43 protein-coding genes and 3 pseudogenes are annotated in these 48,428 nt (G+C 70.0%); 33 read left to right on the top strand and 13 right to left on the bottom strand.

Going from position 1 to position 48,428, the window contains the following annotated elements; genetic code table 11:
• Positions 1-2,153, top strand: a pseudogene (locus ABT367_RS20730) (chromosome segregation protein SMC); the annotation flags it as partial.
• A gap of 32 nt (positions 2,154-2,185) precedes the next feature.
• Positions 2,186-3,610, top strand: a complete 1,425-nt coding sequence (locus ABT367_RS20725; RefSeq protein WP_352254539.1) for a sugar porter family MFS transporter — start codon at positions 2,186-2,188, stop codon at positions 3,608-3,610.
• Positions 3,611-3,626: 16 nt separating this feature from the next.
• Here the strand turns inward: ABT367_RS20725 and ABT367_RS20720 are convergent, their stop codons facing one another.
• Together ABT367_RS20720 and ABT367_RS20715 are read right to left on the bottom strand one after the other, a co-directional pair.
• A complete protein-coding gene (locus ABT367_RS20720; protein ID WP_352254538.1) occupies positions 3,627-4,607 on the bottom strand; it encodes an LLM class flavin-dependent oxidoreductase in 981 nt (326 codons plus the stop codon).
• 131 nt (positions 4,608-4,738) lie between these two features.
• The gene (locus tag ABT367_RS20715; RefSeq protein WP_352254537.1) at positions 4,739-6,229 is read right to left on the bottom strand and encodes a cytosine permease; all 1,491 of its coding nucleotides are present in this window, start codon (positions 6,227-6,229) and stop codon (positions 4,739-4,741) included.
• Between the two features lie 170 nt (positions 6,230-6,399).
• On the opposite strand from ABT367_RS20715, the gene ftsY reads away from it, so the two are divergent.
• Positions 6,400-7,614, top strand: a complete 1,215-nt coding sequence (gene ftsY, locus ABT367_RS20710) for a signal recognition particle-docking protein FtsY (protein WP_352254536.1) — start codon at positions 6,400-6,402, stop codon at positions 7,612-7,614.
• Positions 7,615-7,832: 218 nt separating this feature from the next.
• Here ftsY and ABT367_RS20705 read toward each other — a convergent pair whose 3' ends face one another.
• On the bottom strand, positions 7,833-8,507 hold the full coding sequence (locus tag ABT367_RS20705) for a bifunctional DNA primase/polymerase (protein WP_352254535.1): 675 nt from the start codon (positions 8,505-8,507) through the stop codon (positions 7,833-7,835).
• A gap of 479 nt (positions 8,508-8,986) precedes the next feature.
• Between ABT367_RS20705 and nsdA the strand changes: the two genes are divergently transcribed.
• The 5 genes from nsdA to ffh all read left to right on the top strand — a co-directional run bounded on the left by nsdA (position 8,987) and on the right by ffh (position 16,698).
• On the top strand, positions 8,987-10,459 hold the full coding sequence (gene nsdA, locus ABT367_RS20700) for a transcriptional repressor NsdA (protein WP_352254542.1): 1,473 nt from the start codon (positions 8,987-8,989) through the stop codon (positions 10,457-10,459).
• Positions 10,460-10,833: 374 nt separating this feature from the next.
• Entirely contained in the window at positions 10,834-12,195 is a 1,362-nt protein-coding gene (locus ABT367_RS20695; protein WP_199547462.1) for an ammonium transporter, read from the top strand.
• Positions 12,192-12,530, top strand: coding sequence for a P-II family nitrogen regulator (locus tag ABT367_RS20690; protein ID WP_030231663.1), 339 nt, complete (start codon positions 12,192-12,194; stop codon positions 12,528-12,530). The genes ABT367_RS20695 and ABT367_RS20690 overlap by 4 nt, the downstream gene beginning before the upstream one ends.
• Before the next feature lie 31 nt (positions 12,531-12,561).
• Positions 12,562-14,997 (top strand): [protein-PII] uridylyltransferase, encoded by a 2,436-nt coding sequence (locus ABT367_RS20685; protein ID WP_352254534.1) that lies wholly within the window; start codon positions 12,562-12,564, stop codon positions 14,995-14,997.
• A gap of 141 nt (positions 14,998-15,138) precedes the next feature.
• On the top strand, positions 15,139-16,698 hold the full coding sequence (ffh, locus tag ABT367_RS20680) for a signal recognition particle protein (protein ID WP_352254533.1): 1,560 nt from the start codon (positions 15,139-15,141) through the stop codon (positions 16,696-16,698).
• A gap of 12 nt (positions 16,699-16,710) precedes the next feature.
• On the opposite strand, the gene ABT367_RS20675 is transcribed toward ffh, so the two are convergent.
• The 8 genes from ABT367_RS20675 to yhfZ all read right to left on the bottom strand — a co-directional run bounded on the left by ABT367_RS20675 (position 16,711) and on the right by yhfZ (position 24,659).
• Complete coding sequence (locus tag ABT367_RS20675; RefSeq protein WP_352254532.1) at positions 16,711-17,967, bottom strand: phosphopentomutase; 1,257 nt, start codon at positions 17,965-17,967, stop codon at positions 16,711-16,713.
• A complete protein-coding gene (locus ABT367_RS20670) occupies positions 17,964-19,160 on the bottom strand; it encodes an alanine racemase (protein ID WP_352254531.1) in 1,197 nt (398 codons plus the stop codon). The genes ABT367_RS20675 and ABT367_RS20670 overlap by 4 nt, the downstream gene beginning before the upstream one ends.
• A gap of 7 nt (positions 19,161-19,167) precedes the next feature.
• The gene (locus ABT367_RS20665; protein ID WP_352254530.1) at positions 19,168-20,328 is read right to left on the bottom strand and encodes an aminotransferase class V-fold PLP-dependent enzyme; all 1,161 of its coding nucleotides are present in this window, start codon (positions 20,326-20,328) and stop codon (positions 19,168-19,170) included.
• A 1-nt stretch (position 20,329) separates the two neighbouring features.
• On the bottom strand, positions 20,330-21,274 hold the full coding sequence (locus tag ABT367_RS20660) for a phosphotriesterase family protein (protein ID WP_352254529.1): 945 nt from the start codon (positions 21,272-21,274) through the stop codon (positions 20,330-20,332).
• Between the two features lie 48 nt (positions 21,275-21,322).
• Positions 21,323-22,606: a YhfT family protein gene (locus ABT367_RS20655; protein ID WP_352254541.1), complete on the bottom strand. Its 1,284-nt coding sequence runs from the start codon at positions 22,604-22,606 to the stop codon at positions 21,323-21,325.
• 147 nt (positions 22,607-22,753) lie between these two features.
• Entirely contained in the window at positions 22,754-23,110 is a 357-nt protein-coding gene (locus ABT367_RS20650) for a DUF2620 domain-containing protein (protein WP_352254528.1), read from the bottom strand.
• A gap of 55 nt (positions 23,111-23,165) precedes the next feature.
• Positions 23,166-23,543 carry a PRD domain-containing protein gene (locus tag ABT367_RS20645; protein WP_352254527.1) on the bottom strand — a complete coding sequence of 126 codons (378 nt, stop codon included), beginning with the start codon at positions 23,541-23,543 and terminating at the stop codon, positions 23,166-23,168.
• Between the two features lie 174 nt (positions 23,544-23,717).
• A complete protein-coding gene (gene yhfZ / locus ABT367_RS20640) occupies positions 23,718-24,659 on the bottom strand; it encodes a GntR family transcriptional regulator YhfZ (RefSeq protein WP_352254526.1) in 942 nt (313 codons plus the stop codon).
• Between the two features lie 118 nt (positions 24,660-24,777).
• On the opposite strand from yhfZ, the gene ftsH reads away from it, so the two are divergent.
• Entirely contained in the window at positions 24,778-26,703 is a 1,926-nt protein-coding gene (gene ftsH, locus ABT367_RS20635) for an ATP-dependent zinc metalloprotease FtsH (RefSeq protein WP_352254525.1), read from the top strand.
• 37 nt (positions 26,704-26,740) lie between these two features.
• Positions 26,741-27,271: a GNAT family N-acetyltransferase gene (locus ABT367_RS20630; protein WP_352254524.1), complete on the top strand. Its 531-nt coding sequence runs from the start codon at positions 26,741-26,743 to the stop codon at positions 27,269-27,271.
• A 48-nt stretch (positions 27,272-27,319) separates the two neighbouring features.
• Here ABT367_RS20630 and ABT367_RS20625 read toward each other — a convergent pair whose 3' ends face one another.
• Positions 27,320-28,183, bottom strand: a complete 864-nt coding sequence (locus ABT367_RS20625) for an SAM-dependent methyltransferase (RefSeq protein ID WP_352254523.1) — start codon at positions 28,181-28,183, stop codon at positions 27,320-27,322.
• Positions 28,184-28,435: 252 nt separating this feature from the next.
• Here ABT367_RS20625 and proS point away from each other — a divergent pair, with 252 nt between their 5' ends.
• The 18 genes from proS (at position 28,436) to ABT367_RS20535 (ending at position 43,520) form a co-directional block, all read left to right on the top strand.
• Positions 28,436-29,851 carry a proline--tRNA ligase gene (gene proS / locus ABT367_RS20620; protein ID WP_352254522.1) on the top strand — a complete coding sequence of 472 codons (1,416 nt, stop codon included), beginning with the start codon at positions 28,436-28,438 and terminating at the stop codon, positions 29,849-29,851.
• Between the two features lie 259 nt (positions 29,852-30,110).
• Complete coding sequence (locus ABT367_RS20615) at positions 30,111-30,704, top strand: hypothetical protein (RefSeq protein WP_352254521.1); 594 nt, start codon at positions 30,111-30,113, stop codon at positions 30,702-30,704.
• A gap of 197 nt (positions 30,705-30,901) precedes the next feature.
• Positions 30,902-31,342, top strand: a complete 441-nt coding sequence (rpsP, locus tag ABT367_RS20610) for a 30S ribosomal protein S16 (RefSeq protein ID WP_199547450.1) — start codon at positions 30,902-30,904, stop codon at positions 31,340-31,342.
• 2 nt (positions 31,343-31,344) lie between these two features.
• Positions 31,345-31,584 carry an RNA-binding protein gene (locus ABT367_RS20605; RefSeq protein ID WP_165332918.1) on the top strand — a complete coding sequence of 80 codons (240 nt, stop codon included), beginning with the start codon at positions 31,345-31,347 and terminating at the stop codon, positions 31,582-31,584.
• Positions 31,585-31,721: 137 nt separating this feature from the next.
• Entirely contained in the window at positions 31,722-32,309 is a 588-nt protein-coding gene (gene rimM, locus ABT367_RS20600) for a ribosome maturation factor RimM (RefSeq protein WP_352254520.1), read from the top strand.
• Positions 32,309-33,130, top strand: a complete 822-nt coding sequence (trmD, locus tag ABT367_RS20595) for a tRNA (guanosine(37)-N1)-methyltransferase TrmD (RefSeq protein ID WP_352254519.1) — start codon at positions 32,309-32,311, stop codon at positions 33,128-33,130. The genes rimM and trmD overlap by 1 nt, the downstream gene beginning before the upstream one ends.
• Before the next feature lie 130 nt (positions 33,131-33,260).
• Complete coding sequence (rplS, locus tag ABT367_RS20590; RefSeq protein ID WP_165332921.1) at positions 33,261-33,611, top strand: 50S ribosomal protein L19; 351 nt, start codon at positions 33,261-33,263, stop codon at positions 33,609-33,611.
• A gap of 99 nt (positions 33,612-33,710) precedes the next feature.
• Positions 33,711-34,466, top strand: coding sequence for a signal peptidase I (gene lepB / locus ABT367_RS20585; protein ID WP_352254518.1), 756 nt, complete (start codon positions 33,711-33,713; stop codon positions 34,464-34,466).
• On the top strand, positions 34,459-35,487 hold the full coding sequence (gene lepB / locus ABT367_RS20580; RefSeq protein ID WP_352254517.1) for a signal peptidase I: 1,029 nt from the start codon (positions 34,459-34,461) through the stop codon (positions 35,485-35,487). The genes lepB (ABT367_RS20585) and lepB (ABT367_RS20580) overlap by 8 nt, the downstream gene beginning before the upstream one ends.
• Positions 35,435-36,370, top strand: a complete 936-nt coding sequence (gene lepB, locus ABT367_RS20575; protein ID WP_352254516.1) for a signal peptidase I — start codon at positions 35,435-35,437, stop codon at positions 36,368-36,370. The genes lepB (ABT367_RS20580) and lepB (ABT367_RS20575) overlap by 53 nt, the downstream gene beginning before the upstream one ends.
• 194 nt (positions 36,371-36,564) lie before the next feature.
• Positions 36,565-37,320 carry a signal peptidase I gene (gene lepB, locus ABT367_RS20570; RefSeq protein ID WP_352254515.1) on the top strand — a complete coding sequence of 252 codons (756 nt, stop codon included), beginning with the start codon at positions 36,565-36,567 and terminating at the stop codon, positions 37,318-37,320.
• Complete coding sequence (locus ABT367_RS20565; RefSeq protein WP_352254514.1) at positions 37,310-37,852, top strand: NUDIX hydrolase; 543 nt, start codon at positions 37,310-37,312, stop codon at positions 37,850-37,852. The genes lepB (ABT367_RS20570) and ABT367_RS20565 overlap by 11 nt, the downstream gene beginning before the upstream one ends.
• A gap of 55 nt (positions 37,853-37,907) precedes the next feature.
• Positions 37,908-38,216, top strand: coding sequence for a DUF2469 domain-containing protein (locus tag ABT367_RS20560; RefSeq protein ID WP_003965949.1), 309 nt, complete (start codon positions 37,908-37,910; stop codon positions 38,214-38,216).
• Between the two features lie 140 nt (positions 38,217-38,356).
• Positions 38,357-38,737: a YraN family protein gene (locus tag ABT367_RS20555; RefSeq protein WP_352254513.1), complete on the top strand. Its 381-nt coding sequence runs from the start codon at positions 38,357-38,359 to the stop codon at positions 38,735-38,737.
• Positions 38,737-40,356, top strand: coding sequence for a YifB family Mg chelatase-like AAA ATPase (locus tag ABT367_RS20550; protein ID WP_352254512.1), 1,620 nt, complete (start codon positions 38,737-38,739; stop codon positions 40,354-40,356). The genes ABT367_RS20555 and ABT367_RS20550 overlap by 1 nt, the downstream gene beginning before the upstream one ends.
• Positions 40,353-41,573 carry a DNA-processing protein DprA gene (gene dprA / locus ABT367_RS20545; RefSeq protein ID WP_352254511.1) on the top strand — a complete coding sequence of 407 codons (1,221 nt, stop codon included), beginning with the start codon at positions 40,353-40,355 and terminating at the stop codon, positions 41,571-41,573. Before ABT367_RS20550 ends, dprA begins: the two co-directional genes overlap by 4 nt.
• A gap of 253 nt (positions 41,574-41,826) precedes the next feature.
• Positions 41,827-42,660, top strand: a complete 834-nt coding sequence (gene whiG, locus ABT367_RS20540; protein ID WP_352254510.1) for an RNA polymerase sigma factor WhiG — start codon at positions 41,827-41,829, stop codon at positions 42,658-42,660.
• Positions 42,661-42,962: 302 nt separating this feature from the next.
• Complete coding sequence (locus tag ABT367_RS20535; protein WP_352254540.1) at positions 42,963-43,520, top strand: TetR/AcrR family transcriptional regulator; 558 nt, start codon at positions 42,963-42,965, stop codon at positions 43,518-43,520.
• A 288-nt stretch (positions 43,521-43,808) separates the two neighbouring features.
• On the opposite strand, the pseudogene ABT367_RS20530 reads toward ABT367_RS20535, so the two are convergent.
• A pseudogene (locus tag ABT367_RS20530) lies at positions 43,809-44,279 on the bottom strand (peptidoglycan DD-metalloendopeptidase family protein); the annotation flags it as partial.
• A gap of 276 nt (positions 44,280-44,555) precedes the next feature.
• Between ABT367_RS20530 and rpsB the strand changes: the two are divergent.
• From rpsB to ABT367_RS20505, 5 genes and pseudogenes are all read left to right on the top strand, one after another.
• Complete coding sequence (gene rpsB / locus ABT367_RS20525; RefSeq protein ID WP_352254509.1) at positions 44,556-45,455, top strand: 30S ribosomal protein S2; 900 nt, start codon at positions 44,556-44,558, stop codon at positions 45,453-45,455.
• Positions 45,456-45,559: 104 nt separating this feature from the next.
• On the top strand, positions 45,560-46,396 hold the full coding sequence (tsf, locus tag ABT367_RS20520) for a translation elongation factor Ts (RefSeq protein ID WP_352254508.1): 837 nt from the start codon (positions 45,560-45,562) through the stop codon (positions 46,394-46,396).
• 194 nt (positions 46,397-46,590) lie between these two features.
• Entirely contained in the window at positions 46,591-47,337 is a 747-nt protein-coding gene (pyrH, locus tag ABT367_RS20515; RefSeq protein WP_052579761.1) for a UMP kinase, read from the top strand.
• A gap of 140 nt (positions 47,338-47,477) precedes the next feature.
• On the top strand, positions 47,478-48,035 hold the full coding sequence (gene frr / locus ABT367_RS20510; RefSeq protein WP_352254507.1) for a ribosome recycling factor: 558 nt from the start codon (positions 47,478-47,480) through the stop codon (positions 48,033-48,035).
• A gap of 128 nt (positions 48,036-48,163) precedes the next feature.
• Positions 48,164-48,428, top strand: a pseudogene (locus tag ABT367_RS20505) (hypothetical protein); the annotation flags it as partial.

Below are 48,428 nucleotides of genomic sequence, written 5' to 3'. Positions count from 1 at the left end.
CCGCGGCCCGTGAGGCGGCCACCGCGGCCGAGCGGAAGCGGGCCGCTGTGGCCGCGCGGCGCGAGGCGCTGGCGATGGGGCTGCGGCGCAAGGACGGTACGGGCACGCTGCTCGCCGCGAAGGAACGATTGACCGGGCTTTTGGGGCCGGCCTCCGAACTGCTCAGCGTCGCCCCCGGCTACGAGGTCCCCGTCGCCGCGGCCCTCGGCGCCGCGGCCGATGCGATCGCCGTGTCCAACCCCGCGACCGCCGCCGAGGCGATCCGGCTGCTCCGCAAGCAGGACGCCGGGCGCGCGGCCATACTGCTCGGCGGCGGCCCCGACGACGTACGCGACGAGCAGCGGCCGGACGGACCGCCGTACGCGGCCGATCTCGTGCGCGGCCCCGATGAGCTGTTGCCCGCCGTACGGCGGCTGCTGCGCGGGATCGTCGTCGTCGGGACCCTCGAGGACGCCGAGGATCTGGTCTACGCGCAGCCCGAGTTGACGGCGGTCACGGCCGAGGGTGATCTGCTCGGGGCGCACTTCGCGCAGGGTGGTTCGGCGGGTGCGCCGAGCCTGCTCGAAGTACAGGCTTCCGTGGACGAGGCCGCCGCGGAGCTTGAGGAACTGGGCGTCCGCTGCGAGGAGTTGGCCGAGGCACAGCACGCGGCGACCGAACGGCGGCGCGCTTCGGCCGCCCTGGTCGAGGAGTTGGGCGAGCGTCGCCGGGCCGCCGACCGCGAGAAGTCGACCGTGTCGCAGCAGCTGGGGCGGCTCGCGGGACAGGCGCGTGGCGCGGCGGGTGAGGCCGAGAGGTCCACCGCCGCCGCGGCCCGTGCCCAGGAGGCGCTGGACAAGGCGCTGATGGACGCCGAGGAGCTGGCCGAGCGGCTCGCGGTGGCCGAGGAGGCGCCGGTCGAGGAAGAGCCCGACACCTCCGTACGGGACCGTCTGTCGGCCGACGGAGCCAACGCGCGGCAGACCGAGATGGAGGCCCGGCTCCAGGTGCGCACGCACGAGGAACGGGTCAAGGGCCTGGCCGGGCGGGCCGACGGACTCGACCGCGCCGCACGCGCCGAGCGCGAGGCCCGCGCCAGGGCCGAGCAGCGGCGCAGCCGGATGCGGTACGAGGCGAACGTGGCCGAGGCCGTCGCCTCGGGTGCGCGCCAGCTGCTCGCCCACGTGGAGGTCTCTCTTGTACGGGCGCAGGAAGAGCGCGATGCCGCCGAGCGGGCGAAGGGTGAGCGGGAGCAGGAGCTGACCGCCGCGCGCGGGCAGGGCCGCGATCTCAAGGCGGAGCTGGACAAGCTGACGGACTCGGTGCACCGCGGCGAGGTGCTCGGTGCCGAGAAGCGCATGCGGATCGAGCAGCTGGAGGCCAAGGCCCTCGAGGAGCTGGGCGTGGAGCCGGCCGGGCTCGTGGGGGAGTACGGGCCCGATCAGCTGGTGCCGCCCTCGCTGCCGGCCGAGGGCGAGGAGCTGCCCGAGGATCCCGAGCACCCGCGCAACAAACCGCGCCCGTTCGTACGGGCGGAGCAGGAGAAGCGCCTCAAGGCGGCCGAGCGCGCGTACCAGCAGCTCGGCAAGGTGAACCCGCTCGCGCTCGAGGAGTTCGCGGCCCTCGAGGAGCGGCACAAGTTCCTCAGCGAGCAGCTCGAGGACCTGAAGAAGACCCGAGCCGACCTGCTGCAGGTCGTCAAGGAGGTCGACGAGCGGGTCGAGCAGGTCTTCACCGAGGCCTACCGCGACACGGCCCGGGAGTTCGAGGGCGTCTTCAGCCGGCTGTTCCCGGGCGGTGAGGGCCGGCTGATCCTGACCGACCCGGACAACATGCTCACCACCGGTGTGGATGTCGAGGCGCGGCCGCCGGGCAAGAAGGTCAAGCGGCTCTCGCTGCTCTCCGGTGGCGAGCGGTCGCTGACCGCCGTGGCCATGCTGGTGTCGATCTTCAAGGCCAGGCCGAGCCCGTTCTACGTGATGGACGAGGTCGAGGCGGCGCTCGACGACACCAACCTCCAGCGGCTGATCCGGATCATGCAGGAGCTCCAGGAGTCCTCGCAGCTGATCGTGATCACGCACCAGAAGCGCACGATGGAGGTCGCCGACGCGCTGTACGGCGTCTCCATGCAGGGTGACGGCGTCTCGAAGGTGATCAGCCAGCGCCTGCGCTGACCTGCCTACCAAAAGTGGTGGTGGTGCCCGAGATGTGCGCCACTGGACAGGTGACCAGCACACAGGCGCGTGAAGCCGCTCCGGACCATCTCGGCCATGTCATCTTCATCACGGCCGCCGCCGCGATGGGCGGTTTTCTCTTCGGCTACGACAGCTCCGTGATCAACGGCGCCGTCGAGGCGATCCGAGACCGCTTCGACGTCGGCTCCGAGGCCCTGGCCCAAGTGATCGCCGCCGCGCTGATCGGCTGTGCCATCGGTGCCGCGATCGCGGGCCGACTGGCCGACCGGATCGGCCGTATCCACACCATGCGGATCGCGGCCGTGCTGTTCACCGTGAGCGCCATCGGCTCGGCGCTGCCGTTCGCCCTGTGGGACCTGGCGATGTGGCGTGTGCTCGGCGGTATCGCCATCGGTATGGCCTCCGTGATCGGACCGGCGTACATCGCCGAGGTCTCGCCGCCCGCGTACCGAGGCCGGCTCGCCTCCTTCCAGCAGGCCGCGATCGTCATCGGCATCGCCATCTCGCAGCTGGTCAACTGGGGCATCCTCAACGCCGCCGGCGGTGACCAGCGCGGCAACATCATGGGCCTCGAGGCCTGGCAGGTCATGCTCGGCGTGATGGTCGTCCCGGCCGTGCTCTACGGGTTGCTGTCCTTCGCGATCCCCGAGTCGCCGCGCTACCTGATCTCCGTCGGCAAGCGGGAGAAGGCCAAGGAAGTGCTGCGCGAGGTCGAAGGCGACAAGATCGACCTGAACGTGCGCGCCGACGAGATCGAGCTGGCGATGCGCCGCGAGCACAAGTCGACCTTCCGCGACCTGATGGGCCGGCGGGGCTTCCTGCCGATCGTCTGGATCGGTATCGGACTCTCGGTCTTCCAGCAGCTGGTCGGCATCAACGTGATCTTCTACTACAGCAACGCGCTGTGGCAGTCGGTCGGTATCGACCCGGCGAGCTCGTTCTTCTACTCGTTCGAGACCTCGATCGTGAACATCATCGGTACGGTCATCGCGATGGTCCTCGTGGACCGGATCGGCCGTAAGCCGCTCGCCCTGATCGGGTCCGTGGGCATGGCGATCTCGCTCGGATTCGCCGCCTGGGCCTTCTCGTACAAGGAAGGCACCGGCGACGACATCACGCTGCCCGATCTGCAGGGCACCGTCGCGATCGTCGCCGCCAACTGCTTCGTGCTCTTCTTCGCCCTGTCCTGGGGTGTGGTCGTCTGGGTGCTGCTCGGCGAGATGTTCCCCAACAAGATCCGTGCCGCCGCGCTGGGCGTGGCCGCGGCCGCCCAGTGGATCGCCAACTGGGTGATCACGGTGACGTTCCCGACGCTGTCCGACTGGAATCTGTCGGGCGCGTACATGATCTACACCGCCTTCGCCCTGCTCTCGATCCCGTTCATCCTCAAGTGGGTGCCGGAGACCAAGGGCAAGGCGCTGGAGGAGATGGGCTGACCCTGTCGCCAGGTGGTCAGAGCTTGCAGTTCGGCAGGACCCGTTCGGTGAACAGGTGCAGGCTGCGCCAGCCCTCGTCGATGGGCATGCCGCCGCAGAGCGGGTGCAGGACCAGATTGCCCAGCGAGGTGTCGGCCGCGGTGACGCACTCCTCGGGCGTGAGGATCCGGTAGACGCCCTCGGCGCGCAGCTCCTCGACCGTGGTCGCGCCCGAGCTGACCGCCGACTTGATGTCCTTGCTCTGCCAGGACTTGTACATCTGCGCCTCGTGCAGGAAGTGGTGCCCGAACTCGGCCCACGTACGGTCCGGGTCCTCCGAGATGTGCAGCAGCGGAGTCTCCTCGCCCGGCATCAGCATCCAGCCCTCGGTGCCGTACTCGGCGAGCTTCTCGTTGTAGTACGTCTCGAGCTCGGGCAGGTGCGCGCTCGGGAAGAACGGCAGGCCGAGCCGGGCCGCGCGCCGGGCGGCGGGCTTGGAGGAGCCGCCGACGACCAGCATCGGGTGCGGGTCCGTGTACGGGCGGGGCGTCACGCGCACGGTGCGGCCCTCGTACTCGAAGGGCTCGCCGGTCCAGGCCTTGAGCAGCGTTTCCAGGAGGTGGTCCTGGAGCTTGCCGCGCCGGCCCCACTCGACGCCGAACATCTCGTACTCCTCGGGGCGGTAGCCGATGCCCGCCACCGTCATCAGACGGCCTTTGCTCATCAGGTCGAGGACCGCGATCTCCTCGGCGATCCGCAGCGGGTCGTGCAGCGGGCCGAGGATCGCGGAGATGGTGACGGCGATGGTGCGGGTCGCGCCGAAGACGCCGGCCGCGAACGTGAACGGGGAGGGCAGCCAGTTGTTCTCCACACCGTGGTGCTCCTCGGTCTGGATCATGGTCATGCCCGCGCTGTCGGCGAAGCGGGCCATCTCCAGTGCGGCGCCGTAGCGGTCGGCCAGCTGCGCGGGCGTGCCTTCGGGGTCGATGAGGTTGAAGCGTGCGACCGAGACGGGCATGTCGGGCGTCCCCTTTGTCGACAGTGGTCGGGTGGGGGCGCGGCGAACGCGAACGTCCCCCTTCGGGCCGTGGTTCCGGCGAAGGGGGACGTTAGCTGACGTGACGTCAGATGGACAGGGGCGGGAGCCCGTCAGATGGACAGGGCCGGGACGCGTTCTTCCTCGGCGTCCTTTGAGGCGGCCTCAACCACCGGATCGGCCACGGCAGTTGCGGGCTTCGTCCGCGGCAGCAGCGCGTACAGCGCGGCGGCCACGACGATGGTGACCGCCCAGCCGAGACCGTTCTGCCCGATCCAGGTCGAGGACAGCGGGCCCGCGAACCAGTCGACCTTGGTGAAGGCGAGACCGGTGAGCAGCGCCACGCCCCACGCGGTCATGGCCTGCCAGGCGAAGCCGCCCTTGTACCAGTAGGCGCTGGTGCGCGTGGTGTCGAGCAGCGCTTTCGCGTCGTACGACTTACGGGTCAGCATGTCGACGCCGAAGACGCCGATCCAGGCGGAGAACGCGACCGCGAGCAGCGTCAGGAACGAGATGAACGAGCCGATGAAGCTGGTCGCCACGACCATCAGCAGGAAGCCGAAGACCAGGCTGATCACGGCGTTCACGGAGACCGCCCAGTGGCGCGGGACCTTGATGCCGAGGGTCTGCGCGGTGAAGCCGGCCGAGTACATCGACATCGAGTTGATCAGCAGCATGCCGACCAGCGCGATGAGCAGATACGGAACGGCGATCCAGGTCGGAAGCAGCGCGCCGATGAAGGACACCGGGTCCTGGGCGTTGGCCAGGTCCGGCGTGCCGACGGCCATCACGGCGCCCATCAGGACCATCGGGAGCACGACGATGCCGGCGCCGCCGATCGTCGTGGAGACCATCTTCGGGGCCGAGGCGGTACGCGGCAGATAGCGCGTGAAATCGGGGGCCGAGGGCACCCAGCTGATGCCGCCCGCGCCGATCATGCCGATGCCCGCGACGACCATCGCGGCCGAACCGGCCGGCTTGTCGAAGACGGCGGACCAGTCGGTGTTCGCGATCAGGTAGACGAGCACGAGGACGCTGAAGGCCCCGAAGAGGTACGTGGACCACTTGCTGCACACGCGCAGGGCGTTGATGCCGAGGCCGGAGACCACGAAGGTCAGGGCCACGAAGACCAGAAGGGTGACGACGATCAGCGCGGTGTTGGACTTGATGCCGAAGACCAGGTCGAGCACCGTCAGGATCGCGTACGCACCGGTGACCGCGTTGATGGTCTCCCAGCCCCAGCGGGCGACCCAGATCAGCGAGCCGGGGAAGAGGTTGCCGCGCTGGCCGAAGACCGCGCGCGAGAGGGCCATGCCCGGGGAGCCGCCGCGCTTGCCCGCGATCGAGATCAGACCGACGATGCCGTACGAGACGATCGGCGCGACCGCGGCGACGATCAGGACCTGCCAGAAGTTCAGACCGTTGAAGACCACCAGGCCGGCGCCCATGGTCAGGAGCAGCACGCTGATGTTGGCCGCGACCCAGGTCGGGAACAGCTCGCGTATCTTGCCGGTGCGCTCGTTGTCGGGGACCGGTTCGAGGCCCCGGGTCTCTATCGCGCTCTCGCTCTGCGGGGCGGCGGTGGCGCTCTTGGACGCGGACATGCACATGCTCCGTGGGGGGAGGGGGGTGCCACAGCAACGTCGGGTGGCTGGGGTGGGGAGTCGCCCATCATCGTACATTCGCCCGAAAAAGACCAAATAGAGGCCTTGGTCCTTGGTGGGAACCTACAGGCGGCGACCTCGGGCGGTCCGTGGCTGATACTGGGTGGGTTATGGAAATCGTCATCCTTGCTGTAGTCATCGCCCTGGTCGCGGTCGGTGCGATCAGCGGGCTCGTGGTCAGCGGCCGCAAGAAGAAGCAGCTGCCGCCCTCGTCCCCGTCGACCACGCCGACCATCACCGCGCCCCCGGCCGAGCCGCATGTCGGCGAAGAGGCCGCGGAGCCGCGCGAAGAGCCGCGCCGCACGATCGAGGAGGTGGAGCTCCCCAAGGCCGAGGCCCCGGCCGAGGAAGCCGAGCCGGTCGTCGAGGAGCTCGAACGCACCCCGGAGATCGAGGTCCCGGAGCCCACCGCCGGACGGCTCGTCCGGCTGCGCGCCCGGCTCGCCCGCTCCCAGAACTCGCTCGGCAAGGGGCTGCTCTCGCTGCTCTCGCGCGAGCACCTCGACGACGACACCTGGGAGGAGATCGAGGACACCCTGCTCACCGCGGACGTCGGTGTCGCGCCCACGCAGGAGCTGGTCGAGCGCCTGCGCGAGCGCGTGAAGGTGCTCGGCACGCGTACGCCCGAGGAGCTGCGCGCCCTGCTGCGCGAGGAGCTCCTGACGCTGGTCGGCCCCGACATGGACCGCGAGGTCAAGACCCACAACGACCGGGAGACCCCGGGCATCGTGATGGTCGTCGGCGTCAACGGCACCGGCAAGACCACCACCACCGGCAAGCTGGCCCGCGTCCTGGTCGCCGACGGCAACACCGTCGTGCTCGGCGCCGCCGACACCTTCCGTGCCGCGGCCGCCGACCAGTTGCAGACCTGGGGTGAGCGCGTCGGTGCCTACACCGTGCGCGGGCCCGAGGGCGGCGACCCGGCCTCCGTCGCGTTCGACGCGGTGAAGGAGGGCAAGGAGATGGGCGTCGACGTGGTGCTCATCGACACCGCCGGGCGTCTGCACACCAAGACCGGACTCATGGACGAGCTCGGCAAGGTCAAGCGCGTCGTCGAGAAGCACGCCCCGCTGGACGAGGTGCTGCTCGTGCTCGACGCCACCACCGGCCAGAACGGCCTGGTCCAGGCCCGTGTCTTCGCCGAGGTCGTGGACATCACCGGCATCGTGCTCACCAAGCTCGACGGCACCGCCAAGGGCGGCATCGTGGTCGCGGTGCAGCGCGAACTCGGCGTCCCGGTCAAGCTCGTGGGCCTCGGCGAGGGCCCGGACGACCTGGCCCCGTTCGAACCCGAGGCTTTCGTCGACGCCCTGATCGGCGACTAGCCCCCACCCCGCACGCAGGAAGGGCCCGCTCCTCACCGGGAGCGGGCCCTTCCGCGCGTATGGGGGACCAATTGTCTCGCGCAAACCGGACATTCCGGGTGCACTCGTAGGCAAATGGTCCCCGAATCACTCGCCGCACCCACCACCCAGCCCAGCCATCCCGCCCCCGGAGCCCCAACCCACCCGGACCCGGACCGGACCCGGACCCGCCCCCAAGCTCAGCCCAGCCGCCGCGGCCCCGTCCGGTGTGACGCGTACGCCAGCGCCCCGAGCACGAGGCGCGCCTGAGGCGGGTTGGATGCCGAGTCGAGGGCCGGGGCGCGCAGCCAGCGGACCGGGCCGAGGCCGGCGCGGTCGGACGGGGGAGCGGTGATGAAGTCGCCGCGGCCCAGGCCTCGCAGGTCCAGGTCGGCGTCGTCCCAGCCCATCCGGTAGAGCAGCGAGGGCAGTTCGGCGGCGGCGCCGGGGGCCACGAAGAACCACGCGCGCCGGTCCGGGGTGGAGATCACCGGGCCGAGGGGCAGGCCCATCCGTTCCAGGCGGATCAGGGCGCGGCGGCCCGCCGACTCGGAGACCTCGAGGATGTCGAAGGTGCGGCCGGCCGGGAGCATCGCGGCGGCGCCGGGGAACTCGCCCCAGGCGCGGGTGACTTCGTCGAGGGTGGCGCCCGCGGGCAGTTCGCCGGCGAAGCTCAGCGGATGCGCGCCGGGTGCCGCACATCGCGTATCGCCGCAGGAGCAACTCCCGGACGCGGCGCGGGCACCCGGGACGACCGCCCAGCCCCACAACCCGGTGAACTCGGCCACGGCCGTGCACTCGGACATGCGGCCGCGTCGCCGCGCACCGGTGCGGGTCTCGCGGATGCCGCGGCTGCCGCCGATAGTGAAGCCCATGCCCCCTCCAACGGGTCGAGCACGTCCATGGTTACGAGCCGGAGTTCACCCCTGACTCTCCGTATAACGGCGCCCCATGGTCGGGTGTGGCGCCAGGGATGGTCAGGGGTGGTGCGGAGATTGGTGCGCGCCCCGGTGTGCATCGCTCCGCCCACTCCGGTCCGTCATGTGTCAAGTGAATCGCGTGTAGCCGCAACTGAGTTCATTCGAAGGGGTGGCGAAAGGTGGCGTTTCTTGGAACGCCCTCGCCGGAGGGGTGATCGTAGGATTACTTTCAGTGCACAAGCCCGGGCCGTTCGCGGTCGTGGGTATGCCGGGGGCAAGTCGGTTTCCTGTTCGACGGGTGAGCAACTGCCGGACAGGGGGACTCAACTCCCGGCATCCTGTAAGGACTTGAGGTGTGTACGGTCCGAGCCGGGGCGTATGCGTACGGCTCGGTGTCCGGCGGTATCGGCGACATCAGGGATGGGGGCGTTCCAGTGGGCGGCACGGGAGGCGGCGGCACGCAGGCCGAGAAGCGCCCCAACGAGCAGCTGACGTCCTGGTTCGTGCGCAGCGGCTGGTCCAAGGGTGAGCTCGCGCGCCAAGTCAACCGTCGCGCGCGCCAGATGGGTGCCAACCACATCTCCACCGACACCTCGCGCGTACGCCGCTGGCTCGACGGCGAGCAGCCGCGTGAGCCGATCCCGCGGATCATGTCGGAGCTGTTCTCCGAGCGTTTCGGCTGTGTGGTCGCCGTCGAGGACCTGGGGCTGCGCTCGGCCCACCAGGCGCCCTCCGTATCCGGCGTGGACCTGCCCTGGACCGGGGACCAGACCGTCGAGCTGATCAGCGAGTTCTCCCGCAGCGACCTGATGCTCGCGCGGCGCGGGTTCCTCGGCACCTCGCTCTCGCTCGCGGCGGGCCCCGCCCTGATCGAGCCGATGCAGCGCTGGCTGGTGCCCACCCCGGCCGGCTCCGCCGCCCCCGAGGCGCCCGTGCCGATCCGGCGCGGCGGCCGGCTCTCCGGGCCCGAGCTGGATCTGCTCGAGTCGACCACGGTGATGTTCCGGCAGTGGGACGCGCAGTGCGGCGGTGGTCTACGGCGCAAGGCCGTCGTAGGACAGCTGCACGAGGTGACGGATCTGCTGCAGGAGCCGCAGACCGAGGAGACCCGGCGCCGGCTCTTCAAGATCGCGGCCGAACTGGCCGAGCTGGCCGGGTGGATGAGCTATGACGTGGGCCTGCAGCCCACCGCGCAGAAGTACTTCGTGCTCGCGCTGCACGCCGCCAAGGAAGGCGGGGACAAGCCGCTCGGCTCGTACGTCCTGTCGGGGATGAGCCGGCAGATGATCCACCTCGGCCGGCCGGATGACGCCCTGGAGCTCATCCACCTCGCGCAGTACGGAAGTCGGGACTGCGCCACCCCGCGCACCCAGGCGATGCTGTATGCGATGGAGGCCCGGGCGTACGCCAATATGGGCCAGCCCAGCAAGACCAAGCGGGCCGTCAGGATGGCCGAGGACACCTTCGCCGACGCCCTCGAGGCGCATGAGCCCGAGCCGGACTGGATCCGCTTCTTCTCCGAGGCCGAGCTCAACGGGGAGAACGCGCACTCGTACCGCGATCTCGCCTATGTCGCGGGCCGCAGCCCCACGTACGCCTCGCTCGCCCAGCCCGTCATGGAGCGTGCGGTCGAGCTCTTCGCCAAGGACGCCGAGCACCAGCGTTCGTATGCGCTGAATCTGATCGGCATGGCCACCGTGCACCTGCTGCAGAAAGAGCCCGAGCAGAGCGTGGCGCTCGCGGAGAAGGCGCTGGGTGTGGCCAGGAAGGTGCGCTCCGAGCGGGTCAACACCCGGCTGCGCAAGACCCTCGACTCCGTGGTCCGGGAGTTCGGCGAGGACAACAAGCTCGTGGACCTGACCGACCGGCTCGCCCGGCAGCTGCCCGAGGCGGCGGAGGCCGTCTGACCCCGTCGCCCTGAGCAGCCCCCCATGGACACCGGCCGCGGCCGGCCATCCCGGATCACCCGACTCGGCTCCCCCACCGCCAGGTCAACCGGATGGCCCCCGCGGCCGGGTTTTTTGTGTGCTGCACAGGATAGAAGCGGACAAGCCGCCCCACAGGGGCAGTTCATGTACGCGTAACACGCGCGACCTCTTCGTCACTGCCGCGAAACATCGAGCGGCATCCGCCGAAACGGCGCTGCGGGAATCTCTGGCGCATAACCGGCCGACTCCTAGGGCCCGCCCGACCGCCCGAAGAACGGCCCACCCGACGGCCCACCCCTCATGCACGCAGAGCTTCGCCCGCACGGGCCGCATACGACGACGAGGAGACGCCGATGCCCCCAGGCATCATGATCGCCGCAGAGGAGCCCACGCTCTCGTCTGCCAACACCGGGTTCATGCTCATCTGCTCCGCCCTGGTGATGCTGATGACGCCTGGACTTGCCTTCTTCTACGGAGGCATGGTCCGCGTCAAGAGCACGCTGAACATGCTGATGATGAGCTTCATCAGCCTCGGGATCGTCACGATCCTGTGGGTCCTGTACGGCTTCAGCATGGCCTTCGGCACCGACAAGGGCGGCATCATCGGCTGGGAGGGCGACTTCCTCGGCCTCAGCGGCCTCGGGATCACCGAGCTCTGGCCCGGGTACACCATCCCCGTCTATGTCTTCGCCGTCTTCCAGCTGATGTTCGCGATCATCACGCCCGCCCTGATCAGCGGTGCGCTCGCGGACCGCGTGAAGTTCACCGCGTGGGCGCTGTTCATCGCCCTGTGGGCCACGGTCGTCTACTTCCCGGTCGCGCACTGGGTATGGGGCGCGGGCGGCTGGGCCTTCGAGCTCGGCGTCATCGACTTCGCCGGCGGTACCGCCGTGCACATCAACGCGGGTGCCGCGGCGCTCGGTGTGATCCTCGTGATCGGCAAGCGGGTCGGCTTCAAGAAGGACCCGATGCGGCCGCACTCCCTGCCGCTCGTGATGCTCGGCGCCGGTCTGCTGTGGTTCGGCTGGTTCGGCTTCAACGCCGGTTCCTGGCTGGGCAACGACGACGGTGTGGGCGCGGTCATGTTCGTCAACACGCAGGTGGCGACCGCCGCCGCGATGCTGGCCTGGCTCGCGTACGAGAAGATCCGGCACGGCGCGTTCACCACCCTTGGTGCCGCCTCCGGCGCGGTGGCCGGTCTGGTCGCCATCACCCCGTCCGGCGGTGCTGTCTCGCCGCTCGGTGCGATCGCCGTCGGTGCCATCGCGGGTGTCCTGTGCGCCATGGCCGTCGGCCTCAAGTTCAAGTTCGGCTACGACGACTCGCTCGATGTCGTGGGTGTCCACCTCGTCGGCGGTGTCGTGGGCTCGCTGCTCGTCGGCTTCTTCGCCACCGGCGGTGTGCAGAGCGACGTCAAGGGTCTCTTCTACGGTGGCGACGCCTCGCAGCTGGGCAAGCAGGCCGCGGGTGTCTTCGGAGTCCTTGCGTACTCCCTGGTGGTCTCTGCCATCCTCGCCTTCGTCATCGACAAGACGATCGGGATGCGGGTCTCCGAGGACGACGAGGTCACGGGTGTCGACACGGTCGAACACGCCGAGTCCGCCTACGACTTCAGCGGCGCGGGCGGCGGTACGGCCTCCCGTACCGCGGCGGTCCCCGCACCGCCCGCCGCAGCCCAGGACAGCAGCGCACCCGCAAAGAAGGTTGACGCATGAAGCTCATCACCGCGGTCGTGAAGCCGCACCGGCTCGACGAGATCAAGGAGGCCCTGCAGGCCTTCGGGGTGCACGGGCTGACCGTCACCGAGGCCAGCGGCTACGGCCGCCAGCGCGGACACACCGAGGTGTACCGGGGTGCCGAGTACACGGTGGACCTCGTGCCCAAGATCCGTATCGAGGTACTGGTCGAGGACGACGACGCCGAGCAGCTGATCGATGTCGTCGTGAAGGCCGCCCGTACCGGCAAGATCGGTGACGGCAAGGTCTGGTCGATTCCGGTGGAGACGGCGGTACGTGTCCGCACCGGCGAGCGCGGGCCCGACGCGCTCTGAACGGGCAACTGAACAGGCAAGGAGCTGCTGGGTGACGACTACGGACACCGTGACGGAATCTCAGGGGGATTCAGGACCCAGTGGCTATGCGGCGGCCCGGCTGCGCCTCCTTCAGGGGGAGCAGTCCGGGCCGCCGCGCCGTGCGGCCCTGGCGCGCCTCACGGACGACTGGCTGGCCGGCCTGTTCTCCGCGCAACCGCTGAAGGGGACGGCGCTGGTCGCGGTCGGGGGATACGGGCGGGGCGAGCTGTCGCCGCGCAGCGACCTCGATCTGCTGCTCCTGCACGACGGCAGCGCGGACGCCGGAGCGCTCGCCGCGCTGGCCGACCGCATCTGGTACCCGGTGTGGGACCTCGGGCTCGCGCTCGACCACTCCGTGCGTACGGCGGGGGAGGCGCGCAAGACGGCCGGGGAGGATCTCAAGGTCCAGCTCGGCCTCCTCGACGCACGGCATGTCGCCGGTGATCTGGGGATCACGGCCGGACTGCGCACCGCCGTCCTTGCCGACTGGCGGAACCAAGCGCCGCGCAGGCTGGGTGAGCTCCGGGAGCTGTGCGACGAACGGGCCGAGCGGCAGGGCGAGTTGCAGTATCTGCTCGAACCCGACCTCAAGGAGGCGCGTGGCGGGCTGCGGGACGCGACCGCGCTGCGGGCGGTGGCGGCGTCCTGGCTGGCCGACGCGCCACGCGCCGGGCTCGACGAGGCACGCAGGCACCTGCTCGACGTACGCGACGCGCTGCATCTGGTGACCGGGCGGGCCACGGATCGGCTCGCTCTGCAAGAGCAGGATCAAGTCGCTTCCGCTCTTGGCCTGTTGGACGCCGACGCACTGCTGCGTCAGGTATACGAAGCGGCCCGGACCATCTCGTACGCGAGCGATGTGACCTGGCGCGAGGTGAGCCGGGTGCTGCGCTCGCGCAAGGCGAAGCCGCGGCTGCGGGCCATGCTCGGCTCGAAACCCGCTCCGGAGCGGACTCCGCTGGCGGAGGGAGTGGTCGAGCAGGACGGCGAGGTCGTCCTCGCCCGTGTCGCGCGGCCCGAGCGCGATCCGGTGCTGCCGCTGCGGGCCGCGGCGGCAGCCGCACAGGCCGGTCTTCCGCTCTCCCTGCACGCCGTACGGGCGCTTGCGAGCGCGGCACGTCCCTTGTCCACGCCGTGGCCGGCCGAGGCGCGCGAGCAGTTCGTGACGCTGCTCGGGGCCGGGCGGCCGACGGTCGCGGTGTGGGAGGCCCTGGAGGCCGAGGGCCTGATCACCCGGCTGCTTCCCGACTGGGAGCGGGTGCGGTGCCGGCCGCAGCGCAATGCCGTGCACACCTGGACCGTCGACCGGCATCTCGTGGAGGCCGCGGTCCAGGCGGCCGAGCTGACGCGCCGGGTGCACCGGCCCGACCTGCTGCTCGTGGCCGCGCTGCTGCACGACATCGGCAAGGGCTGGCCCGGGGACCACTCCGAGGCGGGAGAGGTCATCGCACGGGACGTGGCCGCGCGGATCGGCTTCGAGCGCGCGGATGTCGAGGTCCTCTCGACGCTCGTACGCCATCACCTCCTCCTGATCGACACCGCGACCCGGCGCGACCTGGACGATCCGGCGACGATCCGGTCGGTCGCCGAAGCCGTGGGGTCGGCTTCCACGCTGGAGCTCCTTCACGCGCTGACCGAGGCGGACGCGCTGGCCACCGGGCCCGCCGCGTGGTCGACGTGGCGGGGGTCCCTGGTGGCCGACCTGGTGAAGCGAGTGGGGGCGCTGCTCGCCGGCGATCCGGTGCCGGATCCCTTGCAGGTGCCGAACACCGTGGAGCAGGAGCGGCTCGCGCTGGAGGCGTTCCGTACCGGGGCTCCGGTCCTTTCGCTGCGTGCGCAGATGGAAGCGGGCGCCTCGGACGAACCGGTCGGAGTCGAGCTCCTGGTGGCCGTGCCGGACCAGCCGGGGGTGCTGCCCGCGGTCGCGGGTGTGCTCGCGATGCACCGGCTCACCGTGCGGACGGCGGATCTGGGGGCGATCTCCCTGCCGGACGAGGTCGGCTCCGGGGCCGGTGCCGCGTCCGTGCTGCTGCTCCAGTGGCGGGTGGCCGCCGAGTACGGCTCGCTGCCCGAGGCGGCCCGGCTGCGCGCCGATCTCGTACGGGCCCTCGACGGGTCCTTGGACATCGCGGCCCGCCTCGCCGAACGGGACGCTGCCTATCCCCGCCGCCGTGGCGCGGTGGCGCCACCGGCCCGGGTGTCGGTCGCACCGGCGGCCTCGCGCCTCGCGACCGTGATCGAGGTGCGGGCCCAGGACGCACCGGGGCTGCTGCACCGGATCGGGCGGGCGCTGGAGGGCGCCGGGGTGATGGTGCGCTCCGCACATGTCAGCACGCTGGGGTCCAACGCGGTGGACGCGTTCTACGTGACGGATGCGCAGGGGGCGCCGCTGGTCGCTGCTGATGCGGCGGAGGTGGTGCGGTCGGTGGAGGGGGCGCTGCGGTAGGAGGCCGAGGACAGGTGGGCCGAGTAGTTCCGTAGGTACGGACAGCTAGTTCCATACGCACGGACGGCCCACTGGCGCGGCCAGATACCCTGGAAGGCGATTCACCGCCCGCACCCACCGACCCGAGGATTCGCGACCGCCGTGTTCGATACTCTCTCCGACCGCCTCGCAGCGACATTCAAGAACCTCCGCGGCAAGGGTCGCCTCAGCGAGGCGGACATCGACGCCACGGCACGGGAAATCCGTATCGCGCTGCTCGAGGCCGACGTCGCGCTGCCCGTCGTACGCGCCTTCATCAAGCAGATCAAGGAGCGCGCCACCGGCGCCGAGGTCTCCCAGGCGCTGAACCCGGCGCAGCAGGTCATCAAGATCGTCAACGAGGAGCTCGTCGGCATCCTCGGCGGCGAGACCCGCCGGCTGCGCTTCGCCAAGTCCGGCCCGACCGTGATCATGCTCGCGGGTCTGCAGGGTGCCGGTAAGACCACGCTCGCCGGAAAGCTCGGCCGCTGGCTGAAGGGGCAGGGCCACGCGCCGCTGCTCGTCGCCTGTGACCTGCAGCGCCCCAACGCCGTCAACCAGCTCAGCGTCGTCGCCGAGCGCGCCGGCGTGGGCATCTACGCCCCGCAGCCCGGCAACGGTGTCGGCGACCCGGTCCAGGTCGCCCAGGACTCCATCGAGTACGCCAAGACCAAGCAGTACGACGTGGTCATCGTCGACACCGCCGGCCGTCTCGGTATCGACCAGGAGCTGATGCAGCAGGCCGCGGACATCCGCGACGCGGTCAAGCCCGACGAGGTCCTCTTCGTCGTCGACGCGATGATCGGTCAGGACGCGGTCAACACCGCCGAGGCCTTCCGCGACGGTGTCGGCTTCGACGGCGTGGTGCTCTCCAAGCTCGACGGTGACGCCCGCGGTGGTGCCGCGCTCTCGATCGCGCACGTGACCGGCCGCCAGATCATGTTCGCCTCCAACGGCGAGAAGCTGGACGACTTCGACGCGTTCCACCCGGACCGCATGGCGTCCCGCATCCTCGGCATGGGCGACATGCTCAGCCTGATCGAGAAGGCCGAGCAGACCTTCTCGCAGGCCGAGGCCGAGAAGATGGCCGCCAAGCTGCAGAGCGCCAAGGGCGGCAAGGACTTCACGCTCGACGACTTCCTGGCTCAGATGGAGCAGGTCAGGAAGATGGGCTCGATCTCGAAGCTGCTCGGCATGCTGCCGGGCATGGGCCAGATCAAGGACCAGATCAACAACATCGACGAGCGCGACGTCGACCGCACCGCGGCCATCATCAAGTCGATGACGCCGGCGGAGCGTGCGGACGCCACGATCATCAACGGTTCGCGCCGTGCCCGTATCGCCAAGGGTTCCGGTGTCGAGGTCAGCGCGGTCAAGAACCTGGTCGAGCGGTTCTTCGAGGCGCGCAAGATGATGTCGCGGATGGCGCAGGGCGGCGGCATGCCGGGTATGCCCGGGATGCCGGGCATGGGTGGCGGTCCCGGCCGGCAGAAGAAGCAGCAGAAGCAGGCCAAGGGCAAGCGCAAGTCGGGGAACCCGATGAAGCGCAAGGCCGAGGAGCAGGCTGCTCAGGCCAAGCGGGAGCAGGCGGCCCAGAGCGGTGGGGCGTTCGGGCTGCCGGCGGGTGAGCAGGGCGGCAAGGACTTCGAGCTTCCGGACGAGTTCAAGAAGTTCATGGGCTGAGCCCCTCTGGTTTTACGGGTACGGGTCCGGGTCGCCGTTTCGGTGGGCCGGGCCCGTTGCCGTTCGGTGCGCGGGGCCGTAGGCCACCCCGTTCGCGAGACCCGCCGGATCGAGGCCGAGTGAGAGCGCCGCCGTGGCGCCCACGTCCGCCAACGACCCCGCGTCCGGCAGGAGTTCCACGCCGGGCGCCGACGGCCGGTGGATCAGGACCGGGACGTACTCGCGTGTGTGGTACGCGTGGCCGATCGTCGGGTCGTTGCCGTGGTCGCCCGTAACGATCAGACGGTCGTGAGGCGAGTCCAGGAGGGACAGGAGCTCCAGGAGGCCCGCGTCCACCTGTTCGAGGACCTCGCCGAAGCGGCGTACGTCCTGCTGGTGGCCGGCCAGATCCGTCTCCTGGACGTTGGCCACGACCAGGCCGGGCCGCCGGGCCGCCTCCAGGGTGTGGGCGAGCACCTCCGAGGTGGGCACCGCCGGCCGCCGTACCGCCGCGGCGCACTCCAGGATGTCGGCCGCCTTGCCGACCAGCGTGACCGGGATCCCCGCGGCCGCGGCCAGGGCGGGCAGCTGGCGCGTGTGGTCCAACTCCGCGCCCAGGTGCTGCACTTCGAGCCCGCCGTTGCGGTAGAACCCGCTGGCCGGGGTGTCGAGCCCGACGGTCGAGGCGTCTCCTTCGCGTACGTACGAGGAGAGCGGAGCCGTCGCGTGACCGCCGACCGCGATGACCCGGGCGACCGGTGCGACCGTCCGCACCGTACGCGCGATGGAGAGGATCGACGCGAAGGAGAAGTCCTCCAGGCGCCCGGAGGTGTTCCAGTTGATGCCGGGGTCGGCTTCGAGGTTGTCGTGGACGAGTACGGCGCCGTCGACCACCAACAGCGGCTTTCCGTCGAGGAGTTCGACCCGATGGCCGGCCGCGCGCAGCGCGGACCCCACCTCGTCCAGGTGCTCCGCGAGCCGCGCCACCGTCACCTTGCTGAAGTCGGCGCCCATCATCGTCTGATGCCCGGCGAAGGTGTCGGCGCCCGGGTAGCCGAGCGCCGCGCGCCCCGCCGCGACCGGCAGCGGTGTGCTGCGGGCCAGGCCGGCGTGCGGGTGGACGAGGCCCAGGCCGAGCTTTCCCAGGGCGGGCAGGTACAGGGTGCGCCCGCAGTGGTCGAGGACGTGGCCGCAGGTGTCGGCGGCCAGATCGCCGGGGCGCAGGACGCCGGCGTCGGGCATCGCGCCCACGCCGAAACCGTCGATGACGACGATGACCGTGCGGCTCATGCCGTCGCCTCCGGGTGCGGTACGCCCACTGGGTCGTGCCGGCGGCCCAGCGCGTCGTACAGGCCGGTCAGCCGTGGGCTGCCGGTCGAAAGGCCGGCGACGACCGCGACATTGCTGCGGGTCACGAAGATCTGCGTACGGAAGGCGAGCAGGGCCGTGTCGCCCGCGCGGGCCTCGCCTTCCGGGGAGGCTTCGAGGAGCCGGTAGTAGTCGATGTTCTCGGCGGGGGAGTCGAGGACGGTGAGCCGGGCGCCAGTCCGCGGGAGCAGCGCCTCCTTGATGCCGGCGCGCGGGTAGAAGCCGCCGCCGTACACCGCGGGCCGGCCGTCGGCGAGCGTGTGGGCGACCTCGGTGACGTACACGTACGCGGGCGTCTCCGGCTGACCGGGATCGACCGCGTGCTGCGGGGTGGTGCCGGTCAGGGCGTGGCCGGGCTCGCCGTGCGTGGCGCCCAGGGAGGCGAGCAGCGGGAGCGAGGCCATCGAGGTGGCGCTCGGGGCGCTGAGCTTGAGACCGCTGTGGCCGCGCCCGGCGAGCAATTCCCTTGCCTTGAGGGCGAGTTCGAAGTTGGCGGTGGCACGCGGGGTGCCGTCCCGCGGGTCGCACAGGACGCACGGGAAGGCGGTCACGCCCGCGATCCGGATGCCGTCGAGCCGTTCCGCCTCGGCCGCGAACGCGTCCAGGGCATCGAGCGGCACACCGCCTTCCTGCCCGGGGTACACCGCGCCGGGCGCGCCCTCCAGACGGATCAGCACATCCTGTACGAAGCCGAGTTCACGCGCCGCATCCGATACGGCCCGGGCGTTCGCCAGGTCGAAGACCGTGACCGTCTCCGGGCGCCAGGCGAGCAGTTCAGGGAGCCGGCGGTGCGGGATCTGCACCAGATGGCCGAGGTTTCCGGCCCGGGCGCCCGCGTCGTGCAGGACGCGGGCCTCGGGCGGGTCGATCGCCGCGAACTTCGGGATGTGCCGGGCGATCGCCTTGATCAGCTCGGGATTGCGCCCGAACTGCTTGACCACGAACCACAGGGTGAGCCCGAGGCGGTCGGCCTCGGCGGCGAGCAGTGCGGCGTTGGCCTCGACCGCGTCGAGGTCCATGACGTACGTGTCCGGGGGGATCGCCCCCGAACGGTGCAGCTCGGCCGCCGCATCGGCCAGAGCGGGGTTGCGTGCGAGGAGGGTGTCGAGGAACACAGGGCGTTCAGTCCTTGCTGTGGGGCGCGAAGGGCTTGTCGGTGCGGGGCGAGTGCGGCTGGTCGCTTGGGGGCGCGCTCGTCGTGCGCAGCTCGCCGAGGGCCTGGCGCAGGATTCCGATCACCAGGTCGGCGCCTGCCCGCATGGGGTTGATCCGTACGGTCCAGTCGGCGAGTTCGGGTGCGTCGTCGAGGGACGAGCTCGACATCCGGTAGAAGAGCGGGGCGATCTCGTAGCGCGAGTTGGAGCCCACGGGATAGGGGGCGGCGCCGAACTTCGCGGCGACGGCGGGCAGTTCACGGGCGACGGGACGGTCGAGACGTACGAGAAGGCAGCGGTCCTGCGCGTTGGCGATCCGCACTTCCGCCACACCCTCGACCTCGCCGGCCGCGAGCCGCTCGGCGACCTCGGCCCCGACCTGCGACTGCACCGACCACATGACGGGTACGTGGGTCAGGGCCCGCAGCGCGTCAAGGGCCTGGTGGCCCTGGACCTGGCCGCCGCCCGAGTAGTTGTCGGCCCGCACCCGTGCCACCAGGTCACGGGCGCCGACCACGACGCCCACGCCCTCGGGCCCGTGCAGCTTGAAGAGGGAGAAGCACGAGGCGTCGGCGCCGAGTTCGACCCCGGCCGCGGGCGTGCGCAGTACCGCGTAGTTGTCGTCCACGATGGTGCGCACCCCGGCAGCGCGGCAGGCCGCGAGGACCTCGCCCGGGTCGTACGAGTCGCCCAGGCGCTGGCGGGTGTGCTGCACGTAGGCCCAGGTGAAGCGGCCGGATGCAAGGGCTTCGGCCAGCGCCGCGCGGTCGTTGAAGTCGACCTCGACCGTCTCCATGCCCAGGCCGCGCAAGGTGACCTCGGTGCTCCGGTAGACCGGCGCCCTGTGGATGAGCAGGGGGCCGTGCGCGGTGGTGAGCGCGGCCCGGATCGCTCCGGTGCCCGCGCCCTGGACGAGCGCCGCGTCCTCGGCGCCGAAGAACTCGGCGAGCACGGCCTCGACGCGGGCGGTCGTACGCGGCCTGCCGAGCCCGGGCACGACACCGGCGTCGGCGCTGAACAGCTGCTCGCCCTCGAAGTGGGCGGCCGTGCACTCCAGGAGCCGGAACTGCTTGGCGATCGCCTCGTCGAGCGGGACGGTCGCGAGAGGAAAGGTCTCGGGGAGCTTCATCTCATACGTCCTCGTGGGCGGCGGCGCCCGTCAGGAAGCGCACCGGATTGCGGCGCGTCATCAGATCGATCAGGTCCTCGTCGACCCCGGCGGCCCTGGCCTGCCCCAGGAACGTACGGAACAAGTGGCCGTACCCCGTGCCGCCTTCGGACTCCAGATAGCCGTGTCGCGAGATGTCGCAGCTGAGCAGCACCCGGTCGGCGTGGCCGGCCTCCAGGAGCTGCAGGAGCAGTCGCAGCCGGGTCGCGTCGGGCTGATAGCTCTCCTTGCCCACGGTGTCGAAGGCCACGTACGCGCCGCTCGCCGCCAACTCCCGGTGTACGGACGGCCGGTCGAGGAGGTCCTGGTGCCCGATCGAGATCCGGTGCGGGGCCAGGCCCGCGCCGGTCAGGAGGTCGAGCTGGGCGAGACCGCCGCGCCCCAGCTGGGCGTGGGTGGCCACCGAGAGCCCGGTGGCCGAGGCCGCCCGGGCTGCGGCGAGCAGCGAACGCGTCTCCGGTTCGCTCGGCGTATCACCGTGGCTGCCGACCTCGCCGATGACCCCCGGCCGTATGCCCGTGGCGCCGATCCCGCCGTCGATCTCATGGATCAGGGTGCCCGCGAGCTGCTCGGCGCTGGCGTCGCCGATCTCCTCGGGGTGGAAGGGCTCGTAGTACCAGCCGGTCGCCGCGACGACCGCGACCCCCGAGTCCTTCGCCATACGGGCCAGTGCCTCGACGTCGCGGCCCATGCCCCGGCAGGTCAGCTCGATGACGAGAGCGAGGCCGAACTCCTCGCGCAGAGAGGTGAGTTCCTCGGTGATCCGCGGCCCGTGCGCCTGCGGGTCGAGGACGGCGGCCCGGTCGCCGGAGCGGTCCAGGTCGAGGGCCAGATGTTCGTGGGCGAGTGCGGGACCGTGCACGTCGGTGGGGGCGAGGGGGCCGAGAACGGTCTGCAGGTGGTTCATGTCGTACGCCTTACTGCTGTTCTGGTGGCGGCTGTCGTGCTCCCGAGGTCAGCCCTTGATCGGGGTGAACAGGTCCATCCAGTACAGGAGGTTGAGGACGATGCCGCCGATGATCACCGCGACCGGCGCGGCGGCCATCTTCACGACCGGGCGTCCCATGGCCTCGTTCATCAGGTAGAGACCGCCGCAGATGAGGATGCCGAGGCCGCCGCCCATCGCGTTGGCCGCCATCAGCGAACCGAAGAGGATCGCGAGTCCGAGCGCCTCGCTGATCGCGCTGCGCAGGTGCTCCGAGGAGTCGCGGACGCTGGGGAGCTTGCCGAGTGCCTTGCCGATGTACGACAGGGCCAGGACTTCGAGGGCGAAGACCGCGGCGCCGGCGAGAGCGGCGAGGAACGGGTTCGGCATCAGATAGCCGATGGGGTACGCGAGGGTGAAGCCCGCGATGCCGTACGCACCCGAGGCGAGCGCGGTGGTCGCGATCAGCGGGATGAAGCCGAACACCCGGTAGAAGTCGACCTGCGCGGCCTCCGCGTACTGGCCCTTGGCGATCAGGAAGCTGGTCGCCTCGCCGCCGCCGAAGATCTTCATCTGCGCGAGGACACAGACACCGGCGCCGAGCACCATGAACAGCGGCAGGTACTTGCGCAGCCTGGCCGCGCTCGCGCTGAACAGCGAGGCCATCGGGTCCTCGACGCCCTCGGGGAGTTCGTACGAGACTCCGGCGGCCTTGTCGGCCCTGCGCTGCTTGAGGTCCTTGTCGATGGCGAAGCCGATGAGCGCAAGCACACCGACGGCCATGGCGATCGCGCCCGGGAACACGGTCGGCCAGAGCTTCATCGTCATGACCACGAGCGCCAGCTCGATCACACCGACGATGCCGCCGCGCAGCCGGCCGAACTGCTTGGTGACCGCGAGCACGGGGAAGAGCGCGAACAGGAAGAGGATCGGCGTCGACATCTGCTGCATCGCGTCGAGGAAGTCGACGGGCAGCTTCTTCGCCAGATCGTTCGCGCCGCCGAGCCCGTAGACCACGACCGCGCCCCAGCCCGCGCCGAGCAGCGGCGCCAGCCACTTCTTCGGCGACAGGAGGCCGAGGATGTCCGTGGGCAGGAACAGCAGCCAGGGGTTGAGCACTCCGGAGACCAGCGCCATCGGCGCACCGAGGCCGAAGATGAACCCGGCCGAGAGACCGAACGACACCGCCGTGGTGGCGCTGCGGGTCGTGCGCTTCTGGATGAAGTCGAGCATGAACGGCCGCACACCGTCGTTGAAGACGGCCAGCGCCATATGCGAGATGTACGCGGTGAGCGCACACAGCGCGATCACCATCAGCTGCTGGGGCAGCGTGAAGTCCAGGTTGGACGCGGCCAGTTGGAGGGAGTGCGGGTCGCTCTGTGCGAAGGCGGCCGGGGCGGCCGGGACGGCGGCGGTGATCACGGGGTCACTCCTTTGTGCCCTGGGTGCTTACGGCGGGTCTCAGCCGCGTGCGGCTATGGCGCGGGCGATGACCGGCGCTGCCTCGCCGATCTGGTCCATGGCGAAGCCGAACACCTTCTTGCCGCCGGCGATCAGGGCGGTGACCTCGTCCTCGGTGGGGACGCTCCGGCCGAACGTGTGGCAGGCCGCCTGGCCCATCAGGCCGACGAGGACGCCGAGCGAGGCGCCGGCGCCGGTGTGGCAGGTGCCGAGGTAGAAGTCGGCCTGGTTCACGCGGAGTTTCATCGCGGCGTCCATGTCGCTGGACACGACGACCTCGACGCCTTCGAGCCCGAGCTGCTTGACCGTGTCCGCGACCTCGACCTTGCCGACGCCGCCGGTGAGGATCTTCGTCATGGTGCTGTCCTTCTCGTGTGTGGTTTCCGGGGGTTCAGCTGTGGTTTCCGGGGTTTCAGCGGGTGGATGTCTGCTGGGCCAGTACGGCCAGGTGCATCGCGAGGAAGTTGATCTCGGAGTCCGGGAGCTGGGCGCCCAGTGCGGTGCCGGCGCGCTCGGCGATCTCGCGGGCGCGGGTCACGGCCTCGGGGTGGGCGGCGAGTTCGGCCCGTACCTGCTCGTCGGTGAGGAACTGCTCGATCGGCTCGCCGGCCAGGAGGCGGGTGAGCGCCATCATCAGATGGCTGGTGAGCATGCCCGCCGTCTCCTCGGTGACCCGGCGGCCCTCGTCGGCGAGCGTGCTCAGCTCGGCGGTCACGAAGTCGGCCACCTCGGGCCGGACTTGACCGCTCTCACGGAACAGCCGGATGCGGAGAGCGAGCTGATCGTCCATGACCTTCCCTTCCTTCACTTGAGCCATTTCCTTCCCCTGCCTTCGACCTTCGCTTGCCTTGGACCTTCACTTGCCTTGGACCTTCACTTGCCTCGGACAGTAACCAGGATTCTGGATTCTCAAGAGGGCCCTTGGTCCTGTCCCTACCGGGTCCTTAAGTGGTCCGGCACTCGGTCAGTACGAGGGGATCCGCTCGCCTCGCAGCACTTCCTGCTGCAGTGCGGTCACGAGCGAGAGATCCAGGCCGTCCCGTACGGCCTCCAGTGCGTGCGCACCCTCGGAGCGCCCGACGATGGCGGCGGAGGAGTTGCGCAGCGAGAGCTCGCGGGTGATCTCGTCGCCGAGCGGGAGCACGTCCACGACATCGCCGCCGAGCCGGTCCACCTCGTCGATGTTCCAGACCGTGGCGTCCACGCGGGCCTGCCGGAAGAGATCGCGCAGCTGCATGTACGAGGCTTCGACCCACTCGATGTCGTCGCGCCCCGCGAAGGCCCGCTCGACGAGCATCGACTGGTCCTGCGAGGAATGGTCGATCGCCACCCGCAGTCCGGGCCGTGTGGGCTCGGCGCCCTGGCGGACGAGTATCCCGTGGGCGCCGACATAGGTGGCCGGTCCGAGATCGGCGACCAGCTCGACCGGCTCGCCCGCCTCGATCAGCCGGTCCGCGGCGAAGCGCGAGAGCACGACCAGGTCGACCTTCCGCTCGACCAGCGCCGTGACCCGGTCGGTCGCACCACGCATGAACGTGATCGCGAAGGGGGCGCCGGCCTGTTCGAAAGCGCTCCGGAGTCCGGTCGCGAGACCTTCGTAACGCCGTGAGTACGGCAGCGGCATCGCGGCGAGCAGCGTGCCCAGGCCCGAGAGGCGCCACAGTATGGCGCGGTCCGAGCGGACCAGGAACGTGCCGAGGTGGCCGCGGGCCTGGGTGGTGATGGCGCCCGATTCCTCCAGGAGCTGGAGGGCGGCCTGGACCGTGCCGTTGCCGACCTTCAGCTCTTCGGCGAAGTCCCGCAGCCGGGGGAGCCGGGTGTCGGGCTCATGGCCGAGGAGCAGCACCGCCAGCTGGCGTGCGGTGAGGCCGTTGCGGGTCAGGAAGCGCTCGTCGATGCCGTTCACGCAGCCGACAGTAACCAGGATCCTGGATATTGCGCAAGGGTCCTGCGGCGGTGGATGTGCCCGCGTCGCCAGACAGTACGGAATGCCGGAAATGCCGGTCTCTCGAATAATGGCGAGCGTGACAGCCCCCAGCCCCGTGCCCCCGCGCGACCGCACCGACCAGCCGTGGCGTTCCGAGGGTGCACCGCCGCCGCCCCCGCCCAAGAAGAAGCTGTCCTGGCGCAGCCTGCTGTGGACGGCACTGCTCGTCTATCTGCTGACCAACCTGCTGCTCGGCTTCTTCGGCGACGACAAGCCCAAGACGATCTCGTACACCGAGTTCAGCAGCCAGCTGAACGCCGGCAACGTCGAGAAGATCTACGCCAAGGGCGACCAGATCCAGGGCGATCTGAAGAAGGAGGCCGAGGTCCCCGACGGCGGCAAGGGGAACTACCAGGAGTTCATCACCCAGCGCCCGAGCTGGGCGGACGACCAGATCTGGGACGAGCTGACCAAGCAGAAGGTCACCGTCACCGCGGAGCCGGTCTACAAGGAGCCGAGCCTCCTGACCAACCTGCTCCTCTCCCTCCTGCCGATCCTGGTGCTCGTCGGCCTGTGGATGTTCATGGCCCGCCGGATGGCTGCCGGGATGGGCGGTGGTGCGGGCGGCATGCTGGGGCGCAAACAGCCGCCGAAGCCGGTCGAGTTGGAAGGCGGCAAGCGCACCACGTTCGCGGATGTCGCGGGCATCGACGAGGTCGAGGGCGAGCTCAACGATGTCGTCGACTTCCTCAAGAACCCCGATGCGTACCGCAAGATGGGCGCCAAGATGCCCGGTGGTGTGCTGCTCGCGGGTCCTCCCGGAACCGGTAAGACGCTGCTCGCACGGGCTGTCGCCGGCGAGGCCGAGGTGCCGTTCTTCTCCGCTTCCGCCTCCGAGTTCATCGAGATGATCGTGGGCGTCGGCGCCTCGCGCGTACGCGAACTCTTCGCCGAGGCGCGGAAGGTGGCGCCCGCCATCATCTTCATCGACGAGATCGACACCATCGGCCGGGCGCGCGGCGGCGGCTCCGGCATGGGCGGCCACGACGAGCGCGAGCAGACGCTCAACCAGATCCTGACCGAGATGGACGGCTTCTCCGGTTCCGAGGGCGTCGTGGTCCTCGCGGCCACCAACCGCGCCGACATCCTCGACCCGGCGCTCACCCGGCCGGGACGCTTCGACCGCACGGTCATGGTGAGCCCGCCCGACCGCAAGGGCCGTGAGGCCATCCTCGAGATCCATACGCGCGAGATTCCGCTCGCGGACGACGTCGACCTCGCCCAGGTCGCCCGTACGACACCGGGTATGACCGGTGCCGAACTCGCCAACCTGGCCAACGAGGCGGCCCTGCTCGCGGTCAAGCGCAAGCAGTCCGAGGTGAGTCGGTCCGACCTGTCCGACGCCCTCGAGAAGGTGCAGCTCGGCGCCGAACGGCCCCTGGTGATGCCCGACGAGGAGCGCCGGCGCACCGCGTACCACGAGAGCGGGCACGCGCTGCTCGGCATGCTGCAGCCGGGCGCGGACCCGGTCCGCAAGATCACCATCGTGCCGCGCGGCCGCGCGCTCGGTGTCACGCTGTCGACACCGGACGCCGACAAGTACGCGTACACCGAGGAGTATCTGCGCGGCCGGATCATCGGCGCGCTCGGCGGCATGGCGGCCGAGCAGGTCGTCTTCGACGAGATCACCACGGGCGCGGAGAACGACCTGGAACAGGTCACCAACATCGCCCGCGGCATGGTCGCCCGCTGGGGCATGAGCGAGCGCGTCGGCCGCCTCTCGGCGGTCCCGAACGACGGCCAGAGCCCGTACGGCCTGGCCGCGGCGCCCTCGACGCTCGACGCGATCGACGGCGAGATGCGCCGCATCGTCGACGAGTGCTACGAGGCGGCCTGCCGCCAACTGCGCGACCACCGCGCCCAGTTGGACGCTCTCTCGGAGGCACTCCTCGCCAACGAGACGCTGGACGAGGCGGAGGCGTACCGGGCGGCGGGGATCACGCGGTTGACAAAGGGGGAGTGACCCGGAGGGCTCGCAGGGCTCTGCCTAAGCTTCTGCCGTGAACGACACTGCACATGACATACGGATCCGTTCGGGCAGCCTGGCCGACGCACCGGCCGTCCTGGACATGCTCGACGCCGCGGTGGTCTGGATGAACGATCGCGGCAACACCGAGCAGTGGGGTACGACACCGTATTCGCAGACGTCCGGCGGAGTGGCACGGGTGGAGCGGTATACGACCGAGAACGCCGCGTACATCGCCGAGCTGGGCGGGACGCCCGCCGGCGCCTTGGTGTTGGACTCCGGTCCCAGCCCGTTGATGCCGATCGCGCCGGCCGAGGAACCCGAGCGGTACATCCGACTGCTGGTCTCCGATCGCCGGCACGCCGGGCTGGGCATCGGGGCAGCGCTGCTGGCCCACGCCGCCGAGGAGACCAGGCGGGCCGGGGTGGAACTTCTCCGGGTCGACTGCTGGGCCGGCGGCGGGGGCGAACTGGTCGCGTACTACGAGCGCAACGGCTTCACCCCCGCCGGCCGATTCCTGTCCCGTGGCTGGCCGGGACAGGTGCTGGCCCGACGAGTCGGCTGACGGCGGGGCAGGGAGCGGTCCGTCTGAGGTCCTCGCCTCAGGTCCCCGTCACCTCGTGCGCGCCACCAGATACCGGAACACATTCGCCATCCACACCGTCCCGTCCCTCCGCAGATGCGGATGCAGGGCCTCGGTCAGTTCCTTGCGTACCTGGCGTGCGTCCGTCGCTCCGACCGCCGCGTCGAACAGTCCGGTCGACAGCAGGCCGCGCACCGCGCTGTCCATGTCCGCGTAGCCGAACGGGCAGGCCACCCGCCCCGAGCCGTCGGGCTTGAGCCCGGCCCGCTGGGCCACGTCCTCCAGATCGTCCCGCTCCGAGGGCCGCCAACTGCCCGTGGAGCGCAGCGGATCCGCGAGCCGCGTCGCCACCCGAAGCACCGAGGACGTGGTGCACCGTTCGGGCGGTCCCCAGCCGGCGAGCACCACGGGCGTCCCGCGCTCGGCGAGCGGCGCCGCCCGTTCGAGGAGGGGTGCGAGCCCCTCCGAGTCCCCGGCCATGCAGCCGATCGGCTGGAACGCGGTGATCATGTTGTACGGGGGACGACCGACGTCCACCGCGGCCTCGGCCCCGCCTTCCATGAGCCGGGCGTCGGCGGTGTGGTCGTCCCACAGCCCGTCGGGCAGCAGCCGTTCGCGTGCCAGGGCGAGCCGCTCGGGGCAGAGATGTTCGACGCCGGTCACCGAGGCGCCGCGCGTGGCGGCCATCAGGAGTGCGAGCCCGGAGCCGCAGCCGAGCCCCAGGAGGCGGGTACCGGCGCCCACTTCGAGCCGTTCGTGGACCGCGTCGTAGAGCGGTACGAGCATCCGCTCCTGAATCTCCGCCCAGTCACGCGCGCGTAGATGGGCATCCGTCGCCCGGGGGGTGCTGGTACCCGGGTGGGTCAGGAGCCGTTGCGCGAGCGTAGGTGTCATGAAGAGCGCCCCAATCGCCGAGAGAGCCGAGAGTGTCGACGGTGACTTGGTGTGCCGGTGTGCCGATGTGTTGGTGTTGTTCCGGACTGCCCGCCCCCGTGCGGTGCGCCCGCACTCCCCCCGTATGCCAGACAACTCCCCATCCGCGCCCGCGTCCAGAGGGCGAATGCAAAGCTTGGGTGCGCCCCCGTCGAGCCCCGTACGGGGAAATGAACTCCCTTCCGGCGCGGCCCCGGACGTACCATGCGCGCCATGGCAAAGGCACCCGTTCTCACGCCCCAGGCGGACGACTTCCCGCGCTGGTACCAGGACCTGATCAACAAGGCCGAGCTGGCCGACAACGGCCCGGTGCGCGGCACCATGGTCATCCGACCGTACGGCTACGGCCTGTGGGAGCGGATGCAGCAGGAGATGGACGCCCGCATCAAGGCGGCCGGCGCGCAGAACGCCTACTTCCCGCTCTTCATCCCGCAGTCGTATCTGACGAAGGAAGCCGAGCACGTCGAGGGCTTCGCGCCCGAGCTCGCGGTCGTCACGCACGGCGGGGGCAAGGAGCTCGAGGAGCCGGTGGTGGTCCGTCCCACCTCCGAGACGATCATCAACGCCTCCTTCGCGAAGTGGGTGCAGAGCTACCGGGACCTGCCCCTGCTCATCAACCAGTGGGCCAACGTGGTGCGCTGGGAGATGCGGCCCCGGGTCTTCCTGCGCACGACGGAGTTCCTGTGGCAGGAGGGCCACACCGCGCACGCCACGTACGAGGAGGCGCGTGACTATGCGGCGCACATCCACGAGAAGGTGTACGCCGACTTCATGGTGAACGTCCTCGGGATCGACGTCGTCCTCGGCCGCAAGACCCCCAAGGAGCGCTTCGCCGGAGCCGTCAACACCCTCACCCTGGAGGGGATGATGGGCGACGGCAAGGCACTCCAGATGGGCACGAGCCATGAGCTCGGCACCAACTTCGCCAAGGCCTTCGGCACCCAGTACCTCTCCAAGGACGGCAAGCAGGAGCTCGTCTGGCAGACGTCCTGGGGGTCCTCGACGCGCATGGTCGGTGGCCTGATCATGTCGCACGGCGACGACAGCGGGCTGCGCGTGCCGCCCCGCCTTGCGCCGGTTCAGGCCGTTGTCCTCGCGATCAAGGGCGATGACGCGGTTCTGGCCAAGGTCCATGAGCTCGGCGACCGCCTGAAGGCCGCGGGAATCCGCGTCCAGGTCGACGACCGTACGGACACCCCCTTCGGGCGGCGCGCGGTCGACTGGGAACTCAAGGGCGTTCCGGTACGGATCGAGGTCGGACCGCGCGATCTGGAGAACGGTACGGCGATGCTGGCCCGCCGCATCCCGGGCGGAAAGGAGCCGGTCGCGCTCGACGCGCTGGCCGGCCTGCTGCCCGGGATCCTGGAGGAAGACCAGGCCCAGCTCCTGCGTCAGTCGCGGGAACGCCGTGAATCCCGTACCTCGGAGGTCTCGACGATCACGGAGGCGGCCGAGGTCGCCGCGGCCGGCGGCTGGGCCCGCATCCCGTGGGCGACGCTCGGCGAGGAGGGCGAGGCGAAGCTCGCGGAGAACGCGGTGACCGTACGGTGTCTGGTCGCCGAGGACGGCTCGGTCCCGCAGTCCGACGACGCACCGGGCACGGTCGCGATCGTGGCCCGCGCCTACTGATGCGGAGGCTCCGCCTCTAAAGAGGCGGAAAAGCCTCTTGCGTACCCCGTGACAACTGCCGCCCCGGCGCGTGTACTTGCTCTACGCGCCGGGGCGTACACGCCGCTACGTACCCACTTAGTACGAGGTATGCGGCTAATCCGCAGATCAGCGCACCCGCCCTCGTCCCGCCGTATGAGCGGCAACTGACTGGTACGGGCAAATTATTTGGGATGCCCCGGAATAGGAACACCGAGGCACCTTGGCTCGTTATCACGACGTGAGCACGACACCACCTGTTCTCGCCGCAGAGCTGGCGCAGGCGTGGGCCGAGATTCAACGGTTCCACCCCGAGCTGCCCGATCTTGCCGCGCCCGAATCCCTGATCGGGGAGTCCTCGTCCGCCTGTGGCGCCGAGCTCTCCTTCGAGCGTCTGCTGCACGAGGCCGTGCACGGCATCGCCGCGGCCCGCGGCATCCGTGACACCTCGCGCGCGGGGCGCTACCACAATCGCCGCTTCCTCTCGATCGCCGAGGAGATGGGGCTCGACCACCCGGCCGAGCCGCATGCGAGCAGCGGTTTCTCGCTGGTCACGCTGAATCCGGAGGCCAGAAAGCGCTACCGGCCGACGATCGAGCGGCTGCAGCGCGCCCTCAAGGCGCACACGGCGGCGACCTCGGCGGACACGGCCCGCTCCTTCCGCGGTCCGGCCGCACGGCACGGTTCGTCGGGCGGTGGTGTCCGGGTCAAGGCGGTCTGCGACTGCGGCCGCAATGTCCGCGTCGTGCCCTCGGTCCTGGCCCAGGCCCCGATCGTCTGCGGCGGCTGCGGCAAGCCGTTCCGTATCCCGGAGGCGGTGGTGGCGGCGGGCTGAGCCGCGCCCGCCGTGGTCAAGGGGCTCCGCCCGGGACGGGGCCCCGTCCACGTATGGCACAATGGCTAGCTGTACTCGACAGCCGCACAGGAACCCTCTCGCCTCCGGCTGACGCGTCCATCGGGCACCCGAGTACCGCAACCCCACGTGGCATCTCATGTGCCCAACCACGTCATAGACCAGGAGACACCACTCCCGTGGCAGTCAAGATCAAGCTGAAGCGTCTCGGCAAGATTCGCCAGCCCCACTACCGCATCGTCGTCGCCGACTCCCGTACCCGCCGTGACGGCCGGGCCATCGAGGAGATCGGTCTGTACCACCCGACGTACAACCCCTCGCGCATCGAGGTCGACTCGGAGCGTGCCCAGTACTGGCTGTCCGTCGGCGCCCAGCCGACCGAGCCGGTCATGGCCATCCTGAAGCTCACCGGCGACTGGCAGAAGCACAAGGGCCTGCCGGCCCCGGCTCCGCTGCTGCAGCCGGAGACGAAGGAAGACAAGCGCGCCTCCTTCGACGCGTTCGCGAAGAGCATCGAGGGTGACGACGCCAAGGGCGAGGCCATCACGCCGAAGGCGAAGAAGGCCGACAAGAAGGCGGACGAGGCCGAGGCCTCCTCCACCGAGTCGACCGAGGCCTGAGCATGCTCGAGGAGGCTCTCGAGCACCTCGTGAAGGGCATCGTCGACAACCCCGACGACGTGCAGGTTGCTTCCAAGAACCTGCGCCGCGGTCGTGTGCTCGAGGTCCGGGTCCACCCCGACGACCTCGGCAAGGTGATCGGCCGTAACGGCCGCACCGCGCGCGCCCTGCGGACTGTCGTGGGTGCCATCGGCGGCCGCGGTGTCCGCGTCGACCTCGTCGACGTGGACCAGGTTCGCTGAACCACAGCAGTACCGGCACGGGCCGGGGAGGGCTTCGGCCCGCCCCGGCCCGTAGTCGTACGTCAGGACGTATGCGGGCGTCCTGACGCAAGATGTGCGTACGCCGTGAAGTGCGTCGTGAAGCAACAGGAGACACAGTGCAGCTCGTAGTCGGACGGATCGGCCGCGCCCACGGCATCAAGGGCGAGGTCACCGTAGAGGTGCGCACGGACGAGCCGGAGCTCAGGCTCGGCCCCGGCGCCGTACTGACCACCGACCCGGCCGCCACGGGACCGCTGACCATCGCGGCGGGCCGTGTGCACAGCGGCCGGCTCCTGCTGCGCTTCGAGGGTGTGAGCGACCGCACCGGCGCCGAGGCGCTGCGCAACACCCTGCTCATCGCGGACGTCGACCCCGAGGAACTGCCCGAGGCCGAGGACGAGTACTACGACCACCAGCTCATGGACCTGGACGTGGTGCTCGCCGACGGCACCGAGGTCGGCCGGATCACCGAGATCTCGCACCTCGCCTCGCAGGACCTGTTCATCGTGGAGCGCGAGGACGGCAGCGAGGTCATGATCCCGTTCGTCGGGGAGATCGTGACCGAGATCGACCTCGACAAGCAGCGGGCCGTGATCGACCCGCCGCCCGGACTGATCGACGACCGCGCCGAGATCGCCTCTTCCCGCGAGGACGGCGACTCCCGCGAGGCCGACGAGGACTCCCGCGAGGACGGCGACGCCTGATGCGGCTCGACGTCGTCACGATCTTCCCCGAGTACCTCGAACCCCTGAACGTGTCGCTCGTCGGCAAGGCCCGCGCCCGCGGACAGCTCGATGTGCACGTCCGTGACCTTCGGGAATGGACGTACGACCGGCACAACACGGTCGACGACACCCCCTACGGCGGCGGCCCCGGCATGGTCATGAAGACCGAGCCCTGGGGCGACTGCCTCGACGAGCTGCTCGCCGACGGCTACGAGGCGGGCGTCGGCACCCCCGCGCTCGTCGTGCCCACGCCCAGCGGCCGGCCCTTCACCCAGGAGCTCGCCGTCGAGCTCTCCGAGCGGCCCTGGCTGGTCTTCACACCGGCCCGCTACGAGGGCATCGACCGGCGCGTGATGGACGAGTACGCGACGCGTATGCCCGTATACGAGGTGTCGATCGGCGATTACGTCCTGGCCGGCGGAGAAGCCGCGGTCCTGGTGATCACGGAGGCTGTGGCGCGGCTCCTGCCCGGTGTCCTCGGCAACGCCGAATCCCACCGCGACGACTCCTTCGCGCCCGGCGCCATGGCCAATCTGCTCGAAGGCCCCGTGTACACCAAGCCGCCCGAGTGGCGTGGACACGGCATCCCGGACGTGCTGCTCAGCGGCCACCACGGCAAGATCGCCCGCTGGCGCAGGGACGAGGCGCTGCGGCGTACGACCGCCAACAGGCCTGATCTGATTGAGCGTTGCGACGCCGCCGTCTTCGACAAGAAGGACCGGGAGATGCTCTCGATCCTCGGCTGGGAGCCGGAGCCCGGCGGCCGGTTTTGGCGTAAACGCGAGGCCATGGAAGAATAGGTCGCTGCTGTACGTCCAGCGTGCGCCCCTGCCACAGGGGGACATGACGCCCGTCCGGCGAAGCAGCTCCGAAACTCATCTCTACCTTGCCCGTCGATGACCTGTGGCATCGGCGAAGAAAGCAGACACCATGTCGAACCTGCTCGACTCCGTGAACGCCGCTTCCCTGCGCAGCGACGTCCCGGACTTCCGCCCCGGCGACACCGTCAACGTCCACGTGCGCGTGATCGAGGGCAACCGCTCCCGTATCCAGCAGTTCAAGGGCATCGTCATCCGCCGCCAGGGCTCGGGCATCAGCGAGACCTTCACGGTCCGCAAGGTCTCCTTCTCCGTCGGCGTGGAGCGCACCTTCCCGGTGCACTCGCCGATCTTCGAGAAGATCGAGCTCGTCACCCGCGGTGACGTCCGTCGCGCCAAGCTCTACTACCTGCGTGAGCTGCGCGGCAAGGCTGCCAAGATCAAGGAGAAGCGCGACAACTGATCGCGCGCGGGCCTTTCGGGCTCGCACGGTACGGGCCCCCGGGCTCGTACGGATCCTCGGATCCAGCGTTCAGAGGCGGCCGGATAGGCTCTGGCCCCGATGGACACCGAAGCACGAAGCACGGAGCGCGACCGCTCTTCCACACCCACAGGGGAACAGGAAGAGGGGTCGCGCTCCGCGCGTTTGCGCCCCGGGGAACTGCTGAGCTCGGGGCTGCGCCGCATCCTCGCCGGGCTCGTCGTGATCGTGGTGGTGCTGCTCCTGGTCAGCCACTTCGTGATGCAGCCGTTCCTGATCCCCAGCGGCTCCATGGAGCCCACGCTGCGCGACGGTGACCGCGTCCTGGTCAACAAACTCGCGTACCGTTTCGGGTCCGAGCCGCGCCGCGGGGACGTCGTCGTGTTCGACGGCAGCGGCTACTTCGGGAACTCCGACTACATCAAACGCGTAGGGGGAGTGGGCGGTGACCACATCGTCTGCTGTGACGAGAAGGGGAGGATCGAGGTGAACGGCGAGCCGGTCGACGAGAGCTATCTCCACCCGGGCGACGCCCCCTCGAGCGTTCCCTTCGACCTCGTGGTGCCCGAGGGCACCCTCTTCCTGCTCGGCGACCACCGCAGCGACTCCAGCGACTCTCGCGACCACCTCGGCTCGCCGGGCGGCGGCTTCCTGCCGGTCGAACAGGTCATCGGGCGTGCGGAGTGGGTCGGCTGGCCGGTCGGGCGGTGGGCCGACATCGCCGGGGCCGATGCGCTCGCGAGGGTTCCCGGAGGTTCGGAGACTGCGCTCGGCAGGGTTCCCGAAGGTTCGGGGAGCGCTTTGGGGGCCGGCGCAGCGAAGGCTCCCCATGGGTAGCCGCGGCCGCCCGCGCGCCCATCACCGGGCCGACACCCGGCTGCCCACCGGCACCCGGCCGACCAGCGGTCCGGTGCTGCCGGGGCGGGCCGAGCGGCGCAAGCTCGCGCGGAAGGTCAAGCGCCGGCGCAGGCGCTCCGCGGTCAAGGAGATACCCCTCCTCATAGGCGTGGCCGTCCTGATCGCGCTCGTGCTCAAGACCTTCCTGGTGCAGGCCTTCGTCATCCCCTCCGGCTCCATGGAGCAGACGATCAAGGTCGGGGACCGGGTGCTCGTCGACAAACTCACCCCGTGGTTCGGCTCGAAGCCCGAGCGCGGCGATGTCGTGGTGTTCAAGGACCCCGGCGGCTGGCTGACCCAGGAACAGATCGAGCCCAAGAACGATCCCGTGGTCGTCAAGCAGGTCAAACAGGGCCTGACCTTCATCGGCCTGCTGCCGTCCGACAACGAGCAGGACCTGATCAAACGGGTCGTCGGCGTCGGCGGGGACCGCGTCAAATGCTGCGGCAAGGACGGCCGCGTGACCGTCAACGGAGTGGCCGTCGACGAGCCGTATCTCAATCCCGGCGACAAGCCCTCGAACCAGACCTTCGACGTACGGGTCCCCGAGGGGCGGCTGTTCGTCCTCGGCGACCACCGGTCCGACTCCGCGGACTCGCGCTCCCATATCGACGAGGGCAAGGGCGGCACGATCTCCCAGGACGAGGTCGTGGGCCGGGCCGTGGTGATCGCCTGGCCGGTGGGCAACTGGCGGGGCCTCGAGGAGCGCAGCGCGTACGCTTCCGTGCCCGATGCGGACAGCACGCGTGGCGGGTCGACCGCGGCCACAGGGCTGTCGCATAGGGTGGCCCGGGACGATTTCAGCGCGGCGACTTTGCCGCCGACCCCTGCGGAACTCCCGCTCGTTATGGGAGTGGTAGGCCTTCGCCGTCTGTGGCGCGGGCAGCGGTACGGAACGAGGAGTGGATGTGGGGGATTTGGCCGTCGGCGCACGATCCGGACACGACGAACCCGAGGATGAACGCGAAGTGATCAGCGGCAGTGGTCCGGCCGGTGCAGATGACGCCCATGACCCCGAGTCCTCCGCGCGGGATGCGGATCAGCCCGGTGAAGCCGAAGGCGAGTCCGGTGACTCCGGTGCCAAGAAGCAGCGCTCCTTCTGGAAGGAGCTGCCGCTGCTCATCGGTATCGCGCTGCTGCTCGCGCTGCTGATCAAGACCTTCCTGGTGCAGGCGTTCTCGATCCCCTCGGACTCGATGCAGAACACGCTGCAGCAGGGCGACCGCGTCCTGGTCGACAAGCTCACGCCGTGGTTCGGCTCCGAGCCCGAGCGCGGCGAGGTCGTCGTCTTCCACGACCCGGGCAACTGGCTCGCGGGCGAGCCCACCCCCACGCCCAACGCCATCCAGAAGGCCCTCAGCTTCATCGGTCTGATGCCATCCGCCGAGGAGAAGGACCTGATCAAGCGGGTCGTCGGCGTCGGCGGCGACACCGTGGAGTGCAAGGGCACGGGCCCGCTCCTGGTCAACGGCCAGGCGCTCAACGAGCCGTTCGTCTTCCCGGGCAACACCGCGTGCTCCGACGACCCCGACGGCGGCCAGTTCAAGGTCAAGGTGCCCGAGGGCAAGCTCTGGGTGATGGGCGACCACCGGCAGAACTCGATGGACTCCCGCTACCACCAGGACGACCCGGGCGGCGGCTTCGTCCCGGTCGACAATGTCGTGGGCCGCGCCTTCGTGATCGCCTGGCCGCCCACCCGCTGGGCGACTCTGCCGGTGCCCGAAACCTTCGACCAGCCGGGTCTGGCCGCCGCGATGTCCGCAGCGCCGGGTGCGCTGGGTCTGGCCGGTGCGGTGCCGTTCGTGGTGTGGCGGCGGCGGAAGGCCCTGCGCGCGCAGGCCTGACTCCGAGTGAACGCAGGCCCGCGCCCGTGGGGGCGCGGGCCTGATCCTGTGGAGGCTTGCGGGCGGTTCCGGGCGAGGGTTTCTGGCGGCGGTACCGCCGGGTAGGGTGCCGTCCCAGATCACCGATCTTTCCGGCGTACGTGCAGGAGTGCGTACGTCCGGGATCGGATTCTCCGAGGTGGGGACGGGCCGGGATGAGCAGAGCACGCAGTACGGACCAGGGCGGGAGCCGACTGGGCAGCACCCTTTCGGGCATTGCCGTGGCACTCGGCTGTGTGCTGTTCCTCGGCGGGTTCGCCTGGGGCGCGCTCGTCTACCAGCCGTACACCGTGCCCACCAATTCCATGGCGCCGACCATCCAGGGCGGGCAGCGCGTGCTGGCCCAGCGGATCGACGGCGACGAGGTCAAGCGGGGCGACGTCGTGGTCTTCAAGGAGAAGGACTGGGGCGATCTGCCCATGGTCAAGCGGGTCGTGGCGGTCGGCGGGGACAAGATCGCCTGCTGTGACGCCAAGGGCCGGATGACCGTCAACGGCAAGCCGATTGAAGAACCGTATCTGCCGACCAGCGCGCGGGACGCGGGCACCAACTTCCCGCCGACGACCGTGCCGCAGGGCCGTATCTTCCTGCTCGGCGACGACCGCAGCATTTCCCTCGACTCCAGCGCCCACCTGGAGGACGCGGGCAACGGGACCGTGCCGCTGTCCGGGGTCGACGCCCGGGTCGAGGCGATCGCCTGGCCGATGGAGGGCATGCTGCCCGAGCCCAACGGCTTCAAGGATCTGCCCGGCGGGGTCTCCGAGCCCGGACCGCTGCGGTTGCTGATCACCGCGGTGATCGGTGGCGCGCTGCTCGTCCTGGGCGGTGCGGCGTACGGGCCGATCGCCAAGCTGACCGGCCGGCGCGGGAAGCGGCCGGCGGCGCGGAGGGAGCCGGCGGGTGTCCGGTGACCGCGCTCCCGGGCCGGAAGACGGTTCGGCGGGACTGAGGCGGGTCGCACGCGTCGTACTCCTGGATCCGCAGGACCGGATTCTGCTCCTGCACGGGCATGAGCCTGATCATCCGGAGGACGACTGGTGGTTCACGCCGGGCGGCGGGCTCGAGGGCGAGGAGACCCGCGAGGAGGCCGCGCTGCGGGAGCTGGCGGAGGAGACCGGGATCACGGACGTCGAGCTCGGTCCCGTGCTGTGGAAGCGGGTCTGCTCCTTCCCGTTCGCCGGACAGCGCTGGGACCAGGACGAGTGGTACTTCCTGGCGCGTACGACGCACGAAGCCGCCGCCGACGTCCTGGCCGCGACCGCTCCGCCCGGTCTGACCGAGCTGGAGCGGCGAAGCGTTGCGGGATTGCGGTGGTGGACGTGCGGGGAACTCCTCGCCGCGCATGAGACGGTGTACCCGACCAAGCTCGCCGGGCTGCTGAGCGCACTGCTCGACGAGGGTCCCCCCGGCGCTCCCGTGGTCCTCGATACGGAAATCGTCTAGAGGCGGGCGGGGCTGGCGCACAATAGGGGGACGCACGGCTGAAGGGGAACATGCCATGAGCGCCGAGGACCTCGAGAAGTACGAGACCGAGATGGAGCTGAAGCTCTACCGGGAGTACCGCGATGTCGTCGGTCTGTTCAAATATGTGATCGAGACCGAACGGCGCTTCTACCTCACCAACGACTACGAGATGCAGGTGCACTCGGTTCAGGGTGAGGTTTTCTTCGAGGTGTCCATGGCGGATGCCTGGGTGTGGGACATGTACCGGCCGGCTCGCTTCGTGAAGCAGGTGCGGGTACTCACATTCAAGGATGTGAACATCGAGGAGCTCAACAAGAGCGATCTCGAGCTGCCGGGCGGCTGAGGCCTCTCGCGCGGGTACTGAGGTCCCTCGCACGGGTGAGTGAGTTTTCCACAACCCGTCGGTAATCCACAAAGATCAACAACTCTCGCGGGACTGCGTCACCTTCGACTTCGGAGATTCGACTTCGGAGGTGACGCCCCATGAGCGCACGCAGCGCACTGGGCAAGTACGGAGAGAACCTGGCGGCACGTCGGCTGACCGACGCCGGGCTGAACATTCTGGCGCGCAACTGGCGCGCGGGCCGCGGCGGCGAGGTCGACATCGTCGCGATGGACCGTGACGCGCTGGTCATCTGCGAGGTCAAGACCCGAAGAGCCGGGCCACCGGGTGCGCATGGACCCTTTCAACACCCCATGGACGCGATCACGCCCGCGAAGGCGCAGCGCCTGCGCACCCTCGCCGAGAACTGGGTGCGGCGCCATGGCGGACCTCCACCCGGCGGGGTGCGGATCGATCTGGTGGGCGTGATGCTGCCGCCGCGTGGTGCTCCGGTGGTCGAACATGTGCGGGGGGTGGCCTGATGGCCTTTGCCCGTACGTGTGCGGTGACCCTGGTCGGCGTCGAGGGCGTCGTCGTGGAGGTGCAGGCCGATCTGGAGCCCGGGGTGGCGGCGTTCACGCTGGTGGGGCTGCCCGACAAGAGCCTCACCGAGAGCCGCGACCGGGTGCGCTCGGCGGTGGTCAACTCCGGGGCCGACTGGCCGCAGAAGAAGCTCACGGTGGGGCTCAGCCCTGCCGCGGTGCCCAAGTCGGGCAGCGGATTCGATCTCGCGGTGGCGTGTGCGGTGCTCGGGGCGGCCGAGCGGATCGATCCTCATGAGCTCGCCGATGTGGTGATGATCGGCGAGCTGGGGCTCGACGGCCGGGTCAGACCGGTGCCCGGTGTGCTGCCCGCCGTGCTCGCGGCCGCCGACGCGGGCTTCAAGAAGGTGGTGGTGCCCGAGGTGACGGCGGCGGAGGCCAAGCTGGTGCCGGGGATCTCGGTGCTCGGCGTACGGACGCTGCGGCAGGTCGTCGCCGTGCTCAACGATGAGCCGGTGCCCCATGAGGAGCAGGACGAGGAAGGGCGTCCGGATGCCTCGCTCGCCGGGCTGCATGTGCCGGGCGCGGGGATCGGCACCGGACTCTCGGGGGTCGGCGAGCACGAGCGGCCGCTGGATCTGGCCGATGTGGTCGGCCAGTTGTCGGCGCGTACGGCGATCGAAGTGGCGGCGGCAGGCGGGCACCATCTGTTCCTTTCCGGGCCTCCAGGCGCGGGCAAGACCATGCTGGCCGAACGGCTGCCCGCGATCATGCCGCCGCTGACCCGGGCGGATGCCCTGGAGGTGACGGCGGTCCACTCGGTGGCCGGGATGCTGCCGCCGGGGCGACCGTTGGTCGACATGCCGCCGTACTGCGCGCCGCACCACTCGGCGACCATGCAGTCCTTGATCGGAGGCGGGAACGGGCTGCCCAGGCCGGGGGCCGTCTCCCTGGCGCATCGAGGGGTCCTCTTCATGGACGAGGCGCCCGAGTTCAGCCCGAAGGCGCTGGATTCGCTGAGGCAGCCGCTCGAGTCCGGGCATGTGATCGTGGCCCGGGCGGCGGGGGTGGTGCGGCTGCCGGCGCGGTTCCAGATGGTCCTTGCCGCAAACCCCTGTCCATGTGGGCAGTTCACCGTTGTGGGGGATCTGTGCGAGTGCCTGCCCGCGATGGTGCGGCGCTATCAGGCCCGGCTGTCCGGACCGTTGCTCGACCGGGTCGACATCAAGGTCGAGGTGGACCGCGTCACGCGCAGAGAGCTTGCCGGACAGCTCGCCGGCGGGGAGCCGACGTCGACGGTCGCGGACCGGGTGCGGGCGGCGCGTGAGCGCACGCTGGCCAGGCTCGACGGGACACCCTGGCGCACCAATGCCGAGGTGCCCGGGCATGAGCTGCGTACGCGGTGGCGAGCCGTGCCAGGGGCGATGGAGGGCGCCGAGCGGGATCTCGAACATGGACTGCTGACGGCCCGCGGACTCGACCGGGTGCTGCGGGTGGCCTGGACGATCGCCGACCTGGCGGGGCACGCACGCCCCGACGCGGCGGATGTCGACCTCGCGCTGCAGCTGCGCACCGGGATCTCGCGTGGGGTGCCGATGGTGATCGGGGCGGGCGTATGACGGGGGAAGGGGTGCTGCCTGTCTTTGGGGGGCGGGGTGTTGAGGGGGAACCGGGTCGCCGGGAGGACGGGGCGCGTGAGGGGGAGAGGTTGGCTCGTGTCGCCCTGGCTCGGATCTTCGAACCGGGGGACGAGAGCGGTGGGCGGTGGCTGCGGGCTCACGGCGCCAGGGGGACCGTCGAGCGGATCAGGTCCGGGGACGAGACGCTCGGCGGGGTGAAACCGGCCCGGCTCGCAGGGCTCAGGGAACGGCTGCTCGCCACGCGGCCCGAGGGGGACCTTGAAGCGGCGACGGCCGCCGGGGCGCGGTTCGTGGTGCCCGGGGATGCCGAATGGCCGCTGCAGCTCGATGACTTGGGGGATTCGCGGCCGATCGGACTCTGGGTCAAGGGGCAGTCATCGCTGCGGATATGGGCGCTGCGGTCGGTCGCCGTCGTGGGGTCACGGGCCTGTACGCCCTACGGTGCGCACATGGCCCAGACGTTGGGGGCGGGGCTTGCCGAGCGCGGGTGGGTCGTGGTGTCGGGCGGTGCGTTCGGGATCGACGGGGCCGCGCATCGCGGTGCGCTGTGCGAGGGCGGGGCCACGGTGGCCGTGCTCGCCTGCGGGGTGGACCATGTGTATCCGGCAGGCCACAAGCAACTCTTCGCCCGGATTGCCGAACAAGGCCTCCTGCTCAGCGAGTTGCCACCCGGTGCACACCCCACGCGCTACCGGTTCATCCAGCGCAACCGCGTCATCGCCGCGCTGACCAGGGGGACCGTCGTCGTCGAGGCCGCGCTGCGCAGCGGGGCCCTGGTGACCGTGCGACGTGCGCAGCGGCTCGGCCGGCACGTCATGGGCGTCCCCGGTCCGGCGACCAGCGGGCTCTCCGCCGGGGTGCACCAACTGCTGCGCGGCGAGGGCATGCTGGTAGCGGACGCCGCCGACATCGTCGAGCTGGTCGGCGAGATGGGGGAGCTGGCTCCCGAACGACGCGGTCCGGTCGTGGCGCGCGATCTGCTCGCACCGCTCGCGACCAAGGTTCTCGAGGCCTTGCCCGCGCGCGGCACCGCCGTGGCCAAGGACATCGCGCGCAGCGCGCAGACCGGTGTGGACGCGGCGGTCGGCACGCTGTACGAGCTGCAGTCCCTGGGGTTCGTCGAACGACACGGCGAGGGCTGGCAGTTGACACGCCAGGCGGTCAACCCGGTCTGTGCCGGACGAAAGGAGGGCTGACGCGAAAGGTTGAGCCGTCCGGTGGATCGGCCGTGACCTAGGCGGATCCTGGGATTCGGGCCTTTCGGGCGATCACGGACGGCACCGTGAACGTCAGCGGGCGACGCGTATTCGAGCCCATACGAGCAAGGGTGATCCCCCGCCCTTCGCACACTGCGACACTCCAGTCACGCTACGCTCACAAGACTTCCGACTTCGACAAGGCCAACTCGGCTTCACTTCACGGCTCCACAGAACGGCAACAAGGCGACGAATGCCTCAGCACACCTCCGGGTCTGACCGCGCGGCAGTTCCCCCCGCCGCCCGCGGCAGCGTGCGGCCACCCGCACCCGCGTCGCTCGACGAGCTGTGGCGGTCGTACAAGACAACGGGCGACGGAAGGCTGCGCGAGCAGTTGATCCTGCACTACTCGCCCTTGGTGAAGTACGTCGCGGGCCGGGTGAGTGTCGGGCTGCCGCCCAATGTGGAGCAGGCGGACTTCGTGTCCTCCGGGGTGTTCGGGCTGATCGACGCGATCGAGAAGTTCGACATCGAGCGCGAGATCAAGTTCGAGACGTATGCGATCACGCGGATCCGGGGCGCGATGATCGATGAACTCCGGGCGCTGGACTGGATTCCGCGCTCGGTGCGGCAGAAGGCGCGCAATGTCGAGCGCGCCTACGCCACGCTGGAGGCGCAGCTGCGGCGCACGCCGTCGGAGACCGAGGTGGCGGCCGAGATGGGCATCGCCGTCGAGGAACTGCACGCGGTCTTCAGCCAGTTGTCGCTCGCGAACGTGGTGGCGCTCGAGGAGCTGCTGCACGTGGGCGGCGAAGGCGACCGCCTCAGCCTGATGGACACGCTCGAGGACACCGCGGCCGACAATCCGGTCGAGGTCGCCGAGGACCGTGAGCTGCGGCGGCTGCTCGCGCGGTCGATCAACACGCTGCCCGAGCGGGAGAAGACCGTCGTCACGCTCTACTACTACGAGGGTCTGACGCTCGCGGAGATCGGCAATGTGCTGGGTGTCACGGAGAGCCGGGTCAGCCAGATCCATACGAAGTCGGTGCTGCAGCTGCGCGCGAAGCTGGCGAGCTTCGGTCGCTGAATCGGTACTGCCGGGCCGAACCTTGCTGTGCCTTGTTGTGTCGGGCCGGGTTGTGCGGACCGTGCTGGGCCGAGCCTTGCCGTGTGCCGTGCTGTAGCGGGGCCAGGTTGTGCGGACCGTGCTGTGCTGGGGTGAGCCCTGCTGTGCCGTGTTGTGCAGGAGCCCGGTTGTGCGGGCTGTGCCGGGCCGGTCCGCGTCGGTGCTCACGGATGCGGTGGGGGCGTGCAGGGGACGTGTGTGCTCCCCAGGCAGTGGCGTTGCTCCGTAGAGTGGAGACCGTGCCAAGGATTCGAGCGGCCTCTGTGGCCGAGCACCGGTCGATGCAGCGTGGCGCTCTTCTCGACGCCGCGCGCTCATTGCTGTCCGAGGGCGGTACGGAGGCACTGACCTTCCCCGCGCTCGCCGAGCGGACTGGCCTGGCCAGGTCCTCGGTCTACGAGTACTTCCGTTCGCGCGCCGCGGTCGTCGAGGAGCTGTGCGAGGTCGACTTCCCGGTGTGGGCTGCCGAGGTCGAGTCGGCGATGGAGGCGGCCCCGACGCCCGAGGGCAAGGTCGAGGCGTATGTGCGCTCTCAGCTCGCGCTGGTGGGGGACCAGCGGCACCGTGCCGTGGTCGCCATCTCGTCCAGCGAGCTCGACGCCGGGGCCCGGGAGAAGATCCGCGCTGCGCACGGTGGGCTCGTGGCGATGATCGTCGAGGCGCTGGGCGCGCTCGGGCATGAGCAGCCGCGGATGGCGGCGATGCTGTTGCAGGGTGTGGTGGACGCGGCGGTGCGGCGGATCGAGCTGGGTGCGGCGGAGGATCCGTCGGCCATTACGGATGCCGCTGTGGGGATGGCTCTGCGGGGCGTTTGCGGCTGAGGTGCCGGGGCGCCTGCGGGGCCGGGTTTGCCGGCCGGGCCGCAGTCGCCGGTGCGCCAGCCCGGCCATGAGCGCGAGGATCGCGGCCTGTACGGCATCCACCGGGCCCGCCCTCGTTGCAGACCCACGTGATCCGGCCACCGGTTCGGCCGGGAGTTCCGGTACGCCGAAGACCGGGAGCAGACGGGACGGGCCGCGCCTCAGCATCCACGGGGGCAGCAGGCCGAGCGGGTCGAGATAGGTCTCCCCGCGGAGCAGGCCCCAGTGCAGACAGGCGCCAGGGCAGTGGAACGGGCCGTTCTCCAGGACGGCGACCACCTCGCCCGCGCTCACCTCGTCGCCCTCGTCCACGACCGCGCGTACCGGCTCATACGTCGTCCGCAGCGCAGGGCCGCCCGAGCCGGTCAGCTCGATGGACAGCACGCCCCGGCCCGCGACCCGGCCCGAGAAGGACACCGTGCCGCCCGCCGCCGCCCGCACAGCAGTGCCGGGTACGGCCGCGAGGTCCACGCCCCGGTGACCGGCTCCGTACACCGACGCGGGCGGATCCCAGCCACGTACGACCGGGGGCCGGTCGCCGACGGGCCAGGCGCGGTCGCCGTCCGGCACCGGGGCGGAGGCGGGGAGGTCCACGGCAGCCCGAGCCGTCGTCGCAGGTCCGAGCAGAATGCCCGCGACGGCTGCGAGCAGCACGGTCACGACGCTCGCCCGCGGCCTCCACAGTCCTCCGGCCGCCCTCCGGATCAGGTTCTCGTTCATGCCCGGCACGGTCCCAGAACCCCCGGAATCAAGCGGATCTTGGCCGTGAACTGTGGATAACCGGCCGCTTGTGGACAGCGGCGTCACCCGGTGCCTTCCGGGTCCCGTACACTTCATGTGGCGATCCGGGTCACCGGGTCGACTTCGCACGCCCCGACTCCAGCGCTTTCGCAGCCGTCGGAGTCAGCGCCCCATCGGTCCCGTACCTCATCGGTATGCGGCAGGGGTGCGCGAGGGCGTCAGGCACATAACCGAGAAAACACAAGGAGTACGGCCATGGCCGTCGTCACGATGCGGGAGCTGCTGGAAAGCGGCGTCCACTTCGGTCACCAGACCCGCCGTTGGAACCCGAAGATGAAGCGCTTCATCTTCACGGAGCGCAACGGCATCTACATCATCGACCTTCTCCAGTCGCTGTCGTACATCGACCGCGCCTACGAGTTCGTCAAGGAGACCGTCGCCCACGGCGGCACGGTCATGTTCGTCGGCACGAAGAAGCAGGCGCAGGAGGCCATCGCCGAGCAGGCCACCCGCGTCGGCATGCCGTACGTCAACCAGCGCTGGCTGGGCGGCATGCTCACCAACTTCTCGACCGTCTACAAGCGTCTGCAGCGCCTCAAGGAGCTCGAGCAGATCGACTTCGACGACGTCGCCGCGTCCGGTCTCACCAAGAAGGAGCTTCTCGTGCTCTCGCGCGAGAAGGCCAAGCTGGAGAAGACCCTCGGTGGTATCCGCGAGATGTCCAAGGTGCCCAGCGCCGTCTGGATCGTGGACACCAAGAAGGAGCACATCGCTGTCGGCGAGGCCCGGAAGCTCAACATCCCGGTCGTCGCGATCCTCGACACGAACTGTGACCCCGACGAGGTCGACTACAAGATCCCGGGCAACGACGACGCGATCCGCTCCGTCACCCTGCTCACCCGCGTGATCGCCGACGCCGTCGCCGAGGGCCTCATCGCCCGCTCCGGTGCCGGCAAGGGCGCCGAGGGTGACAAGGCCGCGGGCGAGCCGCTCGCCGCGTGGGAGCGCGACCTCCTCGAGGGCGAGAAGAAGGCCGACGAGGCTCCGGCCGCCGCCGAGGCCGAGGCCGAGAAGCCGGCCGAGGCTGCTGCTGAGGCCCCCGTCGCCGAGGCCCCCGCTGCCGAGGCGCCCGCCGCCGAGGCCGAGCAGGCCTGACGCCGCACGGTTCCAGGTTCGGTAAGTGACGGCGGGGGCCTCAGGGCCCCCGCCGTTCACCCGTAGACCTTCGTCCAAAGACTTCGAGAAAGATTCACTGAATCATGGCGAACTACACCGCCGCCGACGTCAAGAAGCTCCGTGAGCTCACCGGCGCCGGCATGATGGACTGCAAGAAGGCGCTCGACGAGGCCGAGGGCAACGTCGACAAGGCCGTCGAGGCGCTCCGTATCAAGGGCCAGAAGGGCGTCGCCAAGCGCGAGGGCCGCTCTGCCGAGAACGGTGCCGTCGTCTCCGTCATCGCCGACGACAACACCTCCGGTGTCATCGTCGAGCTGAAGTGCGAGACGGACTTCGTCGCCAAGGGCGAGAAGTTCCAGGCCGTCGCCAACCAGATCGCCGAGCACGTCGCGAAGACCTCCCCGGCCGACCTCGAGGCGCTGCTCGCGTCCGAGATCGAGGCCGGCAAGACCGTGCAGGCCTTCGTCGACGAGGCGAACGCCAACCTCGGCGAGAAGATCGTCCTGGACCGCTTCGCGCAGTTCAACGACGGTTTCGTCTTCGCGTACATGCACCGCACGATGCCCGACCTGCCGCCGCAGATCGGTGTCCTCGTCGAGCTCGACAAGGCCGACGCCGCGACCGCCAAGGGCATCGCGCAGCACATCGCCGCCTTCGCGCCGAAGTACCTCACCCGTGAGGACGTTCCGGCCGAGGTCGTCGAGTCCGAGCGCCGCGTCGCCGAGGAGACCACCCGCGCCGAGGGCAAGCCGGAGGCCGCGCTCCCGAAGATCGTCGAGGGTCGCGTCAACGGCTTCTTCAAGGAGGCCACCCTCCTGGGGCAGCCTTACGCGCTCGACAACAAGAAGTCCGTCGAGAAGGTCCTGGCCGAGGCCGGTGTCACCCTGAAGCGCTTCTCGCGCATCAAGGTCGGCATCTGAGTCCGTACCGCGACCGACGGTAGACCCCGATAGGGTCGACGCCAGTCGCCCGCCCACGCCTCGTGCGGGCGTGCGGACGACTGTAGATCTGACGAGGAGGCCATTGCCGCGCAGGGATTCAACACCCCCCGGCAATGGCCTTCTTGTATGTGCACCATGGAATGTGCACCACGGCACCACTAGGGAGAAATTCCATGCCCCATGCCGATGACGGCAAGAAGTCCGGCCGCTTTCTGCTGAAGCTCTCCGGTGAGGCGTTCGCCGGCGGCGGCGGCCTCGGCGTCGACCCCGACGTGGTGCACGCCATCGCCCGCGAGATCGCCGCGGTCGTCCGCGACGGCTTCGAGATCGCGGTCGTCATCGGCGGCGGCAACTTCTTCCGCGGCGCCGAACTGCAGCAGCGCGGCATGGACCGGGCCCGCTCCGACTACATGGGCATGCTCGGCACCGTCATGAACTGCCTTGCCCTGCAGGACTTCCTGGAGAAGGAAGGCATCGACTCCCGCGTCCAGACCGCCATCACCATGGGCCAGGTCGCGGAGCCGTACATTCCGCTGCGCGCCGTCCGTCACCTGGAGAAGGGCCGTGTGGTCATCTTCGGTGCCGGTATGGGCATGCCGTACTTCTCCACCGACACCACCGCCGCACAGCGCGCCCTCGAGATCGACGCCGAGGCCATGCTGATGGGCAAGAACGGTGTCGACGGGGTCTATGACTCCGACCCCAACAAGAACCCCGACGCGGTCAAGTTCGACGCTCTCGAGTACGGCGAGGTCATCACGCGTGACCTCAAGGTCGCCGACATGACCGCGATCACCCTGTGCCGGGACAACAAGCTGCCGATTCTCGTCTTCGAGCTTCTTACGGCGGGCAATATCGCTCGCGCGGTCAAGGGTGAGAAGATCGGCACGCTCGTGAGCGACCAGGGCACTCGGAGCTGACCCCCAGGGTTCCGGGCCGGTCCCCGCGTACGTAGCGGGGATGGACAAAGCCCTGCCGGTCGGACACCGTGCAGGAAAGAGACGGACTTAGCCGGCCGCCCCGTGCATGCCGGGCCACTCAAGACACGCAGGAGCAAGTGGTGATCGAAGAGACCCTCCTCGAGGCCGAGGAGAAGATGGAGAAGGCCGTCCTGGTCGCCAAGGACGACTTCGCCGCGATCCGCACCGGGCGTGCGCACCCGGCGATGTTCAACAAGATCGTGGCCGACTACTACGGCGCCCTCACGCCCATCAACCAGCTGGCGTCGTTCTCGGTGCCGGAGCCGCGGATGGCCGTGGTGACCCCGTTCGACAAGAGCGCGCTGCGCAACATCGAGCAGGCGATCCGCGACTCGGACCTGGGCGTCAACCCGAGCAACGACGGCAATATCATCCGGGTGGTCTTCCCCGAGCTCACCGAGGAACGCCGCCGCGAGTACATCAAGGTCGCCAAGAGCAAGGCCGAGGACTCGAAGGTCTCGATCCGCGCCGTGCGCCGCAAGGCCATGGACGCGATCCACAAGGCCGTCAAGGACGGCGACGTCGGTGAGGACGAGGGCCGTCGCGCCGAGAAGGAGCTCGACGACACCACCTCCAAGTACGTCGCACAGGTGGACGAGCTGCTCAAGCACAAGGAAGCCGAGCTGCTCGAGGTCTGATGAACGACTCTTCCTGGGGGGCTCCGCCGCAGGCCGGCTATTGGGGACCGCCCGAGATGGGCCCTGTCCAGGGGCGCCCGGAGGCGGGTCCTGCCTACGATGAGCCGGAAGTCCAGCAGACCCGGCCCATGCCTGTCGTACCGGATGTCACTGATGTGCAGACGGCTGCCGGCGCGGACCAGGACCAGTACGGAACGGGGGCCACTCGGCTGAGCGGCCCCCTGTTCCGCGACGAGATGCCACAGGAGCCCATGCCCAGCGCCGCCCCCTCGCCCTCGGGTGAGCCTTCCGAGCCGCCGCGGCATGCGGCGCCGCAGGCCGGGGACCAGGGCGCGCAGCAGGCCTGGGACCAGGGCGGGCCTCAGGCCGTGGCCCCTACGGCGCCGGCCGCGC

The sequence above is a fragment of the Streptomyces mesophilus genome, assembly GCF_040300965.1.
GTDB classification, from domain to species: domain Bacteria; phylum Actinomycetota; class Actinomycetes; order Streptomycetales; family Streptomycetaceae; genus Streptomyces; species Streptomyces mesophilus_A.
The sequence above is the reverse complement of the archived record's forward strand: the minus strand, read 5'-3'. Positions and strand labels throughout refer to the sequence as shown.

Coding starts and splice junctions, on each gene's coding strand:
- ABT367_RS20725 (WP_352254539.1), top strand. CDS start 2,186: ATGTGCGCCACTGGACAGGTGACCAGCACACAGGCGCGTGAAGCCGCT.
- ABT367_RS20720 (WP_352254538.1), bottom strand. CDS start 4,607: ATGCCCGTCTCGGTCGCACGCTTCAACCTCATCGACCCCGAAGGCACG.
- ABT367_RS20715 (WP_352254537.1), bottom strand. CDS start 6,229: ATGTCCGCGTCCAAGAGCGCCACCGCCGCCCCGCAGAGCGAGAGCGCG.
- ftsY (WP_352254536.1), top strand. CDS start 6,400: ATGGAAATCGTCATCCTTGCTGTAGTCATCGCCCTGGTCGCGGTCGGT.
- ABT367_RS20705 (WP_352254535.1), bottom strand. CDS start 8,507: ATGGGCTTCACTATCGGCGGCAGCCGCGGCATCCGCGAGACCCGCACC.
- ABT367_RS20695 (WP_199547462.1), top strand. CDS start 10,834: ATGCCCCCAGGCATCATGATCGCCGCAGAGGAGCCCACGCTCTCGTCT.
- ABT367_RS20690 (WP_030231663.1), top strand. CDS start 12,192: ATGAAGCTCATCACCGCGGTCGTGAAGCCGCACCGGCTCGACGAGATC.
- ABT367_RS20675 (WP_352254532.1), bottom strand. CDS start 17,967: ATGAGCCGCACGGTCATCGTCGTCATCGACGGTTTCGGCGTGGGCGCG.
- ABT367_RS20665 (WP_352254530.1), bottom strand. CDS start 20,328: ATGAAGCTCCCCGAGACCTTTCCTCTCGCGACCGTCCCGCTCGACGAG.
- ABT367_RS20660 (WP_352254529.1), bottom strand. CDS start 21,274: ATGAACCACCTGCAGACCGTTCTCGGCCCCCTCGCCCCCACCGACGTG.
- ABT367_RS20655 (WP_352254541.1), bottom strand. CDS start 22,606: ATGGTGATCGCGCTGTGTGCGCTCACCGCGTACATCTCGCATATGGCG.
- ABT367_RS20650 (WP_352254528.1), bottom strand. CDS start 23,110: ATGACGAAGATCCTCACCGGCGGCGTCGGCAAGGTCGAGGTCGCGGAC.
- ABT367_RS20645 (WP_352254527.1), bottom strand. CDS start 23,543: ATGGACGATCAGCTCGCTCTCCGCATCCGGCTGTTCCGTGAGAGCGGT.
- ABT367_RS20625 (WP_352254523.1), bottom strand. CDS start 28,183: ATGACACCTACGCTCGCGCAACGGCTCCTGACCCACCCGGGTACCAGC.
- proS (WP_352254522.1), top strand. CDS start 28,436: ATGGCAAAGGCACCCGTTCTCACGCCCCAGGCGGACGACTTCCCGCGC.
- ABT367_RS20605 (WP_165332918.1), top strand. CDS start 31,345: ATGCTCGAGGAGGCTCTCGAGCACCTCGTGAAGGGCATCGTCGACAAC.
- trmD (WP_352254519.1), top strand. CDS start 32,309: ATGCGGCTCGACGTCGTCACGATCTTCCCCGAGTACCTCGAACCCCTG.
- rplS (WP_165332921.1), top strand. CDS start 33,261: ATGTCGAACCTGCTCGACTCCGTGAACGCCGCTTCCCTGCGCAGCGAC.
- lepB (WP_352254518.1), top strand. CDS start 33,711: ATGGACACCGAAGCACGAAGCACGGAGCGCGACCGCTCTTCCACACCC.
- lepB (WP_352254517.1), top strand. CDS start 34,459: ATGGGTAGCCGCGGCCGCCCGCGCGCCCATCACCGGGCCGACACCCGG.
- lepB (WP_352254515.1), top strand. CDS start 36,565: ATGAGCAGAGCACGCAGTACGGACCAGGGCGGGAGCCGACTGGGCAGC.
- ABT367_RS20560 (WP_003965949.1), top strand. CDS start 37,908: ATGAGCGCCGAGGACCTCGAGAAGTACGAGACCGAGATGGAGCTGAAG.
- ABT367_RS20555 (WP_352254513.1), top strand. CDS start 38,357: ATGAGCGCACGCAGCGCACTGGGCAAGTACGGAGAGAACCTGGCGGCA.
- ABT367_RS20550 (WP_352254512.1), top strand. CDS start 38,737: ATGGCCTTTGCCCGTACGTGTGCGGTGACCCTGGTCGGCGTCGAGGGC.
- dprA (WP_352254511.1), top strand. CDS start 40,353: ATGACGGGGGAAGGGGTGCTGCCTGTCTTTGGGGGGCGGGGTGTTGAG.
- whiG (WP_352254510.1), top strand. CDS start 41,827: ATGCCTCAGCACACCTCCGGGTCTGACCGCGCGGCAGTTCCCCCCGCC.
- rpsB (WP_352254509.1), top strand. CDS start 44,556: ATGGCCGTCGTCACGATGCGGGAGCTGCTGGAAAGCGGCGTCCACTTC.
- tsf (WP_352254508.1), top strand. CDS start 45,560: ATGGCGAACTACACCGCCGCCGACGTCAAGAAGCTCCGTGAGCTCACC.
- pyrH (WP_052579761.1), top strand. CDS start 46,591: ATGCCCCATGCCGATGACGGCAAGAAGTCCGGCCGCTTTCTGCTGAAG.